We start from the raw sequence: 57,671 nt of genomic DNA, 5'->3' as shown, positions 1-57,671 counted from the left end.
TAACGACTTGTCCTATTGAATTAAAGTTTACTGCGGATACGACTTCACCTTGTTCTGCTTCTTTACACGCACGAATGATGCTTTCATTGTCTAATCCAATAATTGCATACATAGCCCCTGTTCCTTCAGGAACTGCTTGTTGCATTAATTTACCTCGCAGTTCAACTAAACTTACAGCTTCTTGAAAATCAATTGCTTCTGCACAAACCAAAGCTGAATATTCTCCTAAACTGTGTCCAGCCATTATTGCTGGTTTAAATTCAGGATATTGTTGTTGCCATGCTCGATAGATAGCAACTGAAGCAGTTAAAAGTGCAGGTTGAGTTTGCCATGTTTTGTTTAATTCTTCAGCAGGACCTTGTTGAACTAACTGCCATAAATCATAGCCTAGTACATCAGATGCCTGTTTAAAGGTTTCTTCTACTATGGAAAATTGAGTTGCTAGCTCTGCTAGCATTCCCACGCTTTGCGAACCTTGTCCTGGGAAAACCATTGCAAATTTTTTCATTGTTTGCCCTTACTAATTAAAGTTGAAAAATGACCGCACTTTTCACTGTTATATAGATAAGTGCGGTGTAAATTAGAGTAATTTTTATTCAATTTAAAAGCGAACTAAAGCCGAACCCCAAGTCCAGCCACCACCAAAGGCTTCTAACAGCAGTAATTGCTCACGTTTGATGCGTCCATCTCGTACCGCTTCATCTAATGCAATAGGGATTGTTGCTGCACTAGTATTAGCATAGCGATCTAAAGTTATCACAACTTGTGACATATCCATTTCTAATTTTTTTGCTGTCGCAGTGATAATACGCAAATTTGCTTGGTGCGGTACAAGCCAATCAATTGCAGATTTATTTAAATTATTTGTTCGTAAAGTTTCTTCTACTACACTGGATAACTCCCGTACAGCAAGTTTAAAAGTTTCATTTCCTTGCATTTGAATAAAACCTGATTTGGCGTTTCCTCTATCAGCACTAGGTAATGTCAACATTTCATTTTTTTCTGCATTAGCATGGAGATGTGTTGATAAAATTCCTGGTTCTTCGCTAGCCTGTAAAAGTACGGCTCCTGCACCATCGCCAAATAGAATGACAGTGCCACGATCCGTTTCATCAAGGTTTCTTGAATTAATATCTGAACCAATTACAAGAGCTTTTTTAACTTGTCCTGTACGAATAAATTGATCTGCAACGCTCAATGCGTATATAAATCCTGAACAAGCAGCTGCAACATCAAATGCAACAGCATCAGCTATTTGTAGCAGACCTTGAATTTGACAAGCCGCACTTGGATAAGCGTGAGAATTAGTTGTGGTACCTACTACAATTAAGTCAATCTCATTCGGATTAATTTTAGCGGTTTCTAGGCATTTCTTCGCCGCCTCAAACCCCATAGTTGCTACTGTTTCATGAACGGCTGCAATACGACGTTCTTTAATACCTGAGCGAGTTGTGATCCATTCATCAGATGTATCTACCATTTTTTCTAAATCGGCATTTGTTCTGACGTGGACTGGAACATAACTTCCCGTTGCTAAAATTTTACTGTACATAATTTTTTAGATAATTTAAACGTTAAATGGTTAATATTTTTCTAACCCAGACAAAATTTTCTCTGGAATTTTTTTTCTTGCTTGAAGTGCCGCATCAGAGATAGCATAAGCGAAGCCATCGATATTTGCACCTCCATGACTTTTTACTACAACAGCAGTGAGTCCGATTAGTGATGCTCCATTATACTGATCAGGATTAATTTTTTTCAACTGTCGATAGCTATCCTTTAAAAAAAGTTGCATTATAGCTTTGCTAGCAAGTCCTTTTAAATTATGGATAATTGTATTTGCAGATGAATTTCTTTTGAACAAAGAAATCATGTTTTTGGCTGAACCCTCAAGGGTTTTTAGAGCAACATTACCAATAAAACCATCGCTTACGATTACATCAGCTTTACCATTTAGTAAAAGATCGCCTTCAATAAATCCTGTATAGTTAAGTGCGGTATGTTTTTTTAACATTTCAGCAGCTTCACGAATAGCTTTATTACCTTTTATTTCTTCAATACCAATATTTAGTAATGCAATTCTAGGGTAAACTAATTCTAAGTTTTGTTCAGCAAATACAGCTCCCATTAAAGCAAATTGATAGAGATTTTCTGCACTGCAATCTATATTGGCACCTAAGTCTAACATAACTGAACGTTCGCCAGTTACAGTAGGTAAAGTGGAAATTAAAGCTGGTCGTTCTATTCCTTGTACAGGTTGCAAGATAATCTTAGCTAGTCCCATTAATGCAGCAGTATTGCCCGCACTCACACACGCTTGTGCATTACCTTTTTGAACGGCTTCAATGGCTAAACGCATTGATGTGCCTTTACTGTGACGTAAGGCGTAAGACAGACCTTGATTATTCTCAATAACGCGAGAACAATGGATTAATGTTAAACGTGATTGAATTGATTCGGGAACTTGCTCAAGTAAAGGACGGATTTGGTAGCTATCACCAAACAACAACAAAGACAGCATTGGGTCTTTCTGCAATGCTTTTATCGATGCGGGTATAGTAACACGGGGACCTATGTCCCCGCCCATTGCATCTAACGCAATAGTTAGACGACTCAATTGATAACCTTAAAGTAAAAAATTACTTATTGATTACTTTACGACCACGATAGTAACCATCGGCAGTTACATGGTGACGTAAATGAGTTTCACCACTTGCTTTATCCACTGACACTGCTGCAGTAGTTAAAGCATCATGTGAACGACGCATATCACGACGTGAACGGGATTTTTTATTTTGTTGAACAGCCATTGGCTATACTCCTACATTTAGTCTTTTTTTAAACTAGCTAACACAGCGAAAGGATTCGGCTTTTTCGATAATTCTTCTGGTAATTCACCAAAAATTTGTTCACTTTCAATTTGTTTACAAATATTAGATGAATGTTTAGGAACAATCGGAAGAGCAAGTAGAAACTCGTCTTCTATCAAACCTATCAAATCAATCTCGCCAAATTCATTTAATTCAACGGGCTCATAGATTTCAGGTAACTCTTCTAATCGATCCAAATTAGATACAGGACTATAAGTAAACTCACAATCCAACGTTTGATAGAAAGATTCACCACAACGTTGACATTCTAACTCAACATCAACTTTTGCATGACCTTTCATCACTACTAATTTTTGTGGATCAATGAAAAATGATAACGTAACCTGTGCTTCGCTGAACACGTTAACAACAGATTCCGTCAGCCGCTTAAGCTGAGTTGACGAATAATATCCTTCGTAATCCAACCTTCGCTGTGCATTTTTTATCGGATCTGTAGTTAGGGGTAATTTTACCTTTTGCATAGGGCGTGAATATTACCTTTTGATTGAGGATTAGTCAAAGGAAATTATCATTTTTATGTGAAAAGTCTATAATTTTTTTCTAAGGAATTAAATTGAGGGCTAAACAATCAATTCGAATCAAATTAAGTGCGGTGATTTTTTAACACGATATTAGCAACTATATTGGTTAAGAATATATTGAATTTGAGTGTAGCAATAAAACTAATAAAAAGTGAAAATTTTAAAATCTTTGGCTCATTTAATATTGATTTTAGCTTGTCAGCCATCCTGCGATTCCGATGACAAGTGAAAAAATAAATAACCAAAATAAATGAATTTTGATGCTTTTGCGATTAATTTCCTGGTTATGTAAACGTTGTTGCTCTAATTTTTGTCGGTAAATTTCTAAGTTAGCTTCTTGAAAAGAGAAGCCACATCTAGGACAAATTATAACTGTTTCGCTAATTTTTTTCCGACATTCGGGACAAGATCTTAATGCCATAAGATTCCTTATTTTAAATTTCGATAGGTGAAGAAATAATAGAATGCAACAGAAATTATGGAGCAAGCAGTCATTGTGAATAACATAGGTGTTGCTGTTTTCATTTCAATTAACGCTACTAGTGAACCGACCATTGCACCGATACCAAAACGAACACTGCCAACCATTGAATTAGCTGTACCTGCAATGGATGGAAATTTTTCTAAAATTGAAGCCATTGCATTTGAACCAATGATTGAGTTTTGTCCAACGAATAATGCTATACCGATCACCATTGACCAAAATCCTAAGTTAAAAAGAGCGGTTAAAAATAACCAAATTCCAGCGATAAATTGAATAGTTAGTCCAATTTGTAGCATTCTTTCTGTGCCGATCTTTGACACAAAACGCCCATTGAGTAATGTACCTAGTGTTAGAAAAATAATATTAATCATAAAAAAATAACCAAAGTTTTGTACAGGTACACCATAAATGCCAATGTAAACGATTGACCCTGCTGTGATAAATGCGAATAAACCACCAAAACCAAAAGAGCTCATGAACATATATCCAATCACTTCTTTTTTCTTACATAAAATTACAAAGTTACGAGTAATAGTGCTTAATCTCAAGGGGATTCGATTTTCTTTTTGATGAGTTTCTGGAATGATTAAAAAGACCAATAAAACAGATAAAAATCCCATTAAAGAAATAACGTAGAAAATAGCATGCCAGTGGAAGTAAGATACGATATAACCACCAACGATTGGTGCAAGCAATGGCGCTATCATTAGTACTAACGTAACCATTGACATAGCACGAGAAAGTTCTTCTTTGCAAAATAAATCACGCAATAAAGCCCCAACAAGAACGACAGGAGCAGCTCCAAAAAAACCTTGTATAAAACGCAGCGTAGTGAAACTTCCAATACTGTTTATATTCGTTAACATAAATGCTGTTATTGCGGCTACAATTACACCGAGTAAAATAATTGGCTTTCGACCGTAGCTATCACCTACAGGTCCCCAAAACAATTGACCAATTGCCATGCCGAGCGTAAAAAAAGTTAGCGTGTGCTGAATTTGCTCTGGACTAACATTAAGATCTTGAGCAATATTTAAAAAAGCAGGCAAATACATGTCTACCCCTAAAGGTGGTAACATTGAAAGAACACCTAAAGTCAAAATAAAAATAATCCCTGCTTTTTGTGCTTTATTAGTTTCCATATTTATCCTTAGCTAAAAAGAATTTATTTCATCAATGTTAAGATAGCGGAACTCACCCTCTGCTAGATTAGAGTCCAACTCAATATTGCCAATTTTCCAACGATGTAGTTTATCAACTTTATTTCCTAGAGCAGCAAACATACGCTTTACTTGATGATAGCGACCTTCGCATATAGTTAGATTGACATTGTAATCATCAATAAACTCTAGTTTTGCTGGTTTGGTTGGGTGTTTTTCACCACGTAATAAAATACCTTGCTCACACGCTTGTTGATAATGACTTTCTACTGGAGTAGCAAGAGTGACTAAATACGTTTTCTCGCATAGCTTTTTAGGAGATGTAATGCGATGCGACCATTGTCCATCGTCTGTCAGTAAAATCAATCCTGTTGTATCGGCATCTAAGCGTCCAGCACTATGTAATTTTATGGCTAAAGGATAATCAAATAAACTGTAAATTGTAGGGTGGTTTGTATCGTCATGGCTACAGACATAGCCTTCAGGCTTATTCAACATGATGTATAAACCACTTTTTATTTGCACTAAACGTTTTCCTTCAAGGTAAATTTCGTCGTTTAGCGTAATTTGTGTTGAACCTTTTTTCTCGATATTGCCATTAACTGTAACCGCACTTTTACTTAAGATTTTATTGGCTTGAGAACGAGTCATGCCTGTATTTTCAGCAAGAAATTTGTCTAGTCTCATGAAATGATTAGATGTTGTTCTATAAGGTGGTTATTCTACTACATATTTGGTAGAAAACCTATTTGAAGCAGCAAAAGTGCGGTAATTTTTGTAAGATAAATCTAAATAATGTGTTCTATATCACAGATTTTATTTTTTTAATTACCTATAATGAAAAGATAAATTTTTTATTTAACAGGCATATAAAAGAGGGATTTTTATGGATTTTCAACTACGTCAAGCCGCATTAGATTTTCACGAATTTCCAAAACCAGGAAAAATTGAAGTAACACCAAGTAAATCACTTGCAACTCAGCGAGATTTAGCATTGGCTTACTCGCCAGGTGTTGCGGTGCCTTGTCTAGAAATTCAAGCAGATCCAGCCGCTGCTTATCGTTATACTGCCCGTGGTAACCTTGTTGCTGTGATATCTAATGGCTCAGCGGTTTTGGGATTAGGTAATATAGGGGCTCTTGCGGGTAAGCCTGTTATGGAAGGGAAAGGAGTTTTATTTAAAAAATTTGCAGACGTAGATGTTTTTGATATTGAGATCGATGAAAAAGATCCCGATAAATTAGTAGAGATTATAGCCGCACTTGAGCCTACCTTTGGTGGTATTAATCTTGAAGATATAAAAGCTCCAGAATGTTTTTATATTGAACAGAAGTTACGGGAACGCATGAAAATTCCAGTATTCCATGATGATCAACATGGAACAGCGATCATTTCTGCAGCGGCAGTACTTAACGGCTTACGCATTGTGAATAAAAAAATTGAAAATGTAAAATTAGTAGCTTCTGGAGCAGGAGCAGCCTCTATTGCGTGTTTAAATTTATTAGTATCGCTTGGTATGAAACGAGAAAATATCACTGTATGCGATTCTAAAGGTGTGATTTACAAAGGGCGTGATGCTCATATAGACGATACTAAAAAGCGCTATGCCGTTGATGATAATGGTGCAAGGACTTTAGGTGATGTGATTCCTGATTCCGATATTTTCCTTGGATGCTCTGCAGCGGGGGCATTAACTCAAGAAATGGTAAAATCTATGGGACCAAATCCTTTGATTCTAGCATTAGCTAATCCAGAACCCGAAATTTTACCGCCATTGGCTAAAGCTGTGCGTCCTGATGCTATTGTATGTACGGGGCGTTCAGATTATCCAAATCAAGTTAATAACGTACTTTGTTTTCCATTTATTTTCCGTGGTGCATTAGATGTAAGTGCTACTACGATCAATGAGGAAATGAAATTGGCTGCCGTGTATGCTATCGCAGATCTTGCACTGGCAGAGCAAAATGAAGTTGTCACATCAGCTTATGGTGGCAACGAAGTCTCTTTTGGGGCGGAATATCTGATCCCAAAACCCTTTGATCCTCGTTTAATTGTGAAAATTGCTCCAGCCGTTGCTAAAGCTGCAATGGATAGTGGCGTTGCGACTCGCCCTATTGAAGATTTTGATGCTTATGTCGAAAAACTTAGTCAATTTGTTTATAAAACTAATTTGTTTATGAAACCTGTGTTTGCAAAAGCAAAACAAGACAAAAAACGAGTGTTGTTGACAGATGGTGAGGAATCTAGAGTGTTACATGCAGTTCAAGAAGTAGCAACTTTAGGTATTGCTGAGCCAATTTTAATTGGTCGAACAGCGGTAATTGAACAACAGATTAAAAAATTGGGATTACTTATTAAAAAGGACATAGATTTTAAAGTTATTGATATTGAGAGTAACCCATATTTTGATGAGTGTTGGACGGCTTATCATCATAAATTAAAACGCCATGGTATGACGGAATCTGGTGCGAAACTCAAAATGCGTCATAATTCTACCGCACTTGGAGCAATGTTAGTTGAATTAGGAAAAGCTGATTCCTTACTGTGTGGTTTAGTTGGACCTTATGGATCGCATTTGAAAGAACTAAGAAAAGTGATGAAAGTCAAAGATGGTGAAATCCCTGCAACCGTCAATGGGCTAATTTTACCGATAGGAAATTTATTTATCGCTGATACCTTTGTTAACCCAAATCCAACTACAGAAGAATTAGCGAAGATTGTATTGATGTCAGCACAAGAGATGCAACATTTTGGTATTAAGCCACAAGTTGCATTAGTTTCTCATTCTAATTATGGCTCTTTTGAAGATGAAAGTGCGGTAAAAATGAAAGGTGTTTTACCGCTAGTTCGTCAAGCTGATTCAGACTTAATTATTGATGGAGAAATGCGTTGCAACATTGCGTTATCAGAAAGCTTACGAAATGAAGTAATGCCCGATAGTCCAATTAAGGGGGCTGCAAATTTATTAATTATGCCAAATATGGAAACAGCTCGTATTAGCTTGAATTTATTACAAGGAACAAGCAATGCAGTTACTATTGGTCCTATTTTAATGGGGTTTGAAAAATCAGTACATGTATTGACTTCAGCTTCATCGGTTCGCCGAATTATTAATATGATAGCAGTCGCAGCTGTAAAATCTCAGGTTTAACGTTAATTTTTTAGCTAAAAGGGCGAATTAGTTTCGCCCTTATTTTTTACTAATAGTTACTATTATTTTAACAAAAAGTAAACTTTTAATGATCTAAATCAATTTTTTTGTTAGAATGTCCGCGATTTACTCTAACATTTTTATTTAATAAGGAAAATATTATGGCTTATACTCTACCTGAGTTAGGTTATGCTTATGATGCATTAGAACCTCACTTTGATGCAATGACAATGGAAATTCATCATAGTAAACATCATCAAACTTATGTTAATAATGCTAATTTGGTCATTGAAAATTTACCCGAATTTTCAGAAATCTGTCCAGGAGCATTGCTAACTAAATTGGCAGAAGTTCCTGCTGATAAATTGACCGCACTTCGTAATAATGTTGGTGGACATGTTAACCATTCTTTATTTTGGAAGTCTTTAAAAAAAGGAACGATTCTACAGGGAGCATTAAAAGAAGCGATTGAACGAGATTTTGGTTCAGTTGATGCGTTTAAAGTAGAATTTGAAAAAGCAGCAACTACTCGTTTTGGTTCTGGTTGGGCGTGGCTTGTGATTGACGAAAAAGGTAAATTATCAGTAGTTTCTACTGCTAATCAAGATTCTCCATTGATGGGCAAAGAAATTGCAGGTTGTGCTGGTTATCCATTGCTTGGGTTAGATGTTTGGGAACATGCTTATTACTTGAAATTTCAAAACCGACGTCCAGATTACATTAAAGAGTTTTGGAATGTTGTGAATTGGGATTTCGTCTCAGAACGTTTTGAGAAAAAAATGACAAGCTGTGCTTGCAAATAACAAACTATATTTTCGTATCATGTTTAATAATAAGAGCGGTAGAACATCGCTCTTATTTTTTGATTTTTTCTATATATAAAAAGATAAAAATAAATTTTTTATAAAAACTACCGCTCTTTTTAGTTATTGTATAAGTTATTTGATAGATAATTATAATTCTCATTTAGATTTTATACTGAATTTAATATTCATTTTTAAAAATGATATATAAAATCCGATAAAACTGAATATAATTTCTATTGAATAATCTATTTTTATTGTTTATATTTAGGGGTTCATAAAATAGCCAGATTTCTCTGTTGTTTTGAGAAAAGAGCGGTGATTTTCATAAAAATTATAATTATTTGGGAAGTAAAAATATGACAACACTTTATGATCGTTCTTTTGAACGGGAAAACTGCGGTTTTGGCTTAATCGCTAATATTGACGGTGTGCAGAGCCACAAAGTTGTACGTAATGGGATCTTAGGGCTATCTCGTATGCAACACCGAGGAGCAATTTTGTCTGATGGTAAGACAGGGGACGGCTGTGGACTTTCGTTGCAAATGCCTGAAAGTTTTTTTCGAAATATAGCAGAAGAAAGTGGTTTTTCATTATCTAAAATCTTTGGTATCGGACAAATTTTTCTACCTCAAGATGAGACTCTTGCTAAGCAGTATATTGATATCATTAATGAAGAATTAGCGATTGAAACGCTATTAGTAGTAGCTTGGAGAGATGTTCCTACGAACCCTAACGTATTAGGATCGATTGCACTAGCAGATATGCCATTAATTAAACAAGTATTTATTAATGCTCCGAGCGGTTGGCGTAGAATTGACTTATTAAGACGCTTATATATTGCACGCCGCCGTATTGAAAAGCGTATTAATCACAATGATTTTTATATTTGTAGTTTTTCTAATCAGACAATTGTCTATAAAGGCTTATGCATGCCAAAAGATTTGCCAAAGTTTTATTTGGATTTGGCGGATTTACGTATGCAGACTTCGATTTGCTTATTTCATCAACGCTTTTCAACTAATACTCAGCCACGTTGGAAACTAGCTCAACCATTTCGCTATTTAGCTCACAATGGTGAGATTAATACTATTTCAGGAAATCGTGCTTGGGCGAGAGCAAGGGCCTATAAATATCGTACGCCGTTAATTCCAGATCTGCAAAGTGCGGCTCCTTTTGTTAACGAAACAGGATCTGATTCCAGTTCATTAGATAATATGCTTGAGCTTTTTGTGACAGGTGGAATGGACTTATTCCGTGCTATGCGTTTACTTGTACCACCTGCATGGCAACAAAATCCAGATATAGATGACGATTTGCGAGCATTTTATGATTTTAACTCTATGCATATGGAACCTTGGGATGGTCCTGCAGGGATAGTGTTATCTGATGGTCGTTATGCGGCCTGTAACCTTGATCGTAACGGTTTGCGTCCAGCTCGTTATGTGATTACAGAAGACCGTCTAATCACTATAGCTTCTGAGGTAGGAATATGGAATTATGCACCTGATGAAGTTGTTGAAAAAGGACGTGTTGGACCAGGTGAACTGCTAGTAATCGATACTAAAAAAGGAAAAGTTTTACATTCTGATGAAATTGATAATGAAGTCCGTTCAAGACATCCTTACCATACGTGGTTAGATAAGCACGTTCAGCGTTTAATTCCTTTTGAACAATTACCTGACAATGAAGTAGGAAAAGGAAATTTAAACGAAGATACACTTCAAGTCTACTTAAAACAATTTTTATACACTAGAGAAGAATTGGAGAATGTGATCCGCGTATTGGGTGAAAATGGGCAAGAAGCAGTAGGATCGATGGGAGATGATACGCCTTTTGCTGTATTGAGTCAGCGTCCAAGATTGTTATTTGATTATTTCCGCCAATTTTTTGCACAAGTAACTAATCCTCCAATTGATCCGCTGCGTGAAGCTCATGTGATGAGTTTGGCAACAAGTATTGGTCGTGAAATGTGTGTATTTGCTGAAGCGGAAGGAATGTCACATCGTGTTAATTTTAAATCTCCTGTATTAGTGTATTCTGACATGCAGCAAATTTTGAAGTTGTCACAGGAGCATTATAAACACCAAATATTAGAAATGACTTATAATCCTAATGAGTCCGATTTAAAGCAGGCGATTAAGAATCTTTGTGCGGAAGCAAAGCAGGCTGTACGTAATAATGTTGTGTTATTGATTTTATCTGACCGTTATATTACTGAAAATAAACAACCTATCCCGAGTGCATTAGCAGTAGGGGCGTTACAAGCTTGTTTAGTAGATTCTAATTTACGTTGTGACACTAATATTATCGTTGAAACTGCTGAAGCTCGAGATCCGCATCATTTCGCTGTGTTAATTGGTTTAGGTGCAACAGCAATTTATCCATATTTAGCTTATGAAACGCTATATCAAATGATTCAAAAAGGTGGCATCAATAAACCTGTACGAACAGTGATCGCTAATTATCGTAATGGGATTAATAAAGGTTTGTACAAAATTATGTCGAAAATGGGAATCTCTTGTGTGTCTTCATATCGTTGTGCAAGATTATTTGAAATTGTTGGTTTAAGTTCGGATGTAATTACATTTTGTTTTCCTGGAATCACTAGTCGTATTGAAGGTGCAAATTTTGCAGATTTACAACAACAATCTACCGAAAGTCGTAGGCGAGCATGGCGTCGTAGCCAAAATATAGAGATGGGTGGATTTCTGAAATTTAAGCCTCAAGGAGAGTATCACGCTTATAATCCAGAGGTAATTAATAGCCTGCAGGCAGCGGTTAACACTGGTGATTATAATAAATATTGTGAATTTCGTGATACAGTGAATAATCGTCCAATTACTACAATTCGTGATATGTTGCGGTTAAAAACAGAATCACGTAGCCCAATTGATATACAGCAAGTAGAGTCAGCAGAAAAACTTTATAAGCGTTTTGATAGTGCAGCGATGTCTATTGGTGCATTAAGCCCAGAAGCTCATGAGGGATTAGCAATAGCTATGAATCGTTTAGGCGGTTATTCTAATTCTGGTGAAGGTGGAGAAGACCCTAAACGCTACGGCACAGAAAAAGTATCAAAAATTAAACAAGTTGCTTCAGGTCGTTTTGGAGTTACACCTGCATATTTAATGAATGCTGAAGTAATTCAAATAAAAGTAGCTCAAGGGGCAAAACCAGGTGAAGGCGGTCAATTACCTGGAGATAAAGTGACACCTTATATCGCTCAGTTGCGTTATGCTGTGCCTGGTTCGACGTTAATATCACCACCTCCTCATCATGATATTTATTCTATTGAAGATTTAGCACAGCTGATTTTTGATCTTAAACAAATTAATCCAAATGCATTGATTTCAGTAAAATTAGTATCGTTGCCAGGCGTAGGAACTATTGCGACAGGTGTGGCGAAAGCTTATGCTGATTTAATCACTATTGCTGGTTATGATGGAGGAACAGGAGCAAGCCCATTAACTAGTGTCAAATATTGTGGATGTCCTTGGGAGTTGGGGTTAGCAGAGGCTCAACAGGCTCTAGTAGAAAATAATCTTCGTCACAAAGTGCGGTTACAAGTTGATGGTGGATTAAAGACAGGGTTAGATATTGTCAAAGCCGCAATTTTAGGAGCAGAAAGTTTTGGATTTGGTACCGCACCTATGGTGGCATTGGGGTGTCGCTATTTACGAATTTGTCATTTGAATAACTGTGCGACAGGTGTTGCAACTCAAGATGACACTTTACGTAATAAGCATTATCACGGTATTCCTGAAAAAGCGATGAATTATTTTAAATTTATTGCTCAAGATGTGCGTGAAATTCTAGCTCAACTAGGAATAGAAAAATTAACTGATTTAATTGGTCGAACAGAACTATTGGAAATCATTGAAGGTAAAACCGATAAACAAAGAGGCCTAGATTTAAGCAAATTGCTCTATTCACCTAAGGTACCAAGTGGTAGTAGCCGTTACTGTACTCAATCTAACCCTGCTTTTGATAAAGGATTATTAAATAAAGATATCGTTGCACAAAGTCAGAATGCTGTTGAACGTGGTTTAAGTGTAGAATTAGATTTCGATATTAGCAACCTTGATCGTTCAGTAGGAGCAACATTATCTGGGTTGATTGCTAAACGTTATGGTAATCGAGGTAATCCATTACAAGAATTTAATTTAAACTTTAATGGTACAGCAGGGCAAAGTTTTGGTGCATGGTTATCAGGTAGCATAAACTTGAATTTGACAGGAGATGCTAACGATTATGTAGGTAAAGGTATGGCTGGTGGGCGTATAGTAGTTAAACCACATAGTGGGGTCGCATTTAAATCTGATGAAGCTACTATAGCTGGAAATACTTGTTTATATGGTGCCACAGGAGGTGAATTATTCGCTTCAGGTCGAGTTGGTGAACGTTTTGCAGTGCGTAATTCTGGAGCATTAGCTGTAGTTGAAGGTATTGGTGATAATGGTTGTGAATATATGACTGGTGGTGTAGTGACTATTCTTGGTAAAACTGGTATTAATTTTGGAGCTGGTATGACAGGTGGCTTTGCTTATGTGTTAGATCATGATGGCAAATTCCAAAGTCGTATTAACCCTGAATTAGTAGAAGGTTTACGAATTGTTGATTTACCAACTCATCAAGAACATTTACGTGGCTTAATTTCTCGTCATGTAGAGCTGACTAGAAGTGATATTGGTGAGCGTATTTTAGTCGATTGGGAAAATTATGTTTCTCGGTTTGTGCTAGTTAAACCAAAAGCTAATGATGTTAATAGTTTATTGGGACATAAGCGTCGTACTGAAATTGAAGTTCACACTGTCGCCCAATAATAACTTTGTTTGATGAGTTAAAAGTGCGGTTAAATGATGAAAACTTTTTAACTTAGCTGCACTTTTATAGTAAGAATTAAAAGAAAGGAATAAAAATGAGCCGTGATAATGTTTACCAGTTTATTGATTTACCACGAGTGGATCCGTCAAAGATACCTTTAAATATCAGAAAAACAGAATTTATTGAAATTTATCAAATCTTTAGTGAATCACAAGCTAACGCACAATCAGATCGTTGTTTAGAGTGTGGTAACCCTTATTGTCAAAGTAAGTGTCCATTGCATAATAATATTCCCAACTGGCTACGATTAGTTCATGAGGGGCGGATTTTTGAAGCCGTAGATCTTGCTCATACTACTAATAGTTTACCTGAAATTTGTGGAAGAGTTTGTCCACAAGATCGTTTGTGTGAAAATGCTTGTACTTTAAACTCGGAGTTTGGTGCAGTAACAATTGGTAATATGGAAAAATACCTTACGGAAAAAGCGTTTGAAATGGGATGGAAACCAAATCTGAAAGGTTTGATAAAATGCGATAAAAAAGTAGCTATTGTTGGAGCTGGCCCTGCAGGATTGGGTTGTGCAGATGTATTAATTCGCAATGGTATTGATGTAACAGTTTATGAACGCCAACAAGAGATTGGTGGATTACTAACTTTTGGTATTCCATCGTTCAAGTTGGAAAAAAGTGTCATGACTCGTCGTCGTGAGATTTTTACTGATATGGGAATTGAGTTTAAATTAGGTATCGAAATTGGAAAAGAACTCAGTCTTGATCATCTAGTTGCTGAATATGATGCTGTATTTTTAGCTGTTGGAGTATATCAAGGGATGAAAGCTAACATTCCAAATGAAGACACTCAAGGCGTATATTCAGCATTACCGTTTTTAATTAGTAATACTCAGCACTTACTTGGCTTTGATTCTCCAGATTATGTTTCAATGCAAGATAAACGAGTAATTGTACTTGGTGGCGGTGATACAGCAATGGACTGCGTTCGAACTTCAATTCGGCAAAATGCTCGTTCAGTCACTTGTGTATATCGTCGAGATGCTAATAATATGCCAGGTAGTCGAAAAGAGTATAACAACGCTAGAGAAGAAGGAGTTGAATTCCAATTTAATGCTCAGCCAGTTGAAATTATAGTTGAAAATGGAATTGTTGCTGGCATTAAAATTGTAAAGACTAAAATGGGAGAAGCAGACGTTAATGGACGCTGTAAGGCTGAAATTATCCCAAATAGTGAAGAGGTTATTCCATGTGATGTGGTAATTATTGCCTTTGGTTTCGCTCCACATGATTTGCCTTGGTTAGACTCAGTTGGTGTAAATTTAGATAAAAATGGTCATATTTCTACTTGTGGTGAATTAAAGCAACAAACAGCTAATCCTAAGATTTTCGCGGGTGGTGATATTACAAGAGGATCTGATTTAGTCGTAACTGCGATTGCTGAAGGGCGTGATGCAGCTCAAAGCATTATGGAATATTTAAACGTCTAAAGCAGTAATTACCCCAATATTTTGGGGTAATTACTTTTTAATATATTGAATTATTCTACTTTTACTCCTAAGTTACCAATTTTAACACCAACTAGACCAAGAGAAATCGCATTCAAATAATCAGCTAAAAACTTAAATAATTCTTTTATGTCAGTAAAAGTGCGGTTGATTTTAACTTGATCTTCTACTTTACGAGTAAATTCATAACAAATATTTTTATCATCAATATGTGCAGCTAAAGTTATATAAATTTTTTCAAAAAAATGACTATTAGCACCTTCTTCACCAGGATCACTAATTCGTACATTCCAGTTATTACTATATAAAATCTCTGTTTTTACTGACATATTTTTCTCCATTGTATGCATTATTTAAGTTTAACAAAAACCCGATTATTAAATCTCTACTGACAAAAATTTGATAATCGGGTTTTCAAAATATTTTTTAGCATGCTTTTCCCTACGCTGGTAACTGCCTTTACCTTTTCGTTTCTTTTCTATACGCTGACGAAATAGTTTATCATGTAATAATGCCAATATTGCATTATCGCTAATTAAACCTTTCTCGTGTTGATAAATAGTTTCATTCCCACTTCGTGGATGAAGTAAAATTTTGTTGCTTTTGTTAGTCACCACATTTTCCTCTTCGATTAAACACTCACAATTTGTTATTAATAGCTTCATATGAAAGCGTAATTATAAACTAAATTATAAAATTGCTAAAATACTTTCAGGAGGACGTCCTATTTTAGCTTTATCACCGTTGATCACTATTGGGCGTTCTAATAGTGAAGGATTTTCACAAATAGCTTGCAATAATTCTAGTTCCGTCAAGTTTGGCTTTCCTAATCCTAAGTTAATATAATTGTTCATGCGTTCTCATCATTTCACGAGCAGATTGCAAACCTAATTTTTTCATTAGAGATTGTAATTGAAGGATAGAGTAGGATTTTTCTAGATAAAGCTCGATAGTTGGATTCAAATTATGCTCTTTTAATAGTGCTAAGACTGCTCGACTTTTAGAGCATTTTGGATTATGAATAATTGTCACTGTCATAAAAATATTTTCTTGTTAAAATAAAGCAATATAAAATTTACCTATATAATAAAGAAAATTTTCCGCAAAAGGAAAGAATAATTATGTTAGCGATGTTAAAGAATTGGTATGAACGCCGTTTTAGTGACCCACAGGCTGTGGCGTTACTAGGTATTTTACTATTTGGATTTATAATTATCTATTTTTTTAGTGACTTATTAGCTCCATTATTAATTGCTATTGTATTAGCGTATTTATTGGAATGGCCAGTGAGTTTATTAACGAATAAATTAAAATTTCCACGTCTATTGTCAGTTATTTTAGTGCTAGGAAGTTTCATTGGAATTACTTTTGTGATGATTATTTGGATTTTGCCAATGCTATTAAATCAAATGATTAATCTTTTTAGTGATTTACCTCATATGTTTAATACTTTTAATGATTGGTTACTTTCATTACCAGAAAATTATCCTGAAGTAGTTGATTATCAAATGTTAGAGAATTTATTAAGTACTTTTAAAAGCAAAATTTTAGGCTTTGGTGAATCAGCTTTAAAATTTTCTTTAATTTCATTGTTGAGTTTAGTCACTTTGGGTATTTATGCTTTTTTAGTTCCTCTAATGGTGTTTTTTTTATTAAAAGATAAGCAAGAATTATGGGGTTATGTTGCAAAATATTTACCGCGTAATCGAACGTTAGCTCATAAAGTTTGGAAGGAAACGAAGCTGCAAATTGCTAATTATATTCGAGGCAAAATTCTTGAAATTATTATAGTTGCGGCAATCACGTATTTAATTTTCTTATTTTTCGGATTAAATTATTCACTCTTGCTTGGAGTAGCGGTGGGAATTTCTGTATTAGTCCCTTACGTAGGTGCAGTGTTAGTAGCTATTCCAGTAGTATTAGTCGCAGTATTTCAGTTTGGTATCACTCCAACTTTTTGGTATTTGATTGTTAGCTATATTGTGAGTCAATTATTAGATGGTAATTTATTAGTACCACTTTTATTTTCAGAAGCAGTTAATTTGCATCCATTTACCATTATTGTATCTGTATTGATTTTCGGTGGTTTATGGGGATTTTGGGGAGTATTTTTTGCTATCCCATTAGCCACCTTGGTGAAAGCCGTAGTTCATTCTTGGCCTTCTAGTGAATAAAAAGTGCGGTTGATTTCTTCAAAAAAATAGATAATGCTTTTTTGCTAGAATGATCTAGTTTATATGGTTAAAATACAACAAATATTTAGAATTATAGAGGTCATTTGAAAGGTTTATTTTTACGTATTGTCAGTGGATTAGCCTTGTTATTGTGGGCAATCGATATGGTTTCTCCTTGGCAACATATTATGCGTTCAGAAGAAAATCGTTATACCGCAATTAAAGCAAGAGAAAAATTAATTGTTGGTACCGTGAATAATCCTGTTTCTTATTTTATTGGAATAGAGGGACAAAAAACAGGATTAGAATATGAGCTGGCTAAAGCTTTTGCTGATTATTTAAATGTTGAGTTAGAAATACGAGCTATGGATAATAGTGAGGAATTGTTCACAGCATTGGAAAAACATCAAATTGACATTGCAGCAGCAAATTTAAGATACCAGCCTAAAAAATTAGAGAAATTTCAGATTGGACCAGGTTACTATTCAACTTCTTGGCAATTAGTTTATCGAAAAGGTGAGATCCGCCCTACCTCTTTGGCACAATTGAAAGGGGAGCTAGTTATTGCTAAAGGAACTGAGTTAAACGAAATTTTAACCGCACTTAAAGAAAAATATCCTGATTTAAATTGGAAAGTAGTGGATAAGACTCAGGAAGAGTTACTGATTCAAGTTGCTGATGCACAAATAAATTATAGTATTGCTAATTCTATTTATGTCTCTAGCACGCAACAGATCAAACCTAATTTAGCTGTTGCTTTTGATGTAACTGATGAGACTACAGTGCATTGGTATTTGCCTAATAATTCCTATAATGAGTTACAGGCAGCATTATTGGATTTTATGGATGGAGCCATTGAAACGGGGTTAGTTGCTCGTATTGAAGAGAAATACTTTAATCATTTAGGGCAATTTGATTATGTAGACACCCGATCTTATCTAAATGCAATAGAAACAATTTTACCTAAATATCAACCGCTCTTTGAAAAATATAAAGGTAGTTTAGATTGGCGATTTTTAGCCGCAGTAGCCTACCAAGAGTCCCACTGGAATCCTGACGCAACCTCACCAACAGGGGTAAGAGGTATGATGATGTTAACGAAGGCAACAGCAGATAGAATGAAAATTACTAATCGTCTTGACCCCGAGCAAAGTATTAAAGCTGGCTCAGAATATTTACATATGTTGCTTAATCAGATGCCCGAAAGTATTCACCAAGAAGATCGTATTTGGTTCGCTCTTGCTGCTTATAACATGGGATTAGGGCATTTACTTGATGCAAGAAGATTGACTCGTAATTTAGGAGGAGACCCTGATAATTGGCTTGATGTTAAGAAAAATCTGCCACTGCTAGCAGAAAAGCGTTACTATACTAACTTGAAATATGGTTATGCTCGTGGCTATGAAGCATTTCAATATGTGGAAAATATTCGTCGCTATATGAACAGTATAATGAATTATTATCGAGTGCAGCAAAATATTTCAGAGAAAGAGATTGTAAATAATTCAATAGAAGCATCTTATTTTAGCTAGATAATTAATTTTGTTTTATAACAGGATAAGAAAGGAAATAAATCATGAGAAGAAAAACTTTTTTGAAAAAAAGCAGTCGAAAACTTTTTCGTTTATCACAAGGGCGTGCATTACGTTTAAAACGAGCGAAACAGCAAAGAATGGGGATCTGGTCTAGACATTCAATTCAATTTTTCATTAAGCAAGATTTTTGTGGACAACCTTATTTAATGGATTTATCTCAGAATTAAAACGGTTTATGTTTAATTCAACGCTCTTTTTGTTATTATGTTTACACTTCGCTTTCTGCGAGTAGGCGTTGAATTAACTTTGCATTAGCTGGGGGGAATAATCCTTCATCTAAATCACTTTGAGCTATCCACATACCCTCTTGCCCCTCTCGTCCGAAAGGTTCACCGATCCATTGTTCAATTAAATAAAAGTGGAATTCAATAATTTTAGTTGGATATTCAAATGAAAATCGTTCAAAAACTACCGCACTTAGAACGTGAATGCCGATTTCTTCTTCTAATTCTCGTTGTAATGCTTGTTCTGGTGTTTCGCCTTTTTTAACTTTTCCTCCAGGAAATTCCAAAGACTGGGCAAAATCTTGCCCCTCAAGCCTTTGAGTTAAATAAATTTTTCCAAACTCGTCACGGATAATACCAGCAGCAACATGAATTGTAACTTTGTTCATAAGATGTTTCTCTATTTGATAATTTATAAAACTGAGAATGTAGAGTGCGGAAAAAATGAAAATTTTCACCGCACTTTTGTATCGCTACACTACTTTTGCTCTATTACCATGACAATGTTTGTATTTTTTGCCTGAGCCACAAGGGCAAGGTTCATTACGTCCAATTTTACGTTTATTTATTGCACCATTATCTGAGTCTTCTCCTTGCGTGGAATAGTTCATCGCTGCATTTTCGCGTTCAGCTATAGCCTGACGAGCTTTTTCAGCCTCTATTACCTCTTCTTGAGTACGGATTTGTACTCTACTTAGAATGGTAATTACGTTTAATTTTAAAGCATCAAGCATATCAGTAAACATTTGGAAACATTCTTTTTTGTATTCTTGTTTTGGATCTTTTTGAGCATACCCTCGTAAATGAATACCTCGACGTAAGTGATCCATTGCAGCTAGATGCTCTTTCCAAAGCTCATCAAGAGTTTGTAGCATAATACCTTTTTCAAAGTGTTGCATAGTTTCTTCGCCAACTTGTTCAATTTTGTTGCGATATTCTTTCTCTGCTGCTTCAATAATACGTTCTCGTAGAGTTTCTTCATGTAAAGCATTATTTTCTTCTAACCATTTTTCAATTGGTAAGTCTAATGCAAAGTCTTGTTTTAATCGTTGCTCCAATCCTGATATATTCCACATTTCTTCTAATGAATTTGGTGGAATATATTGATCTATCACCATGTTGAAAACATCTTTTCGGATTGCATCGATTGTGTCAGAAATATTTTCATTATCTAATAAGATATTACGTTGCTCATAAATAGCATGTCGTTGGTCATTAGCAACATCGTCAAATTCGAGTAGATTTTTTCTTCCATCAAAATTGTGTGTTTCTACTTTTGCTTGAGCTGAAGCTATTACTTTTGCCAATAATTTTGACTCCATTGCTTCACCAGCTGTGCTGAAGGCTTTACGCATCATATTCAGCTTGCCTTCATTTAAATAGATTCGCATTAAAGCATCATCAAGAGATAAGTAAAAACGAGAAGAGCCTGGATCACCTTGACGACCAGAACGCCCACGTAACTGGTTATCAATACGTCTTGATTCATGTCGCTCTGTACCAATAATATGCAAACCTCCAGCAGCCTTAACAATATCATGACGTGTTTGCCATTCAGATTTTATTTTTTCAATTTGCGCTTCTGTTGGATTATTTAATTTTGCAATTTCAGACTTCCAGTTTCCGCCTAAAACAATATCTGTACCTCGTCCAGCCATATTCGTTGCAATAGTAACTGCACCAGGATAGCCTGCATTTGCAACAATTTCGGCTTCTTGAGCGTGGAATTTAGCATTTAATACTTTATGGTTGATTCCCGCTTTTTTAAGTGCATTAGAGAGTAATTCAGATTTCTCAATAGAAATTGTTCCAACTAGTACAGGCTGGTTGCGAGAAATGCAGTCTTTAATATCTTCGATAATTGCATCAAATTTATATTTTTCATTCTCAAACATGACATCTGTACGATCGTCACGGATCATCGGTCGGTTAGTTGGAATAACAATAGTCTCTAACCCATAAATTTGCTGAAATTCAAATGCTTCTGTGTCAGCTGTACCCGTCATACCAGCTAATTTTTCATATAAACGAAAATAGTTTTGATAAGTAATAGAAGCTACAGTTTGATTTTCGCTTTGAATCGGAACGCCTTCTTTTGCTTCGATTGCTTGATGTAAACCATCAGACCAACGACGTCCTGTCATTGTGCGTCCAGTGTGTTCATCTACAATAATAATCTCATCGTCTTTAACAATATAATCTACATTGCGTTCAAAAAGTTTATGAGCTCGGAGTGCAGCATAAACATGGTGCAATAAAGTAATTTTTGATGGCGAATATAAAGATTCATCAGCTTTCATTAAACCTTGATTGACTAGCCAATGTTCTATTTTTTCCTGTCCACGTTCGGTGAGGTATGCTTGCTTAGTTTTAAGGTCGAGGGTGAAATCTCCCTCTCCTTGGTATTCTTCAGTGTCTTCTTTTTCTTGATAGATCAAACTTGGGATTAGCTTATCGATAGCTACATAGAGTTCTGAGCTATCTTCAGAAGGACCTGAAATAATTAAAGGGGTTCTAGCTTCATCAATTAAAATAGAATCCACTTCATCTACTAAAGCGTAATATAATTGCTTTTGAAAGCGATCTTTTGCGGAATGAGCTAGATTATCTCGTAAGTAATCAAATCCTAATTCACTATTTGTAGCATAAGTAATGTCAGCATTATAGGCTGCTTTTTTTTCTTCTGGAGGCATATTAGGGACATTAACACCAACGGTCATGCCTAAAAATTCAAATAAAGGTCGATTAGTATCTGCATCACGTCGAGCAAGATAATCATTCACTGTTACTACGTGTACTCCTTTGCCTGTTAACGCATTCAAATAGCAAGGTAAAGTCGCAGTTAGTGTTTTACCTTCACCTGTACGCATTTCTGCAATACAACGATTATTTAAAACCATTCCCCCAATTAATTGAACATCGAAATGACGCATGCCTAACACTCGCTTACTTGCCTCTCGTACAGTAGCAAAAGCTTCGGGCATTAAACTCTCTAAAGTCTCACCTTTTTTCAATCTTTCACGAAATTCGGTAGTTTTTGATTTTAATTGGTCATCAGTTAATTCTTCAAAGAGCGGTTCTAATTTATTAATTTTTATGACTTGTTTATTTAAACGGCGTAGGACACGATCGTTCCGACTACCAAAAATTTTTGTTGCAATAGTTCTTAACATAGTTTCTTGTTTCTAAAAAAATTATTCAAAGGGGGGACAACATTATTATTGACCCTAAGTAAAAAAAAGTAAATTTATGCGTTGAAGCAAGGACCAGCTCGAATAGGAGCATTATAATGAGAATAGAGGATAAAAAATTGTGGTTCAACTTTATTAGTAGTACTTTCTTTAATAAAAATAGGGGAAGTGTTTTCTAATAAATGTTGACGAGCTTGCTCTATCAAATTGATAGTATACTGATATTTTTGAGTTTGATACTGTTCATTTGGATAATTGCTTTTAGTAGCGTTATCTTCTAGTCCTTGTGCACTGGGAAAAGCAAAAATTGCAATCATACTGAGAAGTAATTGCGACCAAAAATATTGTTTGCTTTTATATAATTTCATCATTAAAAATCTTTTATTTATCTACCGCACTTATTGTAGCGGAAATTTGCTACAATGTCTTATAATCCTAAAATATAAGATTAAAAAAATGGAAAACAAGTATGAGACATGAAAAAATCATGAATGTGCAGGATATTTTACAAAGTTCGCCATTTAATCAGATTATGAAAAAAGGGCTAATGGTGCATGATTTAAATTTACAAATTGAGCAACTATTTCCATCACAATTCAAGGGATTGTATAGAGTTACTAACATTGAAGGAGAAAAACTGTTTTTTGAAGTTGCTAATGCAATAGTTCGACAAGGGTTGTTATTTAAACAACAACAATTGTTATCGTTAGCTAAAATAATTAACCCTAAAGTTAATTGCTTGGTGTTTAACATCAATCCGTCATTAGTAAAAAATAATTTGAATATGTAATGTTTATTAAGTGTGGTGTTTTTAGAAAAAAATTGCATCTTTTCTAAAAACACTCAATGACTAGTTTTTTAGCCAGTTTCGTAAGTTAGTTAACAATGGGATGCTAATTCAGCTGATAAATTTGCTCGTATTTCATCAAAATTAGTGTATTTTAATAACTTACCATTCTCAAACACTAATTCTAATTGATCATTTGAAAAATCATCATTACTACTGAGTTCGTCAACATAGTTGTCTAATGAAATGACTTTTACACGCCCACGTTGAGATTTCTTAAGTCCATCGTCTGTTTTAGGATTTTTAAAAATCATTTTTTCTTTCCCATTGATGATCGCTGAAGTGCCTTTTGTTGCAAAACCGAGAGTATCTCTTGTGTGGTATTGATAAGTCAGTGAGCCGACGCCGAAAATTAAATTGTTAGAAGCAAAGCCTTTGGCTTTTAGCCCTTCAAGGATACGACACATTTTTTCGTAATTAATTCCATCCCCATAAATTGCTCCAATATGAGGATCTAACTCCTTATAGTGTTTATCGTTAATCTTCCCTCCAAAAATATCCCATAAGCATTCAATTAAGCCTTTTTTCTCGTGAGGAGTATCTGCGTTTATGTCGCCACAAATAATATTATATGAATCACCACTATCAGGGCGAATAATTAGTTTGGCTTTATCGGGGCGATTCATGATCTCCTCTTTTAAAATAGGTAGATTAACAGTAATATTGTGCCAAAAATCTACAGTATCAGAAACAATTGAGAGCATACTATTAGGATATTTGGCCATCAAATAGCGGAAAGTTGCGAGTTCGTCTGCCCCGTGTGAACTCATTACTGAATGTTCTGTTGCTGGAATAGATGTTCCGATAAGTTGTGTTGATCCGTAATAACGTTCAATGAAAGAAATAGCTGGAATAGTATCAGTACCTAAAAATGAAATTAAATGTCCTGCTCCTGAACTTTCCGCACTTTCTAGTGAACTCATACCTCGCATAGAAAAGTCATGTGCTTGAAAAGGAACATGAAAATCGTTATCACAAGTTTCTTGAGCTAAACGAGTTAAAGTAATTCGATAAGCACGAGCAATGCTTGCTGAAACGATAGGTTGCCAAAGAGACATATTAATCAAAGTTTCAAAATAGTTAGTTAGCCAAAAAAAATCATGATGAGTATTCTCAATTGTCATCATTGGCACCTTGATTGCCACAGATTTTCCCTCAGGAATAGCTTTTATTTTTAGCGGAAGGTAACCTAAGCGATGTAACTTTAATATGTGATCTGTATTAGGCGTAAATTGTAGTGTTCGTTCAATGAACTGGATGTATTCTTCTGTCACTTCCCGTTCAGTGCGTGCAAAAAAATAATGATTAAAGTAATTTATCAAATATTTAGTAATAAATGCTTGAAAACCAAAAGAAACAGCACGTTCTAAGTATGGTGCAGATTTATTACTACGTGGAGTAAAAGTGCTGTAGATGACTTGAGTACCCTCAGGGTATTGATCTTTATGAAATACTTTATAGAAATCACATAATAAAGTTGGTATAGCAATTGGGTTTTTCTCTTTTAACATAATATTTTTCCATATTTATAGAAACGCAGCGATTAGTTCATTAACTTTTATTCGTTTTTTAGAAGATTGACTAATAGAACGCTGCACTTTTAAAGATTTGAGCTTTGCTCCTTGATAAATTTCTCGAGTAAATTTTGTATCATGATTGGAAATTATGACAGGAATTTTCCATTTGTTTGCTGTTTTCTTAGCTAAATCCGCGAGCTCTTGTTGATGATATAGCGAAAATTCGTTGCCAGCATATCGAGTAAAATTAGTGTTCTGAGTAAGAGGAGCATAAGGCGGATCACAATAAATTACCGCTTGCTCATCAGCAAACTCAAAGGCTTTTTGAAAATTATCGCAAATAAATACCGCTCTTTGAGCTTTTTGAGCAAAGTTTTTTAATTCTAATTCAGGGAAGTAATGTGTTTTATATCGTCCAAATGGTACGTTAAATTCACTTTTCGAGTTGTAACGGCATAGCCCATTGAAGCCAAAACGATTTAAATATAGAAACAATACTGAGCGTTCAAAGTTATCAGTAGAGTGATTAAAGCGATTACGTTGTTGATAATAATAGGCTTCAGTGTTAGCTTCTAGATGAAAAAAAACAGTTTTGCAAGCATCGATATAGTGATCTACATCTTGTTTAACTATATTGAATAAACTAATTAAATCAGGATTTATGTCAATTAAGATATAACGTTCAAAATGACTGTTTAAAAAAACTGAACCAGCTCCTACAAAAGGCTCAATGAGACATTGCTGTTGTTTGGGGAAAAATTTGTTAATTTCATCGGTTAGACGGAACTTACCACCAGCCCATTTTAAAAAAGGGCGGTGCTTTTTTCTGTTGTTTTTAACATTATGCGAGCTCATTTTGTCAATCAGTTTGCGTACAACAGCGAATAGCTTCCAAAACAAGAGGAAGCTCTGTTTCTGTAGCAATATATGCTTGACCCAATGATTTTAACAAGATCAATCGTAATTGCCCACTTAGTACCTTTTTATCTCTCATCATATAAGGAAGATAATCTTCAGGTTGCATTCCATCAGGTGAATAAGTCGGTAAATTTGCTCTTGCGAGTAATTTTTCTAAACGAGCTACATCATTATCGTCTAAATCGCCCAATATTTTAGAAAGCACAGCAGCCATCATGGAACCAGCAGCCACAGCCTCTCCATGTAACCAATTTCCATAACCTAAGTGAGTTTCAATAGCATGACCAAAAGTGTGACCTAAGTTAAGTAATGCACGTTCATTTTTTTCAGTTTCATCTCTAGCTACTACATCAGCTTTAATCTTACAACAATGAGCAATACATTGTTGGAGATGTTTCTGATCTAAGGCGACAAGCAAGTCAATATGCTTTTCTAGCCACTCGAAAAATGAGTAATCTAAAATAGCTCCGTATTTAATGACTTCAGCTAGACCTGCATTAACTTCTCGCTTTGGCAAAGTTTTTAGAGTTTGAGTATCAATAATAACTGCACAGGGTTGATAAAAAGCTCCGATCATATTTTTACCTAACTCGTGATTAACTGCAGTTTTTCCTCCAACAGAAGAATCTACTTGAGCTAGTAACGTAGTAGGAATTTGAATAAAACGAATGCCTCGTTGATAAGTTGAAGCAGCAAAGCCCGCAACATCACCAATTACTCCCCCACCAAGTGCAATAATCGTAGCATCACGTCCATAATTAGCTTTTAAAAGTGCGGTAAAAATTAAGTTTAATGATTCAATAGTTTTATATTTTTCGCCATCAGGTAGTAGGACTTGTTCTACGATACACCCTATTTGTTGCAATGTGGCTATTAAGTTCGTTAAATAATATTTTGCAACAGTAGGATTTGTCACCACCATAATTTTATCGCCAGCTTTAAGAGGATAAACATTGGGATTAGATAGTAATCCTTCACCTATATGGATTGGATAAAAGCGTTCTTTTAATTCCACATTGACATTCAACATCCTACTGTCCTTTTTTATAGAAGAGCTATTAATTTATAGTCATTAGCCATTAAAGTTTTCGATTAAATCAATAATTTGATTTGCCATAACTTTTGCACTTTGATCATCAGTAGGTAGCGTAATATCTGCGATTTCCTCGTACAGTGGATTGCGAATTTTAGATAGTTCTTCCAATACTTGACGAGGATCATCAACGCCTTGCAATAGAGGACGCTTTTTATCTCGTTGTGTCCGTTGAAATTGCTTTTCTACAGTAGTTTCTAAATAGATTACAGTTCCTCTAGCAGACAAGTAATTACGGTTATTTTTTGATACTACTGCACCGCCGCCAGTAGACAGTACAATACCTTGTTTTTGAGTTAGTTCATTAATGATTCGCTCTTCCCGTTTACGAAAGCCTTCTTCACCTTCCACATCAAATATCCAGCTAATATCAGCCCCCGCACGTTGTTCGATTTCAGTATCTGTATCAATAAAATCCATGCCTAAAAGTAGAGCCAACTGACGACCTATTGTGCTTTTTCCAGCCCCCATAGGTCCTACTAAAAAAATATTACGTTTTTCTGCCATTTTGTTGTTTATTCTTCTAAATGAATGAGAAATAAATAGATCTTTCCGATTGTACAAAACACAACCATAGAAACCGAATGTGGTTGTAAAAGATCACCTAAAAAATAATTGCGATTATCTCAATAAATAGCCACCTTTTTCAAGTCTATATATATTTATTTGTGGATATTTATACAAAATCGCTTAAGTGCGGTTTGTTTTTTGCTGAATTTTGTTTCAACTTGTAGTTATTTTTGTAAAACAGCTGGTTTGATTTGCCCTTTCTTTAAAATATGTGGTGTGACGAAAATGACTAACTCCCTTTTCTGATGACGTTCGACTTCTTTGCTAAACAAATGTTTTAGTAATGGAATATCACCTAGTAGAGGCACTTTATCCACGTGTTTTGTCATATTGTCATGAAAGACACCTCCTAAAACAATAGTTTCTCCATCTTTGGCAAAAACTTGAGTATTGATTTCTTGTTTATCGATTGAAACGACTTCATTTTGTCCATAGGAAACACGTTGGCCAGGTGAGTTTTGACTTACGACGAGATCTAGTAGGATAGTGTTTTCTTTAGAAATATGTGGCGTAACTTCCAAACCTAATACAGCTTCTCTAAATTCTACAGATTGATTGTCATTTTTATTGTTATTAACGATGTAAGGAATTTCAGTTCCTTGTTTTATACTGGCACTTTTTTTGTTAGTGGTTAAAAGACGAGGACTAGCAATAATTTCCACATTATTTTCTCGTTCAAGTGCGGTTAGTTCTAGGTCTAGCAAACGACTGTTAATTTTAGCAATTTGAAATGCAACAGAACCAGCTGGTGCAGTTGTTGTAGGAAAGTTTACGTTAAGTTGATTGACGATGTTTTCGAAACCATTTGCACCTAAACTGCCTGCCACTTTATGACTTGTTGCTGTTGGATTAAAAATCCCCCAACGAACGCCAAGTTCTTTTAAGCTCTCGTCATTGATTGTCACAATTCGTGCTTCAATAGCTATCTGCTCAATTGGCTTATCCATTTCTGCCACCACTCGTTTAATTTGTTGTACGATTGACTTTTCATCTTGTACAATCAATAAATTACTGCGATCATCAAAAGTAATGCTACCACTAGATGATAATAATGAGCCATTACCAGTAGTTAACGATTTCATCACTTCAGAGGCTTTTGCAAAATGGAGTTTTATCGAAGTGGCTACAGGCTTAGTTTGTGGTTCTACTGTAATATTAGCAAAATTAACCGCACTTTCGGTTTGTTCCATTTTGGAGGCAAATCTTGCAGGATTATCATCACTAGCTTTATTAAGATAATAAATGCCTTTTTCTTGCCAAAGATCTAATTGTTGTATTTTTGCGACTGAACGTAGTAACTGATCAAAATCAGTTTCTTTTAATTGAAGAGATATAGTCCCCTCTAACTCATCATTGATAATTAAATCTACTTGTTGCTCCATAGCTAATTGCTGTAATGTTGCCACTAAAGGTGCTTTTTTTAGTCTGATAGAAAAAACCTTATTCTCTTGTACAACATTTGATTGAGCTAAAAGTGGGGTAGAAAAGAATAGAAAAAATATACTGCATTTTAGCAATTTAACTAGATAGTTCATATTTGCTCCTAAAGTTTAATGTTGATAGGTTCTGGTTGCTGACAACTTCTAGCTTTTTGCCAACTAAGTAAGCTGATTTGTTGTAATTCTATTTTGTTAATTTTTAATTTTTCTTTTGCAATAAAGTCCCCTTCATTTGCACTCATCACAGTTTGATTATTATTTATAAAAAATATTTTAGTAGAATTTTTTCCTATAAGTACTCCTATAAATTTTATCTGCTCAAAAGGCGTTTCATGAGCAATAGACAGTTGTGTTGAGTGGCAAGATAACGTACTTTTCTTTGTGGGCTGAGGAGTAGACATACTTTCTTTTAGATAACGCTGAGTTTTGTCAAAAGGATCTGTAGCAAAAGTTATTCCTTCACTAAAATTGAATAAAATAAAAAGAATAGCCCATCGATTAAATGATTTATTTATTACTTTCATAATCAATTCTCCGTAATATTTAGTTGTAGTGATATTTCTGATTCAACAGAGATGTCGTCATTATCATCATTGTTTTTATTTATCTTAATAAAAAGTAAATCAATATTTTTGTTTTCATTGAAAAGATCACTAATAAGCTGATTTATATCAGTAAAATATCCTTTCATATTTAAAGTTAGTATCGGTTTTTTTTGATATTCCCAGTGAGTTGAATGAATATTTAATTTTGTAGGTAGTAGCCTTTTTAGTTGATTATTTACAGTAGAAATATGAGAGGTTAACTTTGGAGTTAATAATTTATTATCCGTTATATTTTGTAAGGCATATAGTAATTTTTGTTGATGAACTATTTGTTTTTGTTTTAAAACAATATCCTCCTTTAAAAGGATTATTTCTTGATTTTTACTTAAATAGTTATTGAAAGGTAAGTAGATGAAAAACATCATGATTACTGACAATAAAATATGTTGTTTAGCAGTAGATAATGAAATGAACTTACCCATTAAGTTGTAAGGATTATTCCATATTTTTTTGTTCATTAATTTTCTCTCTCGTATCTATTTTTAAATCAAATTCAAAATAAATTTGGTCTTTTGTCGGTTTAAATTGGATTAGTTCAATTTTTTCGAATAATGTATGTTGATTAAGAAAATGATGGATCATTTCAAATTCATTTTGATCCTCAACGTAACCTTTAAGTTGTAATGATTGTATTGAAAAAATAATTTGTGATAATTCACCTTCTTGAAGTGGCAGCTCATTAAGTAAATTCAGAACTTCAAATAAGTGCGGTCGTTTTATCGGTAATTTATTTTCATGTAGCTTGTAGTGAGGTCGCAACTTTTCTGTTTGTTGTACTAATTGTAGTAAGTTTTGTGATAAGCTGCTAAGCTGATTGCGATGTTGTATAATATGTTGTTGGTTTTGATGATTTACATATATAAAGTAGCTGTAAATTATTGCAGAAAAAATGAAGTAGACTAAACATTTTATTAATGTTTGTTTTAAATTATATTGGTGTAATTTTTGTCGCCAAGGTAATAAATTCATCTTTTTTCCTTTTTTTTATAAATAGATATTATTCTTGTCGCCACAGAGCATTACCTAGCGCAATAAAAGGCAAGTCTGTATTAACTTGATTCCATTGTTGAGGTGTTTTTTTAATTTCTGATGTGCTGTAAAAATAAATCTCTGTTGGTCTTTCATTATAGCGTTGGCAAAAATGCTCAAAAATGATGAGAATATTATTTTTACTGTGTTGTACTGTTCTAAATTGTCCTGATTTTTGTTGAATTGCAAGGCAACACTCACTATCTTTATATAAGAATAATTTTTCATTTATTTCTTCATCAGATAAGTTTAATAAATACTGAAAAGCACGAACTATCGCATGTGAGTGACTGTCTAACACACTGATTAGTAAAGGAGAGTATTTTTTGAGATAGTCTTTTGCTGTATTTTTTATAATAGCAAATATATCTAAACGGCAACTTTGTTTTAACGGAGTAGTGCAATAATCAAACCACAGTTGTTCTAATGGTGTAGGAAGTTCATTCTCTAGTAAGAAATGACATTGTTGCTCAGATTCTTGTGGGGTTAAAAGATGTGGTAGGAGCAAAGATCTAGTCCAAATATGTTGAGGTTGAATAGATACGATAAATTTAGGTTTCTTTTTAATTTTGTTGTCAACTACATCGGATGCATTTAGCTGTGATTGAATTTCTTTGATAGACAAATGAGATGAGGATTGCATAAAGTGAGGAACCTTTTTTTGATCAAACCATAAGCACTGGTAAGTATTTTCGGTTTTATACAAACCGACTTGAATGATAAGAGACGATTTTTGAGTGAAACCAGACATATTTTAATTTACCTTATCTTTAAACATTATATTTAGCTTTTGATTTTGAGTATGAGTATTTATACTTGTATTAATAGGAATAATTTTTCAGAATTAACTTGAGTTATTTTTCTGATTTTTTCTGAATTTGCATTAAACAAGAGAGAATTTTACGATGCGGATCGCAAAACTAATATTTAGTAGTCTATTAACCCTGTGTTTTTTAGCTTTAGTTATTTTAAGCATAGGGTATTTTTATTTGAAATCTGATTTACCTGATGTTGAAACGTTAAAAGCAGTTGAATTACAACAACCTATGCAGATTTATACTGCTGACGAAAAGTTGATTGGGGAGATAGGAGAACAACGCCGTATTCCTGTTAAGTTAGAAGATATTCCTCAAAAATTGATTGAGGCAGTACTTGCAACAGAAGATAGCCGTTTTTATCAACATCATGGGTTAGATCCTATTGGTATTGGGCGAGCTGTAATGGTGGCATTGACTAGTGGCGGTGCATCACAAGGTGCGAGTACGATTACTCAACAATTAGCTCGTAATTTTTTTCTTACACCAGAGAGAAGTTTAATACGTAAAGCGAAAGAAACAATCCTAGCAATTGATATTGAAAATACACTGACTAAAAATGAGATCTTAGAATTATATTTAAATAAGATTTATTTGGGGTATCGAGCTTACGGTGTAGCTGCTGCGGCAAAAACTTATTTTGGCAAAGAGCTAAATCAATTAACTTTATCGGAAATGGCTGTGATCGCAGGTTTGCCAAAAGCACCTTCAACTATGAATCCGCTTTATTCATTAAAACGAGCAACAGATCGCCGTAATGTGGTATTAGGACGAATGTTAGAATTGAAATATATCACACAGGATGAATATCAAACCGCACTTAATGAACCAATTGTTGCACGTTATCACGGCTCTCAATTAGAGTTTAGAGCAGACTATGTCACAGAGTTAGTACGCCAAGAAATGGTTAAACGCTTCGGTGAAGAAAATGCTTATACAAAAGGTTATCAAGTTTATACAACAGTAGTATCTAAAGATCAAGCACAGGCTCAAAAAGCGGTGAGAGATAATATTATTGCTTATGATATGAGACATGGTTATCGTGGAGGATCTCCGCTATGGCAAGCTGGAGAATTAGCCTGGGATAAGGACAGAATTGTAGCATGGTTAAAAAAACAGCCAAAATCTGATCCTTTCGAAGCGGTAGCTGTAATAGAAATTAATAAAAATGGCACAGTAATTTTATTTGCTGATGGTAATCAAGCAATACTTTCATCTTCAGCAATGCGTTGGGCTGGTAAGCAAATACCCAAAATAGGAGAGCAGATTTGGGTTAGAAAAACTGCTGATGGTAGTTTCCAGCTCGGACAGATTCCAGAAGTCAATTCAGCTTTAATTTCTTTAAATAGTTATAATGGTGCAGTTGAAGCTCTTGTTGGAGGTTTTAGTTTTGAACAGAGTAAATTTAATCGAGCAACACAATCTCTAGTTCAAGTAGGTTCTTCTATTAAGCCTTTTATTTATGCGGCGGCTTTAGAAAAAGGCTTGACTTTATCTAGTGTGTTACAGGACGCACCTATTGTTATTAAAAAAGCTGGGCAAGATGCGTGGATGCCAAAAAACTCACCGAATCGTTATGATGGTCCGATGCGGTTACGAGTAGGGTTAGGGCAGTCGAAAAATATGATTGCTGTACGAGCTATGCAAATGGCGGGTATTGATTTTACTGCCGATTTTCTTCAACGTTTTGGATTTGATCGCGAACAATATTACGCAAGCGAAGCTCTTGCACTAGGAGCTGCTTCTTTCACGCCTTTAGAAATGGCAAGAGCTTACGCTGTGTTTGATAACGGTGGTTTTTTAGTTGAGCCTTATTTAATCGAAAAGATTTTAGATAATAATGGTAAAGAAGTTTTTGTGGCGAACCCCAAAATTGCTTGTATTAGCTGTGATGATATTCCAGTTATTTACGGCGAAACAGAAAAATTAGATGGGTTTAAGAATATTGATTTATTAAAACCAAAAGATTTATTGAGTACTGATAGTAGCACTAATGGTGAAGAATTAGATACCAATACAGTAATAGATGATACTCCTGAACTTAATACAGAAAATGGAAAATTGGATGAAAGTGCGGTGAAATTTATGGCTGAAGCGAAAACTGAACATTCACAAGTACAGTATGCACCTCGAGTTATCAGTGGAGAAATCGCATTTTTAATTCGCAGTGCGTTAAATTCAGCTATTTATGGTGAACCTAATCAATCATGGCTTGGTACAAGTTGGCGAATTGGAAAAGAAATTAAACGTAAGGATATAGGTGGTAAAACGGGTACAACTAATAACTCAAAAGTTGCTTGGTATGCGGGTTTTGGGGCGAATATTAGTACAGCTGTTTATATTGGATTTGATGATAATAGACGTAATTTAGGTAGAGGTGAATCTGGTTCGAAATCAGCTATGCCTGCTTGGGTTGCTTATATGAAAAATCGTTTAAAAGATATACCTGAATACAATTCTTCGTTACCAAAAAATATCGTGACTCGTCAAATTGATATTAGTACAGGGCTGTTAGCAAAGAGCGGTGGAAAAACGGAATATTTTATTAAAGGTACAGAACCAACACGATCTTATATTGAAGAAAAAGGGATTTATATGCCTCCTGAGTGGCAACAATCGCCACAAGATGGTTTGTTAGCTGAACCTCAAGAATTATTTTAATTATAATAAACCGCACTTATTGTAATATATTGAGAGTTGTGACTTTCGTGCGTTTCGTTAAATAGTAAGGATATTTATGTTAAGTTATCGTCATAGTTTTCATGCAGGTAACCACGCTGATGTATTGAAGCATTTAGTGTTGATGTTGATTATAGAAAACTTAAAACAAAAGGATAAAGGATTTTATTATTTAGACACTCATGCTGGAGTAGGGCGTTATCGTTTGTTTAGTAATGAATCAGAAAAAACAGGTGAATACAAGGAAGGCATTGCTAAACTTTGGGAACAAAAAAATATGCCTACAGTAGTGGCAGATTACGTGAAATTGATCAAAAAACTTAATTATGGTGGTAAAGAATTGCGTTATTATGCAGGTTCGCCATTAATTGCAGCGATGTTACTGCGTCCTCAGGATAGGGCATTATTAACAGAGTTGCATCCAACTGATTATCCTTTATTACGTAATAATTTTAAGCAATTTGATAATATTCTTACGAAGCGAGATGACGGTTTTCAGCAATTGAAAGCAACTTTACCTCCTAAAGAACGACGAGGTTTGATATTGATTGATCCTCCTTATGAATTAAAAGAAGACTATGAACTGGTTATTAAAGCGATAGAAGAAGGTTATAAGCGTTTTGCTACAGGAGTATATGCAATTTGGTATCCAGTAGTATTACGACAACAAACTAAACGCATGATTAATGCCTTGAAAAATACGGGAATTCGTAAAATTTTGCAGATTGAACTAGCAGTGCGTCCTGATTCGGAGCAACGAGGTATGACAGCAAGCGGTATGATTGTCATAAATCCGCCTTGGGTATTAGAAAAGCAAATGAACGAAATTTTACCTTATTTACACCGCACTTTAGTGCCAGAAGCTATAGGAGGCTGGTCTGTAAAATGGATTGTGTCAGAATAAGAAAATACCAATTGGATTGATTTACTAAGATACTTTGCTTTATTAATGGATTTTAGGCACAATAATGGAATTTGTTAATTATCGGAGACTAAAATGACAAAACATTATGATTATTTAGCAATTGGTGGTGGCAGTGGTGGCATTGCATCAATTAATCGTGCTGCAAGTTACGGAAAAAAATGTGCAATTATTGAAGCAAAGGCACTTGGCGGTACTTGTGTGAACGTAGGTTGTGTACCAAAGAAAGTTATGTGGTATGGTGCTCAAGTAGCCGAAGCTATTAATCTATATGCACCTGATTATGGTTTTGATGTACAAGTTAATACATTTGATTTTTCTAAACTTGTAGAAAATCGTCAAGCTTATATTAGCCGTATTCATAATTCCTACAATAATGTTCTTGCAAAGAATAATGTTGATGTGATTCAAGGATTTGCAAAATTTGTTGATAAAAATACTGTAGAAGTTAACGGAGAGAGAATTACTGCAGATCACATTTTGATTGCAACTGGAGGACGTCCAAGTTATCCAACAATTAAAGGAGCAGAGTATGGTATTGATTCCGACGGTGTATTTGCATTAAATGAATTACCAAAACGTGTAGCAATTGTCGGAGCGGGTTATATAGCAGTTGAATTAGCAGGAGTGATGAATGCACTAGGCGTGGATACTCATCTTTTTGTTCGTCGTCATGCACCATTACGTAATTTTGATCCTTTAATTATTGATACGCTCGTTGAGGTAATGGCACAAGATGGCATTCAATTACATACTCAAGCTATTTTGCGAGAAGTTGTTAAAAATTCAGATGGGTCTTTAATATTAAAATTAGAAGACGGACGTGAGCAACAAGTAGATTGCTTAGTTTGGGCAATTGGTCGTGATCCTGCTACAGATAAAATTAATCTAGAGGCAGCAGGGGTGGCAACGAATGCTAATGGCTTTATTAAAGTGGATAAATTGCAAAATACTAATGTAAAAGGAATCTATGCGGTAGGTGATATTATTGAAAATGCGATTGAGCTGACTCCAGTAGCAGTTGCAGCAGGTCGTCGTTTATCAGAACGCTTATTTAATAATAAACCAAATGAACATTTAGACTATAATCTCGTTCCAACAGTGGTTTTCAGTCATCCGCCAATTGGTACGATTGGTTTGACAGAACTGCAAGCTGTTGAGCAATATGGTTCAGAAAAAGTAAAAGTTTATCAATCTAGTTTTACCCCGATGTATAGTGCTGTTACTGCTCATCGTCAACCATGTAGAATGAAGTTAGTTTGTGTTGGTGAAGATGAAAAAATTGTAGGGTTACATGGTATCGGTTTTGGTGTTGATGAAATGATTCAAGGCTTTGCAGTAGCAATTAAAATGGGAGCAACTAAATCTGATTTTGATAATACTGTGGCTATTCATCCAACGGGTTCAGAAGAATTTGTAACAATGCGATAAAAACAGTAGAAAAGAAAAAAGCAGAAGTTAGTATTTCTGCTTTTCTTATTATTGAATTTAATATGCGACTATAAACTTTCAGTAAATGTACGAGTAATTACATCACGTTGTTGTTCTGGTGTGAGTGAATTGAATCGTACAGCATATCCTGAAACACGGATTGTTAATTGTGGATATTTTTCAGGATTTTTAACAGCATCTTCTAAAGTTTCACGGCGTAATACATTAACGTTTAAATGTTGTCCCCCTTCCACTTTAACAGTAGGTTGCACATCAATAGGTAACTCACGATATTCAAAATCGCCCAATTCTTTTACTGCGACGATTTGATCAGCTTCAAAACCACCTTTTGCACATAAGCAACGAGCTTCACCTTCTTCATTGTCTAGCAACCAAAATGAATTTAATAAGTCATTATTTGTTGCTTGAGTAATTTGGATACCCTTAATCATAAAATGCCTCCTGTTGGCAGTTTGTTTTAAATTTGAACTTAGTTGCTGGTCATTTTATCGTGTTTTTTGATTTTTTCAATTATTTTTGTATGAATTACTCAGAATTTAAGTAATTGTAAAGTTAAAATAAATTAATCTTATTTTAGTGCTGTTAAATTGTTTAAGTGTTATTTATAATTTTAACAAATTACAATAAGGGAATACATAAATATGGCAACTTGGAGCGATATGATTGGGGCTGAAAAGCAACAACCTTATTTTTTGCATATTTTAGAACAAGTACGACATGAAAGAGCGGTAGGAAAAACGATTTATCCACCTCAAGCAGAGGTTTTTAATGCTTTTCGTTTAACTGAGTTTGATCAAGTTAAAGTAGTGATTTTGGGACAAGACCCTTATCATGGTCCTAATCAGGCTCATGGATTAGCTTTCTCTGTTAAACCTAATGTTGCTCCGCCGCCCTCATTAGTAAATATATATAAAGAGCTTGCTGATGATATTCCTAATTTTGAAATTCCTCATCATGGTTATTTAGTTGAATGGGCTAAACAAGGAGTGCTTTTATTGAATACAGTTTTAACTGTGGAGAGAGGAAAAGCACATTCTCATGCTCATTTTGGCTGGGAACTTTTTACTGATCAAGTTATTGCAGCATTAAATCAAGGACGAGAAAATTTAGTATTTTTATTATGGGGGAGTCATGCTCAAAAAAAAGGTGCGTTTATTGACAGCAATAGACATTGTGTGCTAACTTCCCCGCATCCGTCACCATTATCAGCTCATCGTGGATTCTTAGGTTGTCGTCATTTTTCAAAAGCAAATGAATATTTAGCTCAATCAAATATTAAACCGATCAATTGGCATTTACCTTTAGATATTTTACCAAAAGAATTATAGGAAACTAATAATGTTAGTCATCATTTCTCCTGCAAAAACGTTGAATTGTAATACCGCACTTCCAAAAGATTTAGCGGATAAATTAGCTTATTCACAACCATCATTGACCAATTACAGTGAGCAATTAATCCGTATTTGTCGTCAGTTTTCACCAAATGAACTCGCATCTTTAATGTCGATTAGTGATAAATTAGCTGGGTTAAATGTAGCACGTTTTGCAGAATGGCAAAAAGAACATGATGAACAAAACTCTCGTGCAGCAATTTATGCTTTCAATGGTGATGTTTATACTGGGTTAAGTGCAGAAACATTGAATATTGATGAAATTGGATTCGCTCAGCAGAATTTGCGAATTTTATCAGGTTTATATGGTTTGTTGCGTCCATTGGATTTAATTCAACCATACCGTTTAGAAATGGGAACAAAATTAGCCAATGCAAAAGGTAATGATCTTTATGCTTTTTGGGGTGATAAAATCGCTCAGCTAATACAAAAGACATTAGATAATCAGAACGAAAGAACATTGATTAATTTAGCATCTGATGAATATTACAAAGCTGTTCAAGGGGATAAATTAAGAGTAAATGTTATTAAACCTATCTTTTTAGATTTTAGAAATGGAAAATACAAAATTATCAGCTTTTATGCAAAAAAAGCACGTGGTTTAATGTGTCGTTACATTATTCAAAATAGATTAATGGAAGCGGAGCAACTTAAAGAATTTGATCTTGGCGGTTATTGGTTTGATACAGAATCTTCAACAGCAAATGAGTTTGTATTTAAACGGGATTTAAGTGAATAAAATGAAGAAAATAATAGTTTTTTTAGTTTCACTTTTTTTGACAGCTTGCGTTGGTATACCTAAATTAGATGCTCCAGAAAAGTTAAAACATGACAAAAAAGTGTATTATCAAGTATTGCATCAAGATTTAGGTAATATAATTCGCTATTTCTATGTGCAAAAAACAGATAGCCTGCAGGACTGGAAAAGTGCGGTGGAATTGTTACAAGATCGTAGTCAGCCATCGCTAACGTTAGAACAACGTATTGCATTAAGGAATAAAGCATTTAGCAAAAGTCATGTAGTTAGATTTGATGTGCAGAAAAAAAATAATCAGTTACTATCCTATGTTATTTATCGTCCGACTAAGCAGTATAAGAATTGGCAGATTGATATTGCTAAAGGGATTGAAACTCCATTATGTGGTTTTATACAATATAAATACTCGTTGCGAGTGGCTAAAAATAAAAAATTTATGAATGTAGCAAATAAAAAGATTGCAACTTACTTGAAAAAATATGTTGTAGATAAAGAAATTAACCGATTTCAGAAACAGCCTATTTTTACTTGGGACTGTTTAAAATATTCTGAAAAGTGACCGCACTTTAAAGATATTAATTTAATAATCTATAGGTATTAACTAGATTTAAATCAAATTATGGTGCTGTTTGAGAAAATTTTACTAGAGTCAGTATATTGAATGCAGTATCTTAACAATAGTTTTTAATTTCAATTTTATAGGGTATATAACAATGATAAGAAAAGTAGCTGTATTAACCAGTGGTGGTGATGCACCTGGTATGAACGCTGCCATTAGAGGTGTAGTGCGTTCTGCTTTAGCTGAAGGGTTAGAAGTTTATGGTATTTATAATGGTTATCATGGACTTTATCATAATAAAATCCAACAAATGACACGTTATAGTGTTTCCGATATTATTAATCGAGGAGGAACTTTTTTAGGTTCTGCTCGTTTTCCTGAATTTAAAAATCCAGATGTACGAGAAAAGTGTGCAGAAATTTTACGCTCTCATGGAATTGATGCCCTTGTTGTTATTGGTGGTGACGGTTCCTATATTGGAGCTAAATTACTGACAGAAGAGCATGGTTTTCCTTGCATTGGTATACCTGGAACTATTGATAATGATGTAGCTGGAACAGATTATACTATTGGCTATCAAACAGCTTTACAAACTGCGGTTGAAGCAATAGACCGCTTGCGTGATACTTCAAGTTCACATCAGCGGATTTCTATTGTAGAAATTATGGGCAGACATTGTAGTGATCTTACTATTTCGGCTGGTATTGCTGGTGGTTGTGAATATATTGTAGCATCAGAAGTTGAGTTTAACCGAGAAGAGTTAATTCGGCAAATTGAACGCAGTATTATCAAAGGAAAGCGTCATGCTATCATTGCAATTACAGAATTAATTTGTGACGTAAATATGTTAGCAAAAGAAATTGAAGAACGCGTTAAACACGAGACTAGAGCTACAGTGTTAGGGCATATTCAACGGGGGGGGACACCTTGTGCTTTTGATCGCATTTTAGCGTCCCGTATGGGAGCCTATGCAGTAGATTTGCTTTTGCAAGGTAAGGGAGGGTACTGTGTTGGTATCCAAAATGAGCAATTGGTTCATCATGATATTATTGATGCGATTAATAATATGAGACGTGAGTTTAAAGCCGACTGGTTGAAAATGGCAAAACGTTTAGATTAAATAATTAAAAATAGAATTATATTCGGCATCTTAATATATTATGATGCCGAATTTTTTGTGTCTAAAATTGGGCTATTTATTATTTTTTTATGAAAAAACAGTACAAAAAACCGCACTTTTTAAAAGTGCGGTAGTTCTATAGTGAATTTTTAAAATAATAAAACAGCAGTAAATTATTAATTAGAATTCAAAGTTTACACCAACGTTGTAGCTGACATTACCTCCTGATGTGAATGCCACACCTGCTTTAGTAGCTATTTTTTCATTGAAACGGAAACCTGAACCAATAGCAACTGCGTGCTGAGAATTGTATCCACCAACGGCAGCAGAAAGATTGAATTTTCCTACATTATAAGGTTGGAATAATCCTGATAAAGCAGATTGAGCTGCTAAACCACGTTCTACTTTTGTTTCAAGATGATTTACGCGACGATCTAAGCGATTAATATCACTTCTATTAACAGCCACTTCTTTGGTTGCTAATTGCGAAATTGCTGTAGTATTAGCTTCGATAGCAGTTTTATTGATTTCGATAGCAGTTTTATTCGTTTCGATACTTTGGCTGTTAGCTGCAATATTTTCAGCGTTAGCTTCTATTGCTTTTTTGTTTGTATCAATGCTTTGTTTATTAGTTGCAATATCACTAGCATTAGCTTCTATTGCTTTTTTGTTTGCATAAATGTTGTTGATATTAGTTTCGATATCTTCGTTATTCATTGCAATATCAGAAGTATTTTCCCTAATTTTATCAGTGTTAGCCTGAATGTTTGTGGTGTTAGCTTCTATGCTAGTGCTGTGCTCTTCAACATCAGTAGTGTTAGCCGCAATAGCACCCTCATTCTGAAAAAACTGTGCTTCCAGTGTATGAATCCGTGTATTTATTTCTCGAAGTTTAGCTTCAGTAGTATCATGCGCTTCTTCTGCAACAGCATATCCAGCAATCATAGTAGCAAGTAACGTTAAAGTTAAGTTTTTTTTCATTAGTTCAATCCTCAAATATGTTATGGGAATAAGTAATAATTAACGAATGTTTTTAAGTATTAGTAAAAAAGTAACTCATATCGGTTAATCATTAATGACTAACCGCTCATGCTTATTCTAAAAAAAAAATAGGTTATAGAGTTTTATTAACCTTATCTTTAGTGTTTTTACTTAATTATTAGTTAAATCATATAGTTAAAAACTGGTCCGACCAGTTTTGATGGTTACGATCTTCTAGTAAGTGCAGGAAGGTAAGATACAGGCTAGTTATTGTTGTCAAGCGTAATAGGAAATGGAGAGTGTAAAAAATATACACTATTATTTAGCATTTTAAATTGTCAGTTTTTTACTTGTTTATAGTCGATTAACTGTTTGATAAATAAGGAATATTTTGTTCTATTTTATATTTTTTATGTAGATGGTTGAAGTTATAAAAAGTTATCCTATTTAACACTCACAATGTTATCCACAGAAATACTGGATAAGTCATAAAAAGTAGATCTAGCTTATTATTTACTATCAGTAATCCTGTGTGTTTTATTCTCATTGATCAATAAATTTATAGTAAAATCAATGAGTATTTTTGAAAATTCATATAATGCATTAAGTGAGTAAGTTATGAATAAGTCAGTAATTTTTTTCAACATTATTCTGTTAATAAATTCTCATTTCTATAAAAGTTAAATATAAAATGCGGTTATTTTGATGTAATAAAATTAAAAGTTCTAATAAAACAATGAGTTAAATGTATTTTATAAAAAGGAGACAAGGATTTTAGTCGAGTAGTTTAGTTTTATAAAACTGAATAAGCCTATCAGAATTTGATAGGCTATTGTGGATAGAAATTTAATTTTCTAGTTGTTTGGAAGTTTTTTTAAATAATGTTAATGCGATAAACAAAAATGCTAAGAGACATGAAATGATCAAGGCATAAAATCCGCCATCCCAACCGAATAAATCAACCAGTTTACCCATTACATAACCTGCACTTGCTGAACCTAATAAGTAACCAAATAAACCAGTTAAGCCTGTTGCAGTACCTGTTGCAACACGTGGAACTAAATCGGCAGCTTGTAAGCCTATCATCATTACAGGACCGTAAATCAAGAAACCAATTGCGACAAGGCAAATATTATCAACTAACGGATTACCAGCTGGATTTTTCCAATAAACAAAAATTGCAATAAGTACTCCGACTAAAAATAATAGCATTGGTGGTGCTCGGTGACCTTTGAAAACTTTATCGCTTAAATAGCCACTGGCTAGCATGCCAAAAATACCTGCATATTCATACAAGAAATATGCCCAACTTTGTTTATCTACTGAAAAATGTTTCACTTCTTTTAGATAAGTTGGAGCCCAATCGATAATGCCGTAGCGAATAAAATAAACAAACACATTGGCGACCGCGATTGCCCAAAGAAATTTATTATTGAGAACATACTTATAGAAAATATCTTTAGAAGATAAAGTATGAGCAGACTCAACTCTTTCAATAATTTTCTCGCCTTTATATTCATCAATTGGAGGTAACCCTTTTGATTCTGGTGTGTCATGCATTAAATAGAACATAATGAAGGCAAGCACTATTGCAATCAATGCAGGCAGGTAGAAAAGTGATTGCCATGTACCAAAAATTGCGAGCCCTAATATTGCTAGTGGTCCAATTAAGCCACCACCTATATTGTGCGAAACGTTCCACCAGCTCCACCAAACTCCACGTTCAGAAGTAGAAAACCAGTTAGTCATTGTTTTTGCACCAGGCGGATATCCCATACCTTGGAACCAACCATTTAACGCCGAAAGTACGATCATGATTGGAATAGAAGACAATACACCAGGTACTAACCCGAAAATTAAAGTTACTGCTGCTGAGCATAGTAAGCCAATAGTGATGAAATATTTAGGGTTACTACGATCAGATACATTACCCATAATAAATTTACTAAAACCATAAGCAAGTGAAAGTGCAACGCCAACAGTTCCTAAGTCTGCTTTAGTAAAACCATATTCATCAATTAAATATGGCATTGCTAAAGAGAAATTTTTTCGAATTAAGTAATACGCAGCATATCCAATAAAAACACTAGCAAATACTTGCTAGCGTAATTTTTTATATTCCGAATCAATGAGATTTGGTGCTATTTTCTTCTCCGCAGGTGGAGAGGCTTTGAGAAATTGAAACATAGTATATTCCTTTTAGTTTATAAATAAGCGAATGATTTATATCATCAAGGGCGATAATTATACATATAATTAAAATATTGGAAATTATTTTATACATAAAATGTAAATGAATTTACAGAAAATGTAATTCAAAGAGAGCAAGTAGTTGATAGCGTATATTTTTACTTGTTATCATCTTCCTCAACTGGAGAACATCAAGTTATTATTTGTTATATTAAATTCCCACTTTTATATAGTATTTTTGGTGCTTGCACTTTTTTTTAGATAGTACTTGATTTTTATTTGAACGCCCCCATTTTAGAGAGAATACAAGTGCTAAGTATCTAAGTATTAAAGAGAGCATATATGAATTGCAATTTACAGTCTATTAAACAAAAAAGTATCCCAGTTCTACCTTTACGCGATGTAGTTGTTTTTCCTTACATGGTTGTGCCGTTATTTGTAGGAAGAGCTAGATCTATTCGCAGTTTAGATGAAGCAATGAATAATAGTAAACAGTTGTTACTAGTATCTCAAAAGCAGGCAGATTTAGAGGCTCCTACAACTGAAGATCTTCATAGTATTGGTACGGTAGCTAATATTATTCAATTGCTTAAATTACCCGATGGTACAGTTAAAGTATTAGTTGAAGGTATTCAGCGAGCAAAAATAACCCACCTCGAGGACAATGATGAATGGCTTTGTGCGGATATCGAACTTATAGAATCTCAGTTAGGTGATGAAAAAGAATTAGATGTAGTTAAAAGTTTAGTTTTAGAAGAGTTTGGAAAATATGCTAAGTTAAATCAAAAAGTTCAGTCGGATATTATTTCTGCTCTACATCGTATTGTTGATGCTGAACGTTTAAGTGATACTATAGCTGCACATATGCCTGTTTCTGTTCGTGAAAAACAAGCTATTCTAGAGTTAACTAATGTACAAACTCGTTTTGAGTATTTATTAGGGCTGATGGAAAGTGAAACTGATTTGATGCAAGTAGAAAAACGAATTCGTGGACGCGTCAAAAAACAGATGGAGAAAAGTCAAAGAGATTATTATTTAAATGAACAAATTAAAGCAATTCAAAAGGAATTAGGAGAAACAGAAAATACTGTAAGTGAAGTAGAGCAACTTCGACAAAAAATAGATGCTGCTAAAATGCCAGCTGAAGCAAAACAAAAAGTTGAAGCAGAATTACAAAAATTAAAAATGATGCCGATGATGTCAGCTGAAGCGACAGTTGTTCGTAGTTATATTGATTGGATGTTACAGGTACCATGGTATAAACGTAGCAAAGTCAAAAAAGATTTGCCAAAAGCACAAGATATACTGAATGCTGAACATTATGGACTAGAAAGAGTTAAAGAACGCATCTTGGAATATTTAGCGGTGCAAACTAGATTAAATCAAATAAAAGGACCTATTTTGTGCTTAGTTGGTCCACCAGGAGTCGGGAAAACTTCATTAGGGCGTTCCATTGCTAATGCCACAGGACGAAAATATATTCGCATGGCATTAGGTGGTGTGCGTGATGAAGCCGAAATTCGCGGACATCGTAAAACTTATATTGGTTCATTGCCTGGTAAATTAATTCAAAAAATGGCAAAAGTGGGGGTAAAAAATCCGCTATTTTTACTTGATGAAATTGATAAAATGGCATCAGATATGAGAGGGGATCCAGCTTCTGCATTGTTAGAGGTTTTGGATCCTGAGCAAAATGCTCATTTTAATGATCATTACTTAGAAGTTGACTATGACCTGTCTGATGTTATGTTTGTAGCAACATCTAATTCGATGAATATTCCTGAGCCATTACTAGATCGTATGGAAGTAATACGCTTATCAGGTTATACAGAAGATGAAAAATTAAATATCGCGAAACAGCATTTGTTATCCAAACAAATTGAACGTAATGGATTAAAAAAAGGTGAATTAGTTGTCGAAGAAAGTGCGATACTTGATATTGTTCGTTATTATACTCGTGAAGCAGGAGTTCGAGGTCTAGAAAGAGAAATTTCTACAATTTGTCGCAAAGCAGTAAAAAACTTGTTGCTAAATGTAAAAACAAAAGCGATTAAAGTTAATTCTGATAATTTACATGAATATCTTGGTGTGCGACGATTTGAATTTGGGCGAGCGGATACACAAAATCGTATTGGTGAAGTAACGGGGCTAGCCTGGACACAAGTAGGCGGCGATTTATTGACCATAGAAACAGCTTCTGTTATAGGTAAAGGTAAGTTGACTCTAACAGGATCGCTAGGTGATGTAATGAAAGAATCTATTCAGGCGGCAATGACAGTAGTTCGTTCTCGTTCCGAAAAACTTGGCATTTCAACAGATTTCTATGAAAAACGTGATATTCACATTCACGTGCCAGATGGAGCAACGCCAAAAGATGGACCTAGTGCAGGGATAGCGATGTGTACAGCATTGGTATCTTGTTTAACAGGTAATCCTGTTAAATCAGAGGTGGCGATGACAGGCGAGATTAATTTGCGTGGTAAAGTTTTGCCTATTGGGGGATTAAAAGAAAAATTACTAGCAGCTCATCGTGGGGGCATTAAAACTGTGATTATTCCAAAAGAGAATGTTAAAGATCTTGAAGATATTCCAGCAAATGCAAAAGCTAGTTTAATTATTCATGCAGTAGAGACTATTGATGAGGTCTTAACTATTGCCTTAGAAAATCCACCAGAAGGCGTCGAATTTAAAAAGCTATTGCCAATTAATGATGTGAAACCAATGAGAAAAGCGAGAGCAAAACAACGAAGTGCGGTGATAAATTAATTTGTTTTTATCACTATTTAAATTCACTAGAATTTAAGCTGGAAGAGTTGTAGCCTCAATCCAGCTTATTTTCATAATGAAAATCACTCAACTTTAGATTATAATCAATTAAGTTAATTTAAATCTGATATTCATAGGATAATTTCAATGTTAATGGATAAATTAAACGGTGCGACAAATGGCATTGTGTGGAAGATTATTTTTGGTTTAATCGCAGTATCTTTTGTATTAAGTGGTGTTGCGGGATATGTATTTACACAGACCGATACATCAATTGCAAAAGTTAACGGTGAAGATATCTCACAACAAGTTTTTTTACAGCAGTACAACAATGAATTTCAACAAGCTAGCGAACAACTAGGGGCTCAATTCGCTGCTGTTGCAGATTCTCCGAGTTTTACTGCTGAATTGAAACAAAAAGTGTTAAACCGTTTGATTGATCAAGAATTATTACGTCAATATGCTGCTGAATTGAAACTAGATGTTAGCGATAGCCAAATTATGCAACAAATTGTGACGACTCCTTATTTCCAAAAAGACGGCAAATTTGATAACGCACTTTACCAGCAAATGTTATCTGCAAATGGAATAAATGGCGATATTTATGCTCAATATTTGCGAGAAGCTTTAAAGCTTGAGCAATTACAAACAGGAATTAGTGATTCTGATTTTATTGTTCCTGCTCAGTCAGATAAATTAGCAAATTTATTTTTTCAAAAACGCAAAGTGCGCCTAGCAAAATTTCCGATTGAATCTGAATTGATCAAACAAGAAGTGACAGAGCAAGAAGTAAAAGAATATTATGAAGCAAATAAATCGGCATTTGCTGTGCCTGAAACAGTGAAAGTGCAATATATCGACTTGACAGCGGCACTAGCACAAAAAAATATTAATGTAAGTGATGTAGAAATTGCTCAGTATTATCAAGACAATAAGTCTCAATATATGACACAACATATTGCACATATTCAGTTACCTACAGAAGATGAAGCAAATACCGTTTATGCGGCTTTACAGAAAGGTGAAGATTTTAGTTCATTAGCTAAAATGTATTCAACAGATAAGATTTCTGGAGAACAAGGCGGAGATTTAGATTGGGTTGTCGCTGGTATGATGCCACCTGATTTTGAAGCTGTAGCAAACTCACTTGAGATTGGTCAATATAGTAAACCTGTTAAAGTAGATAATAATTATCATCTAATCAAATTAATTGATAAAAAAGTGCGGTCATTAGAGGATGTTAAAGATGAAGTTGGTGCAAAAATTCGTAATGAATTAGCTGTACGTGAGTTTTATGCGTTAGAAAAAAAAGCAAATGAAAAGGCTTTTGAGCACCCTGAATCTCTTGAAATGGCAGCTAAGTCCATTGGTCTCAGTGTGCAAGAAACAGATTATTTCTCTCGTATGGAAATTCCTGCTGCGCTGAATTATGCTAATTTAACCTCTGTTATTTTTGATTCAGATATTTCACAAGGTGGTATGAATTCTGAAGCGGTGAGTGTTGGTGACCAGCATTCTATTATAGTTCGTGTTATGGAACATAAAGCTGAGGGAATCAAATCTTTAGAAGAAGTCAAAGCAGATATTATTAGTTATTTGCAACACCAAAAAGCAGAAAAAATTGTATTGGAGCGAGCAGAACAGATCGCAAAATCGCTATCTCAAGATAGCAACACAGTTTTACCAGAAAATGTTAAATTTGGTGAACTAGAAACATGGGTTTATGCTGAAAATAGAGAACCTGTGCTAAATAATGTGATTTTTTCTATGAATAAGCCTGTAACTAAATCAGTTTATAAGGCAAGTAAAACGGCAGATAATGACATCGTGTTAATTGAATTAAATAAAGTTGAAAAGAGTGATTTGACATCAGAACAAGCGAAGCAATTTAATTCACAATTAGTTTTACTTCGTCAAGTTGAATTACAAAATAAATTAATTAATGCTTTACGTAGTAACGCAAAAATAGAAGTGAATGAAAGTTTCTTAAATCAAGAATAAGCTTACGTTATATTTTTGGATTAATAGTGAAAAAGTGCGGTAAAAATTTCGCACTTTTTTGTTTTTAAAAAAATACACTAGCATTTTTAAACCTTTGTAGTATAATGCCCGACCGTTACTCTAGTATAAGAGTAACTAGGAATTTTTAATTTAACACGAAATCACACACATATTACAAAAGTAAATCGGGGTGCCAAAACGGTCGGTTTACTTGGTATGTGGAGGCTAAACCCCAAATAAAAGGAAAAAATTATGGCACAAGTTTCAATGCGTGATATGCTTCAAGCAGGCGTTCACTTCGGTCACCAAACTCGTTACTGGAATCCAAAAATGAAACCATTTATTTTTGGTCCACGTAATGGCGTTCATATCATTAACTTAGAGAAAACAGTTCCAATGTTTAATGAGGCGTTGGCAGAGTTGACTCGTATTGCTAGCAATAATGGTAAGATCTTATTTGTTGGCACAAAACGTGTAGCATCTGAGGCAATTAAAGCAGCAGCATTAGACTGTCAACAATATTATGTGAATCACCGTTGGTTAGGTGGTATGTTGACTAACTGGAAGACAGTTCGTCAGTCAATCAAACGCTTGAAAGATCTAGAAACTCAATCTCAAGATGGTACTTTTGACAAGTTAACTAAAAAAGAAGCGTTAATGCGTACTCGTGAGATGGAAAAACTTGAGTTGAGTCTTGGTGGTATTAAAGAAATGGCAGGTCTTCCTGATGCAATTTTTGTTATCGCAGCAGATCATGAACATATTGCAATTAAAGAAGCAAATAATCTTGGTATCCCAGTTTTTGCTGTAGTTGATACAAACTCTGCACCAGATGGTATAGATTTCGTTATACCAGGCAATGATGATGCAGTACGAGCAATTCAACTTTACACTACAGCTGTAGCAGCTGCAGTAAAAGAAGGTCGTGGTCAAAATAATGTTGTAGCTGAAGAGTTTTCAGAAGTTGCAGAATAAAGTTCAACTACATGTGGCGTAAGCCCTATTGATCGAATGATTGAGGTTTGCAGGGGGCTTAGCTTTCCTGCATTTTTATTAAAAAGTGCGGTAAAAAAGCACAATCTAGCGTTTAGAGGATTTTAAAATGACTCAAATTACAGCGTCATTAGTAAAAGAACTTCGTGATCGTACTGGTGCAGGTATGATGGAATGTAAAAAAGCATTGGTTGAAGCAAATGGTGATATTGAGTTAGCTATCGACAATATGCGTAAATCTGGTCAAGCTAAAGCAGCGAAAAAAGCTGGACGTGTAGCAGCTGAAGGTGTTATCTTGGCTCGTGTTTCAGGTAAATATGGCGTCCTAGTTGAGATGAACTGTGAAACTGACTTTGTAGCAAAAGATGCAGGATTTTTAAGCTTAGCTAATGAAGTTGCTGACTATGCATTAGCAAATAAAGGTGTTTCAATTGAAGCATTGCAAGCTCAGTTTGAAGAAAAACGTACAGCTCTTGTTGCGAAAATTGGTGAAAATATGAATATTCGCCGTGTTGCTGCTATTGAAGGTGATGTGGTTGGTTCATATTTACATGGAGCTAAAATTGGTGTGCTAGTAGCTGCACAAAATGCTGATGATGAGTTAGCAAAACACATAGCAATGCACGTAGCAGCAAGTCGTCCTGAATTTGTGAAACCTGAAGATGTACCTGCAGAGGTTGTTGCAAAAGAACGTGAAATTCAAGTAGCAATTGCTATTGAGTCTGGTAAACCACGTGAAATAGCAGAAAAAATGGTTGAAGGTCGAATGAAGAAATTTACAGGTGAAGTATCTTTAACTGGTCAACCATTTGTAATGGATCCTTCTAAATTAGTTGGTGATCTATTAAAAGAAAAAGGAGCTGATGTAACTAGCTTCTTACGCTTTGAAGTAGGCGAAGGTATTGAAAAAGTAGAAACTGACTTTGCTGCCGAAGTTGCTGCAATGACAAAATAATAAGTCTAGCTATAACATTTAGCAAAAAGGGTATTGATAAAAATACCCTTTTTTATTATTTAATTTTTATTTCTTATTGTAGTTTTATTTAAGTTTGACAGATACTAGTAATTAGTATTCACTTATGAGCGTTAAATATTGTTCTAACAGCTCAATAGCTTCTAAGCAGCGTGCTCTTCGTTGTTTGGTAATAATAATTTGTTCTTTATAATACTTTTTCTCAATTTCATTTTGACTTGAATTCAGAGAAATTTCTTGCTGGATAATTTTGTCATTTAGTGCTTGTAAAAAATCATAATATTTTGCTAATCGTTCTCTTGGCGGTAGTTTTTGTACGTTTTGTTTTAATTGTTCTTTATTTTTTCGATGTATTTGTGGTTCGTTTAAATATTGATAGTGTTGTTTAGATACATGAGTAATCGCTTCAGAAAGAGCGGTACATTGTGCCAATAATTTTTGCGTATAAAAAGTATATTTATATTGGTCATCTTGTAAATTTTCAATGACAGATAAAGTTTGCTCAATTTCTTTTACGTAAAATTGAAAAGGTTGATAATCTTCACTAAATAAAGTGCGGTCGAATTTAGCTGAAATTAGAGTTTCTTTCTCAAGTTGATATTGGTTATAAAAGTTAGTAACTTTCTGCTTAAGAAGGGCTATTAGATTATTTTTATCCATAGTTTCAACTTGGGCATTATTAGTTATAATGCCCTTAAAATTAAAGACACATTGCGGCAATCCAGCCAAATAGCATCAGTGGAATATTGTAGTGAATAAATGTTGGCACAACAGAATCCCAAATATGATCATGTTTACCGTCCATATTTAATCCTGATGTTGGTCCTAAAGTAGAATCTGAAGCAGGTGAACCTGCATCACCAAGTGCTGCTGCAACGCCCACAATAGAAATAGTCGCCAAAGGAGAGAATCCTAAAGATAAGCAAAGTGGAATATAAATAGATGTAATAATTGGCACAGTAGAGAAAGAAGAACCAATTCCCATAGTAATGAATAATCCAACTAGCAACATTAAGAAAGCAGCTAACCCTTTATTATTTGCTCCTAATCCTTGACTGAACGTATCAACTAATACAGTGACACCACCAGTTGCATTGATAACAGCCGCAAATCCAGAAGCTGCGATCATTACAAAACCAATCATTGCCATTAAACGTAATCCTTGCTGGAAGATATCGTTACTTTCTTTTAATTTGAAAATACCACATACAGCAAAGATGACAAGTCCTGCTAATCCACCAATAATTGTAGAACTAGTAACCAGTTGCAAGCCAAAAGTGATAATAATAGAAACAATACTAACGATTACGTGGAAAGGTTTAATATTAGCTATATGTTTTTCTATTTCTTCGGTGGTCAAAGCTTGAGTTGCGGCAATATATTCTCTAGGCTTGCGGTAGGTAAAAAATACAGCTGTTAATAAGCCTAATACCATACCAGCAACGGGGATACTCATTGCTAATGAAACTTCACCAACAGAAGTTTGTAATCCAAGTGTTTGTCCAACTTGATTAATGTTTTTAACTAACACACTTTCAATAAAAATTTTACCAAATCCAACAGGTAGCAACATATAAGTTGCAGTTAGACCGAAAGTAATCACACAAGCTACTGCCCTACGATCAATTTTTAACTTATTGAAAACAGAAAGCAGTGGAGGAATAACTATTGGAATAAAAGCGATATGAACTGGAAGTAGGTTTTGTGAAGAAATAGAAAATAGTACTAATACACCAAACATAAAATATTTAAAACCAGACATTGATCTGCCTGTAGGTTCATGTCCTAGTCGTTTTATTATTTTGAATGCTAATAAATCAGTAATTCCTGATTTTGAGATTGCGATAGCGAACGCACCTAAAATCGCATAGTTCATTGCAACTTCAGCCCCATTACCTAGTCCACCAGTGAATGTTTTAATTGTTTCACTGATATTTAGATCGCTACAAAAACCTGCAGTTAATGCGGAAATGACAAGAGCAATTACCACATTAATGCGTAGTAGACTGAGTGCAAGCAACACAATAATAGAAATAACAACAGGGTTACTTAGTAACATGTATATTGTTCCTTATGGTGAAAATGATAGTAATAAAATATCTTCTAATTTACTAAAAATAAAAAATTTGTCTATAAAATTTCAAAAAAAATTTAAAAAACGCTGTTTGTTAGTGAAAATGCTTTTATTTAATATCTTTTATAGGAGGAAAACCACCTAAGTGCTTTAATTGATTAACCATATAGCAGAACAATTCAGTTGTGCGTTCAGTATCATATAAGGCAGAATGGGCTTGTTTGGGATCAAAGGGGATTCCTGCCACTTGACAAGCTTTGGCTAAGACGGTCTGCCCAAGCATAAATCCACTTAGTGTAGCAGTATCAAACATTGCAAAAGGATGAAAAGGATTACGTTTTATTGCCGTTCGTTCCGCAGCAGCCATAAGAAAATTTTGATCAAATGCGACGTTATGAGCAACAATGACAGATCTTTGGCAGTCAGCAGCTTTTTGCTCGTGTCGTACCATTTTAAATAGTTCACTGATTGCGATAGTTTCAGTTACAGCTCCCCGTAGTGGATTATTGGGATCAATACCATTAAATTTTAATGAGTCTAAATTAATATTTGCACCTTCAAAAGGCTGTATATGAAAATGACATTTTTTATCAGCAACTAAAAAGCCTTTATCATCCATTTTTAAAGTGATAGCAGCCAATTCTAGTAATGCATCAGTTTTTGCATTAAAGCCAGCAGTTTCCACATCAATAATTACAGGGAAAAAGCCACGAAAACGATTTTTAAGTAAATTATAGTCTACAGTAATATGTTGCTGAGTTTCTGTCACAAACTATCCTTATCTAAATTAAAAAATGAGAAAAAACGACCGCACTTATGTTAAAAATTTATTGATTTCCTAAACCAGCTTGTGCCATTTTATTTTCGATGAATTCAATTTTGTAGCCATCGGGATCTTCGACAAAAGCAATAACTGTTTTACCCCCTTTTACTGGACCAGGTTCGCGAGTGATTTTCCCTCCAGCTTGGCGTACAGCATCGCAAGTAGCATAAACATCATCTACTCCAATAGCGATATGCCCATATGCTGAGCCTAACTCGTATTTATCTATCCCCCAATTATAAGTTAGTTCAAGCACAGAAGATTTATCTTCATCATCATAGCCTAAAAATGCTAAGGAATATTGATATTCTGTATTTTCACTGGTGCGTAGTAGACGCATACCTAGTACATTTTGGTAAAATTGGATTGAACGTTCTAAATTTCCCACTCTTAGCATAGTATGTAAAATTCGCATGATTTTCCTCATGTAATTATAATTAAAAAAACAGCATGATTATGCCATAATCGAATGGAAAAATCATTAAGCTAAAGAGCATAGTAAGAAGTGCGGTGACTATTTGAGTATTTTTACTTTTTATTTGGTTTAAAATAAGCATAATATAATTAGACTTTGATATTTTATAATGGAAAGCAAGATGATGAAAGAAAACATTATTAATTTAGCATGCGATTTGATTCAACGCCCTTCAATTAGTCCCCATGATCAAGGCTGTCAACAACTGATTGCACAACGCTTAGAGAAATTAGGATTCTCTATTGAATGGTTGCCTTTTAATGACACTCTAAATTTGTGGGCTAAGCATGGTGATGCTGCACCAGTGGTGGCATTTGCAGGACATACAGATGTTGTACCTGTGGGGGATGAAAATCAATGGCAGTATCCTCCTTTTTCAGCCCAAATTGTTGATGATATGTTATATGGTCGAGGGGCTGCTGATATGAAAGGTTCTCTAGCGGCAATGGTTGTGGCGGCTGAAGAATATGTTAAAACTTATCCAAACCATCAGGGAACAATAGCGTTGTTGATTACCTCTGATGAAGAAGCATCTGCCAAAGATGGTACAGTGAAAGTAGTAGAAACTTTGATGGCACGTGGTGAGAATATTGATTATTGTTTGGTTGGAGAACCTTCAAGTGCGGTTAGTTTGGGAGATACTGTCAAAAATGGGAGAAGGGGTTCAATTACTGCTAATTTATATATTCAAGGGATTCAAGGACATGTTGCTTATCCACATTTAGCTGAAAATCCAGTGCATAAAGCGTTATCTTTTTTAACTGAGTTAACGTCTTATCAGTGGGATCAGGGTAATGAGTTTTTTCCCCCTACAAGCCTACAAATTGCAAATATTCAGGCTGGAACAGGTAGTAATAATGTGATTCCAGCTCAACTTTATGTTCAGTTTAATTTGCGTTATTGTACAGAAGTAACAGATGAAATCATCAAACAAAAGATAGCAGAAATGCTAAAAAAACATGACTTAAAGTACCATATTGAATGGAATTTATCAGGTAAACCTTTTTTAACTAGACCTGGTAAGTTAGTGAACGCTGTAACAGATAGTTTGCACCAGATTTTAGCGATTACTCCGAAGCTTGATACAGGTGGTGGAACATCAGATGGGCGTTTTATTGCATTGATGGGAACAGAAGTTGTAGAACTTGGTCCACTAAATAGCACTATTCATAAAGTAAATGAATGTGTTAGCTGTACAGATTTGGGGAGATTAGGGAAAATCTATATGCAAATGTTGTCTAACTTATTTCATTCGTCAAAAGATCATATAAGTGAAGTATAGGCGATAAGATGTTTGAAGTGACTTTTACTGATGAAATGTTGACAGGAAAAAGCTACCAGCATGTAGTTTCTTTGTATAGTGCTTCATCTAAAAACCATTTTTTGCATATGGATGTAGTGAAGCCCTTTCAAGAGTTACAAAAGAGTGCAGGAAGGGCTGGATTTAATTTGCAACCTGTAAGTTGTTTTCGTGACTTTCAACGACAACAAACGATTTGGAATTCAAAATTTCAAGGTTTGCGGAAAGTTCATGATGATTTTGGTAATCCATTAGACTTGACAACATTTTCTGAGTGGGAAAAATGTCAAGCTATTTTACGTTGGTCAGCTTTACCAGGAGGAAGTCGTCACCACTGGGGGACTGAAATTGATATTTTTGATCCTAATTTGTTACCAAAGAATCAAAAACTCCTATTGGAACCATGGGAATATGAAAAGAGCGGTTATTTTTTTGAATTAATGTGCTGGTTACAAGATAATTTAGCAGATTTTGATTTTTATTTCCCTTTTTTAACTTCATCCTCCCAGTTTTCAATTGGTAGAGAACCATGGCATATCAGCTATTTACCTATTGCCTCTCAAGCTAATAATCGATTTAATCAAGAGATATTACTTCAATCTTGGAAAAATGAAACTATTGAAGCGAAAAATACACTAATAGAGCATTTATCAGATATTTTTAAATGTTTTTTAGTTAAGTAAAAGTTATGCTTTAAAATCTAATTATATTAAATTTCACTAAATTATAGGAACTTTAAAAGTGTGATGTAGATTGAATTTTTAAAAGAAAATTGCTTAAAAATATGACGAAGGTAACATTTTTTATATTTTGATGATGACTTTTTTTTTAAAATCCGTAACTTATAACCCAGCTAACAATTAAAATAATAGAATTATTAACAGGAGGCGGATTATTTTGGTTACAACTTATACGTACCAAACTTCTGAAAAAGTGATCCGATTAGTTCAAGTAACTGACCCTCACTTATTCAAAGATGAAAAAGGGGAATTGCTCGGTATTAATACACTAGCAAGTTTTAATCAAGTATTGACAGAAATTCGTCAAAGCAAATTTGATTATGATTTTGTTTTAGCAACAGGAGATTTAGTACAAGATAGTAGCGATGAAGGGTATTTACGCTTTTGCACCAGTGTGAAATCGCTGAAGAAGATGGTCTTTTGGATACCAGGAAATCATGATTTCCAGCCAAAAATGTTTGATATTTTAAATCAAGAACATGGTAACATTAGTCCATTAAAGCATATTTTGCTAGGAAAGTATTGGCAGATTTTGATGCTAGACAGCCAAGTTTTTGGGGTGCCTTATGGACAATTAGGACAATACCAAATTGATTGGTTGCAGTCAAAATTGAGAGACTATCCTGAACGGTATTCTCTCATTGTTTTGCATCATCATATCTTATCGACAAATTCTGCGTGGCTAGATCAGCATAATTTGCGTAATTCTTTTGATTTGGCTTACGTTTTGGGAAAATCATCAAAGGTGAAAGGCATCGTATATGGGCATATTCACCAAGCTGTCGATAGCCAATGGCAAGGGTATAAAATTATGGCGACACCATCGACTTGCGTTCAATTTAGACCTGATAGTAATAATTTTGCATTAGATATTGTGCAGCCAGGTTGGCGTGAAATTGAATTACATGATGATGGTAGAATTGAAACACGAGTAAAACGCATTCAACATGCCTCTTTTTTACCAAATATGTTAAGTGAAGGCTATTAGAGAAGATTAAGTGCGGTAAGAATTTTCTTAATAGTGAACTAAATTTTTAACAATAAAGATTTTTGCGATTAAAAAATGGACAAATGCGGTTTTTTGTACGCCATTTTCTCGACTGTTCGCTTTTGTAAGGCTATAATTTACCGTCTTTTTAAAATTTATTTATTAATGTATTCAGTACACTTACTGAGTGCAAATTTATTTTGAGGTAACATAATGTCATTTAATATTGAAACAACTCAGGGGCTTGAACGCCGTGTGAATATTAGTGTTCCATCAGAAACTGTTGAGCAGGCTGTGCGTGAAGAATTAAAGCGTGTATCAAAAAATGCACGAGTTGATGGTTTCCGTAAGGGTAAAGTTCCTTCACAAATTATTGAAAAACGTTTCGGAGCTTCTGTTCGTCACGATGTTTTAGGCGATTTGTTACAAAAACATTTTTTCAACGTTGCTTTTGAAAATAAAGTTAATCTTGCTGGTCGTCCAACTTTTGCTGTTGAGCAATTTGAAGCTGGTAAAGATCTAATTTTCACTGCTACTTTTGAAGTGTATCCTGAAGTTCAATTGCAGGGGTTAGACCAAATTAAAGTAGAAAAATCTGTTGTAGAAATTACTTCTGCTGATATAGATAAAATGGTGAATGTTTTACGTAAACAACAAGCCACGTGGACTGAAACTCAAGAAGCGGCAAAAGCAAATGATCGTGTAGTGATTGATTTTACAGGTTCTGTTGATGGAGAAGAGTTTGAGGGTGGTAAAGCCACTGATTTCGTTCTTGCAATGGGACAAGGTCGTATGATCCCAGGGTTTGAAGACGGTATTGTAGGACATAAATCTGGAGATACTTTTGATATTGAAGTTACTTTCCCTGAAGAATATCATGCTGAAAATTTAAAAGGTAAACCTGCTAAATTTGCAATTACTTTGAAAAAAGTTGAAGTAATGGTGTTGCCAGAATTAACAGATGATTTTGTAGCTAAATTCGGTCCAAATACAAAGACTGTTGCTGACTTGCGTGCTGAAATTGAAAAAAATATGCAACGTGAATTAAAAAATGCTTTAGTTTCTCGTGTAAAAGGGCAAGTTATTGATGGATTATTAGCACAAAATCCGATTGATG

50 protein-coding genes and 3 pseudogenes (2 of these 53 only partly in view) are annotated in these 57,671 nt (G+C 34.6%); 23 read left to right on the top strand and 30 right to left on the bottom strand.

The window, feature by feature from the left end:
* The 8 genes from fabD to rsuA form a co-directional block, all read right to left on the bottom strand.
* Positions 1-508: the 5' portion of an ACP S-malonyltransferase gene (gene fabD, locus ACFQ02_RS06720; protein ID WP_380820875.1), read on the bottom strand. Its footprint begins 437 nt before the window's first position; 508 of the gene's 945 nt are visible here — the first part of the coding sequence; its start codon is at positions 506-508; its stop codon lies beyond the left edge, outside the window.
* A gap of 93 nt (positions 509-601) precedes the next feature.
* Positions 602-1,552, bottom strand: a complete 951-nt coding sequence (locus ACFQ02_RS06715) for a beta-ketoacyl-ACP synthase III (protein WP_380820873.1) — start codon at positions 1,550-1,552, stop codon at positions 602-604.
* A 30-nt stretch (positions 1,553-1,582) separates the two neighbouring features.
* Positions 1,583-2,617, bottom strand: a complete 1,035-nt coding sequence (gene plsX, locus ACFQ02_RS06710) for a phosphate acyltransferase PlsX (RefSeq protein WP_380820871.1) — start codon at positions 2,615-2,617, stop codon at positions 1,583-1,585.
* 22 nt (positions 2,618-2,639) lie between these two features.
* Positions 2,640-2,810 (bottom strand): 50S ribosomal protein L32, encoded by a 171-nt coding sequence (gene rpmF, locus ACFQ02_RS06705; protein WP_005544470.1) that lies wholly within the window; start codon positions 2,808-2,810, stop codon positions 2,640-2,642.
* A gap of 17 nt (positions 2,811-2,827) precedes the next feature.
* A complete protein-coding gene (gene yceD / locus ACFQ02_RS06700; protein ID WP_380820867.1) occupies positions 2,828-3,352 on the bottom strand; it encodes a 23S rRNA accumulation protein YceD in 525 nt (174 codons plus the stop codon).
* 250 nt (positions 3,353-3,602) lie between these two features.
* Entirely contained in the window at positions 3,603-3,833 is a 231-nt protein-coding gene (locus ACFQ02_RS06695; RefSeq protein ID WP_380820865.1) for a zinc ribbon domain-containing protein, read from the bottom strand.
* 8 nt (positions 3,834-3,841) lie between these two features.
* Entirely contained in the window at positions 3,842-5,038 is a 1,197-nt protein-coding gene (locus ACFQ02_RS06690) for a Bcr/CflA family multidrug efflux MFS transporter (RefSeq protein WP_380820863.1), read from the bottom strand.
* A gap of 12 nt (positions 5,039-5,050) precedes the next feature.
* Positions 5,051-5,743 (bottom strand): 16S rRNA pseudouridine(516) synthase RsuA, encoded by a 693-nt coding sequence (gene rsuA / locus ACFQ02_RS06685; protein ID WP_380820861.1) that lies wholly within the window; start codon positions 5,741-5,743, stop codon positions 5,051-5,053.
* 199 nt (positions 5,744-5,942) lie between these two features.
* Between rsuA and ACFQ02_RS06680 the strand changes: the two genes are divergently transcribed.
* The 4 genes from ACFQ02_RS06680 (at position 5,943) to ACFQ02_RS06665 (ending at position 15,335) form a co-directional block, all read left to right on the top strand.
* Complete coding sequence (locus ACFQ02_RS06680) at positions 5,943-8,207, top strand: NADP-dependent malic enzyme (protein WP_380820860.1); 2,265 nt, start codon at positions 5,943-5,945, stop codon at positions 8,205-8,207.
* A 161-nt stretch (positions 8,208-8,368) separates the two neighbouring features.
* Positions 8,369-9,010 carry a superoxide dismutase [Mn] gene (gene sodA, locus ACFQ02_RS06675; protein ID WP_380820857.1) on the top strand — a complete coding sequence of 214 codons (642 nt, stop codon included), beginning with the start codon at positions 8,369-8,371 and terminating at the stop codon, positions 9,008-9,010.
* Between the two features lie 359 nt (positions 9,011-9,369).
* Complete coding sequence (gene gltB / locus ACFQ02_RS06670) at positions 9,370-13,836, top strand: glutamate synthase large subunit (RefSeq protein ID WP_380820855.1); 4,467 nt, start codon at positions 9,370-9,372, stop codon at positions 13,834-13,836.
* Between the two features lie 95 nt (positions 13,837-13,931).
* A complete protein-coding gene (locus ACFQ02_RS06665) occupies positions 13,932-15,335 on the top strand; it encodes an FAD-dependent oxidoreductase (RefSeq protein ID WP_380820853.1) in 1,404 nt (467 codons plus the stop codon).
* Between the two features lie 50 nt (positions 15,336-15,385).
* Here ACFQ02_RS06665 and ACFQ02_RS06660 read toward each other — a convergent pair whose 3' ends face one another.
* The 3 genes and pseudogenes from ACFQ02_RS06660 to arsC form a co-directional block, all read right to left on the bottom strand.
* Entirely contained in the window at positions 15,386-15,682 is a 297-nt protein-coding gene (locus ACFQ02_RS06660) for a DUF5377 family protein (protein WP_380820851.1), read from the bottom strand.
* Positions 15,654-15,946, bottom strand: a pseudogene (locus tag ACFQ02_RS06655) (alternative ribosome-rescue factor A). The gene ACFQ02_RS06660 and the pseudogene ACFQ02_RS06655 overlap by 29 nt, the downstream one beginning before the upstream one ends.
* A gap of 96 nt (positions 15,947-16,042) precedes the next feature.
* Positions 16,043-16,391: pseudogene (gene arsC / locus ACFQ02_RS06650) on the bottom strand (arsenate reductase (glutaredoxin)).
* 83 nt (positions 16,392-16,474) lie between these two features.
* Between arsC and ACFQ02_RS06645 the strand changes: the two are divergent.
* The 3 genes from ACFQ02_RS06645 (at position 16,475) to ACFQ02_RS06635 (ending at position 19,289) form a co-directional block, all read left to right on the top strand.
* Positions 16,475-17,527 (top strand): AI-2E family transporter, encoded by a 1,053-nt coding sequence (locus ACFQ02_RS06645; protein WP_380820849.1) that lies wholly within the window; start codon positions 16,475-16,477, stop codon positions 17,525-17,527.
* A 104-nt stretch (positions 17,528-17,631) separates the two neighbouring features.
* Positions 17,632-19,059, top strand: coding sequence for a membrane-bound lytic murein transglycosylase MltF (gene mltF, locus ACFQ02_RS06640; RefSeq protein WP_380820846.1), 1,428 nt, complete (start codon positions 17,632-17,634; stop codon positions 19,057-19,059).
* 44 nt (positions 19,060-19,103) lie between these two features.
* Complete coding sequence (locus ACFQ02_RS06635; protein WP_380820843.1) at positions 19,104-19,289, top strand: hypothetical protein; 186 nt, start codon at positions 19,104-19,106, stop codon at positions 19,287-19,289.
* Positions 19,290-19,330: 41 nt separating this feature from the next.
* Here ACFQ02_RS06635 and mutT read toward each other — a convergent pair whose 3' ends face one another.
* From mutT to secM, 3 genes are all read right to left on the bottom strand, one after another.
* Positions 19,331-19,735 carry an 8-oxo-dGTP diphosphatase MutT gene (mutT, locus tag ACFQ02_RS06630; RefSeq protein ID WP_380820841.1) on the bottom strand — a complete coding sequence of 135 codons (405 nt, stop codon included), beginning with the start codon at positions 19,733-19,735 and terminating at the stop codon, positions 19,331-19,333.
* 84 nt (positions 19,736-19,819) lie between these two features.
* Positions 19,820-22,519 carry a preprotein translocase subunit SecA gene (gene secA, locus ACFQ02_RS06625; protein ID WP_380820840.1) on the bottom strand — a complete coding sequence of 900 codons (2,700 nt, stop codon included), beginning with the start codon at positions 22,517-22,519 and terminating at the stop codon, positions 19,820-19,822.
* A 74-nt stretch (positions 22,520-22,593) separates the two neighbouring features.
* On the bottom strand, positions 22,594-22,908 hold the full coding sequence (secM, locus tag ACFQ02_RS06620; protein ID WP_380820838.1) for a secA translation cis-regulator SecM: 315 nt from the start codon (positions 22,906-22,908) through the stop codon (positions 22,594-22,596).
* A 98-nt stretch (positions 22,909-23,006) separates the two neighbouring features.
* On the opposite strand from secM, the gene ACFQ02_RS06615 reads away from it, so the two are divergent.
* Positions 23,007-23,327, top strand: a complete 321-nt coding sequence (locus tag ACFQ02_RS06615) for a DciA family protein (RefSeq protein ID WP_380820836.1) — start codon at positions 23,007-23,009, stop codon at positions 23,325-23,327.
* 89 nt (positions 23,328-23,416) lie between these two features.
* Here the strand turns inward: ACFQ02_RS06615 and ACFQ02_RS06610 are convergent, their stop codons facing one another.
* The 9 genes from ACFQ02_RS06610 to ACFQ02_RS06570 form a co-directional block, all read right to left on the bottom strand.
* A complete protein-coding gene (locus ACFQ02_RS06610) occupies positions 23,417-24,895 on the bottom strand; it encodes a nicotinate phosphoribosyltransferase (RefSeq protein WP_380820834.1) in 1,479 nt (492 codons plus the stop codon).
* Positions 24,896-24,910: 15 nt separating this feature from the next.
* Positions 24,911-25,756: a Dam family site-specific DNA-(adenine-N6)-methyltransferase gene (locus ACFQ02_RS06605; RefSeq protein WP_380820831.1), complete on the bottom strand. Its 846-nt coding sequence runs from the start codon at positions 25,754-25,756 to the stop codon at positions 24,911-24,913.
* A 4-nt stretch (positions 25,757-25,760) separates the two neighbouring features.
* Positions 25,761-26,849 (bottom strand): 3-dehydroquinate synthase, encoded by a 1,089-nt coding sequence (gene aroB / locus ACFQ02_RS06600; RefSeq protein ID WP_380820829.1) that lies wholly within the window; start codon positions 26,847-26,849, stop codon positions 25,761-25,763.
* A gap of 42 nt (positions 26,850-26,891) precedes the next feature.
* Positions 26,892-27,419 carry a shikimate kinase AroK gene (gene aroK, locus ACFQ02_RS06595; RefSeq protein WP_380820827.1) on the bottom strand — a complete coding sequence of 176 codons (528 nt, stop codon included), beginning with the start codon at positions 27,417-27,419 and terminating at the stop codon, positions 26,892-26,894.
* Between the two features lie 227 nt (positions 27,420-27,646).
* Positions 27,647-29,017, bottom strand: coding sequence for a type IV pilus secretin PilQ (gene pilQ, locus ACFQ02_RS06590; protein WP_380820825.1), 1,371 nt, complete (start codon positions 29,015-29,017; stop codon positions 27,647-27,649).
* Between the two features lie 8 nt (positions 29,018-29,025).
* Positions 29,026-29,445 carry a hypothetical protein gene (locus ACFQ02_RS06585; RefSeq protein WP_380820823.1) on the bottom strand — a complete coding sequence of 140 codons (420 nt, stop codon included), beginning with the start codon at positions 29,443-29,445 and terminating at the stop codon, positions 29,026-29,028.
* Positions 29,446-29,447: 2 nt separating this feature from the next.
* On the bottom strand, positions 29,448-29,984 hold the full coding sequence (locus ACFQ02_RS06580; RefSeq protein WP_380820820.1) for a hypothetical protein: 537 nt from the start codon (positions 29,982-29,984) through the stop codon (positions 29,448-29,450).
* Positions 29,962-30,495 (bottom strand): hypothetical protein, encoded by a 534-nt coding sequence (locus tag ACFQ02_RS06575; RefSeq protein ID WP_380820818.1) that lies wholly within the window; start codon positions 30,493-30,495, stop codon positions 29,962-29,964. The genes ACFQ02_RS06580 and ACFQ02_RS06575 overlap by 23 nt, the downstream gene beginning before the upstream one ends.
* 28 nt (positions 30,496-30,523) lie before the next feature.
* The gene (locus ACFQ02_RS06570; RefSeq protein ID WP_380820816.1) at positions 30,524-31,306 is read right to left on the bottom strand and encodes a competence protein ComA; all 783 of its coding nucleotides are present in this window, start codon (positions 31,304-31,306) and stop codon (positions 30,524-30,526) included.
* 154 nt (positions 31,307-31,460) lie between these two features.
* On the opposite strand from ACFQ02_RS06570, the gene ACFQ02_RS06565 reads away from it, so the two are divergent.
* The 3 genes from ACFQ02_RS06565 (at position 31,461) to gorA (ending at position 36,402) form a co-directional block, all read left to right on the top strand.
* Positions 31,461-34,031, top strand: coding sequence for a penicillin-binding protein 1A (locus tag ACFQ02_RS06565; protein ID WP_380820814.1), 2,571 nt, complete (start codon positions 31,461-31,463; stop codon positions 34,029-34,031).
* 76 nt (positions 34,032-34,107) lie between these two features.
* Positions 34,108-34,953, top strand: a complete 846-nt coding sequence (locus ACFQ02_RS06560; RefSeq protein ID WP_380820812.1) for a 23S rRNA (adenine(2030)-N(6))-methyltransferase RlmJ — start codon at positions 34,108-34,110, stop codon at positions 34,951-34,953.
* Positions 34,954-35,046: 93 nt separating this feature from the next.
* Positions 35,047-36,402, top strand: coding sequence for a glutathione-disulfide reductase (gorA, locus tag ACFQ02_RS06555; RefSeq protein ID WP_380820810.1), 1,356 nt, complete (start codon positions 35,047-35,049; stop codon positions 36,400-36,402).
* Positions 36,403-36,470: 68 nt separating this feature from the next.
* Here gorA and grcA read toward each other — a convergent pair whose 3' ends face one another.
* The gene (gene grcA / locus ACFQ02_RS06550) at positions 36,471-36,854 is read right to left on the bottom strand and encodes an autonomous glycyl radical cofactor GrcA (RefSeq protein WP_380820808.1); all 384 of its coding nucleotides are present in this window, start codon (positions 36,852-36,854) and stop codon (positions 36,471-36,473) included.
* Between the two features lie 210 nt (positions 36,855-37,064).
* Between grcA and ung the strand changes: the two genes are divergently transcribed.
* The 4 genes from ung (at position 37,065) to pfkA (ending at position 40,250) form a co-directional block, all read left to right on the top strand.
* Positions 37,065-37,751, top strand: a complete 687-nt coding sequence (gene ung, locus ACFQ02_RS06545; RefSeq protein WP_380820805.1) for a uracil-DNA glycosylase — start codon at positions 37,065-37,067, stop codon at positions 37,749-37,751.
* 10 nt (positions 37,752-37,761) lie between these two features.
* Entirely contained in the window at positions 37,762-38,553 is a 792-nt protein-coding gene (gene yaaA, locus ACFQ02_RS06540) for a peroxide stress protein YaaA (RefSeq protein WP_380820803.1), read from the top strand.
* Between the two features lies 1 nt (position 38,554).
* Entirely contained in the window at positions 38,555-39,130 is a 576-nt protein-coding gene (locus tag ACFQ02_RS06535) for a hypothetical protein (protein ID WP_380820801.1), read from the top strand.
* A 154-nt stretch (positions 39,131-39,284) separates the two neighbouring features.
* On the top strand, positions 39,285-40,250 hold the full coding sequence (gene pfkA / locus ACFQ02_RS06530) for a 6-phosphofructokinase (protein WP_380820799.1): 966 nt from the start codon (positions 39,285-39,287) through the stop codon (positions 40,248-40,250).
* A gap of 180 nt (positions 40,251-40,430) precedes the next feature.
* On the opposite strand, the gene ACFQ02_RS06525 is transcribed toward pfkA, so the two are convergent.
* Both ACFQ02_RS06525 and pgtP read right to left on the bottom strand, forming a co-directional pair.
* On the bottom strand, positions 40,431-41,231 hold the full coding sequence (locus ACFQ02_RS06525; RefSeq protein ID WP_380820797.1) for a YadA C-terminal domain-containing protein: 801 nt from the start codon (positions 41,229-41,231) through the stop codon (positions 40,431-40,433).
* An 846-nt stretch (positions 41,232-42,077) separates the two neighbouring features.
* Positions 42,078-43,418, bottom strand: a pseudogene (pgtP, locus tag ACFQ02_RS06520) (phosphoglycerate transporter protein PgtP).
* Positions 43,419-43,763: 345 nt separating this feature from the next.
* On the opposite strand from pgtP, the gene lon reads away from it, so the two are divergent.
* The 4 genes from lon to tsf all read left to right on the top strand — a co-directional run bounded on the left by lon (position 43,764) and on the right by tsf (position 50,136).
* On the top strand, positions 43,764-46,187 hold the full coding sequence (gene lon, locus ACFQ02_RS06515) for an endopeptidase La (protein ID WP_380820795.1): 2,424 nt from the start codon (positions 43,764-43,766) through the stop codon (positions 46,185-46,187).
* A gap of 147 nt (positions 46,188-46,334) precedes the next feature.
* The gene (gene ppiD / locus ACFQ02_RS06510) at positions 46,335-48,188 is read left to right on the top strand and encodes a peptidylprolyl isomerase (protein WP_380820793.1); all 1,854 of its coding nucleotides are present in this window, start codon (positions 46,335-46,337) and stop codon (positions 48,186-48,188) included.
* Between the two features lie 252 nt (positions 48,189-48,440).
* Positions 48,441-49,163: a 30S ribosomal protein S2 gene (gene rpsB / locus ACFQ02_RS06505; protein ID WP_380820791.1), complete on the top strand. Its 723-nt coding sequence runs from the start codon at positions 48,441-48,443 to the stop codon at positions 49,161-49,163.
* Positions 49,164-49,290: 127 nt separating this feature from the next.
* The gene (gene tsf, locus ACFQ02_RS06500; RefSeq protein WP_380820789.1) at positions 49,291-50,136 is read left to right on the top strand and encodes a translation elongation factor Ts; all 846 of its coding nucleotides are present in this window, start codon (positions 49,291-49,293) and stop codon (positions 50,134-50,136) included.
* A 111-nt stretch (positions 50,137-50,247) separates the two neighbouring features.
* On the opposite strand, the gene priC is transcribed toward tsf, so the two are convergent.
* The 4 genes from priC to gloA all read right to left on the bottom strand — a co-directional run bounded on the left by priC (position 50,248) and on the right by gloA (position 53,466).
* A complete protein-coding gene (gene priC / locus ACFQ02_RS06495) occupies positions 50,248-50,814 on the bottom strand; it encodes a primosomal replication protein PriC (RefSeq protein ID WP_380820787.1) in 567 nt (188 codons plus the stop codon).
* Positions 50,815-50,854: 40 nt separating this feature from the next.
* Positions 50,855-52,213, bottom strand: coding sequence for a Na+/H+ antiporter family protein (locus tag ACFQ02_RS06490; protein ID WP_380820785.1), 1,359 nt, complete (start codon positions 52,211-52,213; stop codon positions 50,855-50,857).
* A gap of 124 nt (positions 52,214-52,337) precedes the next feature.
* Entirely contained in the window at positions 52,338-52,997 is a 660-nt protein-coding gene (rnt, locus tag ACFQ02_RS06485) for a ribonuclease T (protein ID WP_380820783.1), read from the bottom strand.
* A gap of 58 nt (positions 52,998-53,055) precedes the next feature.
* Positions 53,056-53,466 (bottom strand): lactoylglutathione lyase, encoded by a 411-nt coding sequence (gene gloA, locus ACFQ02_RS06480; protein WP_380820782.1) that lies wholly within the window; start codon positions 53,464-53,466, stop codon positions 53,056-53,058.
* 184 nt (positions 53,467-53,650) lie between these two features.
* Here gloA and dapE point away from each other — a divergent pair, with 184 nt between their 5' ends.
* The 4 genes from dapE to tig all read left to right on the top strand — a co-directional run.
* Entirely contained in the window at positions 53,651-54,808 is a 1,158-nt protein-coding gene (gene dapE, locus ACFQ02_RS06475) for a succinyl-diaminopimelate desuccinylase (protein WP_380821027.1), read from the top strand.
* A 17-nt stretch (positions 54,809-54,825) separates the two neighbouring features.
* Complete coding sequence (locus tag ACFQ02_RS06470) at positions 54,826-55,509, top strand: M15 family metallopeptidase (protein ID WP_380821024.1); 684 nt, start codon at positions 54,826-54,828, stop codon at positions 55,507-55,509.
* A gap of 214 nt (positions 55,510-55,723) precedes the next feature.
* A complete protein-coding gene (gene cpdA / locus ACFQ02_RS06465) occupies positions 55,724-56,554 on the top strand; it encodes a 3',5'-cyclic-AMP phosphodiesterase (RefSeq protein WP_380820781.1) in 831 nt (276 codons plus the stop codon).
* 213 nt (positions 56,555-56,767) lie between these two features.
* A protein-coding gene (gene tig / locus ACFQ02_RS06460; protein ID WP_380820780.1) for a trigger factor crosses the window boundary here: on the top strand, positions 56,768-57,671 show its 5' portion. It continues 395 nt past the right edge of the window; the window shows 904 of its 1,299 coding nt (coding positions 1-904); its start codon is at positions 56,768-56,770; its stop codon lies beyond the right edge, outside the window.

The organism is Seminibacterium arietis (assembly GCF_042675725.1).
Lineage (GTDB): Bacteria > Pseudomonadota > Gammaproteobacteria > Enterobacterales > Pasteurellaceae > Seminibacterium > Seminibacterium arietis.
Note: the sequence above shows the minus strand (reverse complement) of the source record. Positions and strands in the feature narration are given on the sequence as shown.

What these genes read in the sequence shown, in the direction of transcription:
- ACFQ02_RS06680 (WP_380820860.1), top strand. Translation starts at nt 5,943, where the DNA reads ATGGATTTTCAACTACGTCAAGCCGCATTAGATTTTCACGAATTTCCA.
- mutT (WP_380820841.1), bottom strand. Translation starts at nt 19,735, where the DNA reads ATGAACAAAGTTACAATTCATGTTGCTGCTGGTATTATCCGTGACGAG.
- secA (WP_380820840.1), bottom strand. Translation starts at nt 22,519, where the DNA reads ATGTTAAGAACTATTGCAACAAAAATTTTTGGTAGTCGGAACGATCGT.
- ACFQ02_RS06695 (WP_380820865.1), bottom strand. Translation starts at nt 3,833, where the DNA reads ATGGCATTAAGATCTTGTCCCGAATGTCGGAAAAAAATTAGCGAAACA.
- gorA (WP_380820810.1), top strand. Translation starts at nt 35,047, where the DNA reads ATGACAAAACATTATGATTATTTAGCAATTGGTGGTGGCAGTGGTGGC.
- ACFQ02_RS06580 (WP_380820820.1), bottom strand. Translation starts at nt 29,984, where the DNA reads ATGAACAAAAAAATATGGAATAATCCTTACAACTTAATGGGTAAGTTC.
- ACFQ02_RS06565 (WP_380820814.1), top strand. Translation starts at nt 31,461, where the DNA reads ATGCGGATCGCAAAACTAATATTTAGTAGTCTATTAACCCTGTGTTTT.
- ung (WP_380820805.1), top strand. Translation starts at nt 37,065, where the DNA reads ATGGCAACTTGGAGCGATATGATTGGGGCTGAAAAGCAACAACCTTAT.
- yceD (WP_380820867.1), bottom strand. Translation starts at nt 3,352, where the DNA reads ATGCAAAAGGTAAAATTACCCCTAACTACAGATCCGATAAAAAATGCA.
- ACFQ02_RS06615 (WP_380820836.1), top strand. Translation starts at nt 23,007, where the DNA reads ATGAGACATGAAAAAATCATGAATGTGCAGGATATTTTACAAAGTTCG.
- pfkA (WP_380820799.1), top strand. Translation starts at nt 39,285, where the DNA reads ATGATAAGAAAAGTAGCTGTATTAACCAGTGGTGGTGATGCACCTGGT.
- pilQ (WP_380820825.1), bottom strand. Translation starts at nt 29,017, where the DNA reads ATGAACTATCTAGTTAAATTGCTAAAATGCAGTATATTTTTTCTATTC.
- ACFQ02_RS06690 (WP_380820863.1), bottom strand. Translation starts at nt 5,038, where the DNA reads ATGGAAACTAATAAAGCACAAAAAGCAGGGATTATTTTTATTTTGACT.
- ACFQ02_RS06660 (WP_380820851.1), bottom strand. Translation starts at nt 15,682, where the DNA reads ATGTCAGTAAAAACAGAGATTTTATATAGTAATAACTGGAATGTACGA.
- aroK (WP_380820827.1), bottom strand. Translation starts at nt 27,419, where the DNA reads ATGGCAGAAAAACGTAATATTTTTTTAGTAGGACCTATGGGGGCTGGA.
- tsf (WP_380820789.1), top strand. Translation starts at nt 49,291, where the DNA reads ATGACTCAAATTACAGCGTCATTAGTAAAAGAACTTCGTGATCGTACT.
- ACFQ02_RS06715 (WP_380820873.1), bottom strand. Translation starts at nt 1,552, where the DNA reads ATGTACAGTAAAATTTTAGCAACGGGAAGTTATGTTCCAGTCCACGTC.
- ACFQ02_RS06585 (WP_380820823.1), bottom strand. Translation starts at nt 29,445, where the DNA reads ATGAAAGTAATAAATAAATCATTTAATCGATGGGCTATTCTTTTTATT.
- dapE (WP_380821027.1), top strand. Translation starts at nt 53,651, where the DNA reads ATGAAAGAAAACATTATTAATTTAGCATGCGATTTGATTCAACGCCCT.
- ACFQ02_RS06645 (WP_380820849.1), top strand. Translation starts at nt 16,475, where the DNA reads ATGTTAGCGATGTTAAAGAATTGGTATGAACGCCGTTTTAGTGACCCA.
- ACFQ02_RS06605 (WP_380820831.1), bottom strand. Translation starts at nt 25,756, where the DNA reads ATGAGCTCGCATAATGTTAAAAACAACAGAAAAAAGCACCGCCCTTTT.
- gloA (WP_380820782.1), bottom strand. Translation starts at nt 53,466, where the DNA reads ATGCGAATTTTACATACTATGCTAAGAGTGGGAAATTTAGAACGTTCA.
- grcA (WP_380820808.1), bottom strand. Translation starts at nt 36,854, where the DNA reads ATGATTAAGGGTATCCAAATTACTCAAGCAACAAATAATGACTTATTA.
- sodA (WP_380820857.1), top strand. Translation starts at nt 8,369, where the DNA reads ATGGCTTATACTCTACCTGAGTTAGGTTATGCTTATGATGCATTAGAA.
- lon (WP_380820795.1), top strand. Translation starts at nt 43,764, where the DNA reads ATGAATTGCAATTTACAGTCTATTAAACAAAAAAGTATCCCAGTTCTA.
- rpmF (WP_005544470.1), bottom strand. Translation starts at nt 2,810, where the DNA reads ATGGCTGTTCAACAAAATAAAAAATCCCGTTCACGTCGTGATATGCGT.
- rpsB (WP_380820791.1), top strand. Translation starts at nt 48,441, where the DNA reads ATGGCACAAGTTTCAATGCGTGATATGCTTCAAGCAGGCGTTCACTTC.
- rsuA (WP_380820861.1), bottom strand. Translation starts at nt 5,743, where the DNA reads ATGAGACTAGACAAATTTCTTGCTGAAAATACAGGCATGACTCGTTCT.
- yaaA (WP_380820803.1), top strand. Translation starts at nt 37,762, where the DNA reads ATGTTAGTCATCATTTCTCCTGCAAAAACGTTGAATTGTAATACCGCA.
- secM (WP_380820838.1), bottom strand. Translation starts at nt 22,908, where the DNA reads ATGATGAAATTATATAAAAGCAAACAATATTTTTGGTCGCAATTACTT.
- ppiD (WP_380820793.1), top strand. Translation starts at nt 46,335, where the DNA reads ATGTTAATGGATAAATTAAACGGTGCGACAAATGGCATTGTGTGGAAG.
- ACFQ02_RS06535 (WP_380820801.1), top strand. Translation starts at nt 38,555, where the DNA reads ATGAAGAAAATAATAGTTTTTTTAGTTTCACTTTTTTTGACAGCTTGC.
- ACFQ02_RS06525 (WP_380820797.1), bottom strand. Translation starts at nt 41,231, where the DNA reads ATGAAAAAAAACTTAACTTTAACGTTACTTGCTACTATGATTGCTGGA.
- ACFQ02_RS06610 (WP_380820834.1), bottom strand. Translation starts at nt 24,895, where the DNA reads ATGTTAAAAGAGAAAAACCCAATTGCTATACCAACTTTATTATGTGAT.
- ACFQ02_RS06570 (WP_380820816.1), bottom strand. Translation starts at nt 31,306, where the DNA reads ATGTCTGGTTTCACTCAAAAATCGTCTCTTATCATTCAAGTCGGTTTG.
- ACFQ02_RS06665 (WP_380820853.1), top strand. Translation starts at nt 13,932, where the DNA reads ATGAGCCGTGATAATGTTTACCAGTTTATTGATTTACCACGAGTGGAT.
- ACFQ02_RS06635 (WP_380820843.1), top strand. Translation starts at nt 19,104, where the DNA reads ATGAGAAGAAAAACTTTTTTGAAAAAAAGCAGTCGAAAACTTTTTCGT.
- priC (WP_380820787.1), bottom strand. Translation starts at nt 50,814, where the DNA reads ATGGATAAAAATAATCTAATAGCCCTTCTTAAGCAGAAAGTTACTAAC.
- gltB (WP_380820855.1), top strand. Translation starts at nt 9,370, where the DNA reads ATGACAACACTTTATGATCGTTCTTTTGAACGGGAAAACTGCGGTTTT.
- aroB (WP_380820829.1), bottom strand. Translation starts at nt 26,849, where the DNA reads ATGTTGAATGTCAATGTGGAATTAAAAGAACGCTTTTATCCAATCCAT.
- ACFQ02_RS06560 (WP_380820812.1), top strand. Translation starts at nt 34,108, where the DNA reads ATGTTAAGTTATCGTCATAGTTTTCATGCAGGTAACCACGCTGATGTA.
- ACFQ02_RS06575 (WP_380820818.1), bottom strand. Translation starts at nt 30,495, where the DNA reads ATGAATTTATTACCTTGGCGACAAAAATTACACCAATATAATTTAAAA.
- ACFQ02_RS06490 (WP_380820785.1), bottom strand. Translation starts at nt 52,213, where the DNA reads ATGTTACTAAGTAACCCTGTTGTTATTTCTATTATTGTGTTGCTTGCA.